The organism is Blautia sp. XA-2221 (assembly GCF_028767025.1).
Classification (GTDB): Bacteria; Bacillota; Clostridia; order Lachnospirales; family Lachnospiraceae; genus Blautia_A.
The window spans coordinates 1-57,671 of record NZ_JAJQXX010000008.1 but is presented as its reverse complement, the minus strand read 5'-3'; the positions used below and the strand labels follow the sequence as shown (position 1 = coordinate 57,671).

The following is a 57,671-nucleotide window of genomic DNA, read 5'->3' as shown; positions in this document are numbered from 1 at the left end:
TGGATTTTAAGGACCAGGCAAATACCAGGATCAGAATTGCAGGAACCATTGCCTTAAAGCCTTCCGGAATAGAATCCATACATTCTTTAAAAGAAAGAACTTTGCGGATCATATAAAAAATCACAGTAAGAACAAGGGCAAATGAACTTCCCAGCGTCAGACCGACAGACGCATCACTCTGAGAAAATGCAGTCACAAAATCTGTTCCGCTGAAAAATCCTCCCGTATAGATCATACCGATCACACAACAGATCACAAGGCAGACAATAGGGATCACAAGATCGATCACTTTTCCTCTGGGATTTACTTTTCCACCTTTTTCTGCATCCGCATAAGGCCGTCCCTCTGTGGTATAAATATCTCCTTTCAGAGCATTGACCTCGTGGACTCTCATACTTCCAAATTCTGTTTTAATCAGCACCATACCTACCATCATCACAATGGTAAGCAGCGCATAAAAATTATAGGGAATCGCTCTGACAAAAATGGAAAGTCCGTCTTCTCCCTCTACAAATCCACTTACTGCTGCCGCCCAGGATGAAATTGGCGCAATAATACACACCGGAGCCGCAGTTGCATCGATCAGATAAGCAAGTTTTGCTCTGGATACATGATGCTTATCCGTTACCGGCCGCATAACACTTCCAACAGTCAGACAGTTAAAATAATCATCAATAAAAATCAGAACTCCCAGCACGATCGTAGCAAGCTCTGCTCCCACTCTTGTTTTGATCCGTTTAGCAGCCCAGCGTCCAAAAGCAGCAGAACCGCCGGCCTTATTCATCATACATACCATTGATCCAAGAATCACAAGAAAAATCAGGATTCCCACATTATAGCTGTCAGACAGAACACTGATGATGCCTCCCTGGAAAATATGTGTTACAGTGCCCTCAAAGGAAAATCCGGAATACAGAAGCCCACCTACCAGAATTCCCAGAAACAGAGAGCTGTATACCTCCTTTGTGATCAATGCCAGCGCAATGGCTACTACAGGCGGAATCAGCGCCCAGAATGTAGCATAAAGCGCAGGCTGTGCCGCCTCTTCCGCTTCTGCCGCAAACACAGACAGCGGACTTGTCAGAATTCCCAGAAGTATCATTGTAAGAACAGCCAGGAATGCTTTTCTTTTGTTTCGCATATCTTTCCTCCCTCTGATATAAAAAGAGCCATGGATGTGTCTCCGCGCGGAGTTCTCCATGGCATCTGATCCCTGTCTGATATTTATCCGATCCTGTCAGTCCCTGATAGCGCTCCACATCCGTGACAGTCTGCAAAATCTTATTCTGCAGCCCAGGGTTCTGCCTCCTGGCGGTCAAAACCCTTCGGCGGTTTTTCCTTTCGCCGGAAACTGTCTGCCATGACATGATACAAACTCCCTGTAGGACTATGCTTGCATCTGTTTCCGGGTACTGATAAAACCCGCACCTCTATCCTGTACTCTTTTATCTGATTTACTTTTTATTTACTGTAACAGCTTTTAAGAAAAATAGCAACAGGTTTCTGCATTTTTTACAGATTTTTAAAACAATGCCTGTGTTATTTCCATAGTTACCAATATAGAATTCCTCTGTTGATGTTCTCGATTGAAAATTAATTGAATCAATAAGATACTCTTATATATAAAAGTTTTGCAGACCCCTGCCGCCCAAAATGGCGCAGGGGCAGAATCGTTTTCCGGCAATACAGAATCATTGCCGACTTCTTATTTTTTATCTTCTGAATTAAAATATATCTTTGCCTTTTCTTCAAATGCATCCAGAGAATCGGTCCTTGCGGCCAGCTTAAGCAAAACCTTCAGGATTTCAATGCTTTCAAGATTTCGAATCTTTTCCTGCAGCTCACAGGGAATTTCTCCTATTTCCTCAAGAAGTTCTAAAATCCCCTCCTGTGTGGCCTCAATTCTTCCTTCCTGTTTTTCCTCCCTCAGCATTTCCTCAAAAATCATATAGCGTTCTCCCATTTCCCGGTCTGTCTTAATCTGCCGGATTGTTTTCTGGAACTTCCGAACCAGTTCGTCCCCAAACTCCTCTTCACTCGCTTCAAGATCAGCCGTAGCAAACTTTAAGAACCTGACAAGCTCCTGTGATACTTCTGCTTCATTCTCGCCTTTGGTGCTCAGAAAAATAGTACAGCTGTCATCTTTTAATTTTACATCGGGATCTTCCTCGCATATATTTCGGAACGTATAACAGTATCGTTTTTTATCAAACGGATCGAAATCGCATACAAAGATCACAAATGTAGCCGGAAGCGTGTCATAATCCTCGCCACTTTCCAAAGCTTCCATCACAATTTGACTGTGGTAATACCTGCTTCTTTTTCCAAGTTCCTTTTTCTTTCGTACCTGCATTTCTACATTGTAGTGGCTATGATTGGTATCTTCAGCGTAAATATCCAGACGTACACTTTGTACTCCGGATGATAGATCATACTCTTTTCTTTGCTTACCACCACACGGGCAATCGGAAATCCAAGCACCATTTCCAGAAAACTCTTACAGTTTTCTTCCACACTCATTACTGCGCCAAACATAAAATTATCCTTGATCGTCAGGTCCTGTAATGTTTTTCGTTTCTTCATTCTTCCTCCAGTTCTACAGAGGAATCCTATAGAATAATTATATCATGTACTCACTCAGACTTCTATCTTTTTCATCCAAAAAATTTGCTGCCGTCATCAATTTATCTGAATGGATTCTCAAGTTGAGAGTATCTTATCCCGCAGCTTACAGAAAATTCTATAATTTTTATTCTGCATCTTTTATTTTGCTTCCGGGAAATACAACTGCTCCCATCGCCACCACCAACATCAGCAACACAGCACATCCCACAAGAATCCCGTTAAAGAACCGCATCCACAACGCGCCAATCACCAATGGAAACATAATATTTAGTATATTGGAAAATGATTCAATCACCCCAAGGACTACCGGTGCATTTTTATCTCCCTGGCATACTTCCACACAATCGTACAAATATCCAAAGGACACCGGCGCAAACATATCCTTTAAAAGGCTGATGCAATAGCCTGCCATAAACCAGACGTTTCCTGTCGGAATCAGAAACAGTGCAACTGATACGATATCAAAGCCCACATCAAAAAGATATACCCACTTTTTATCCAGTCTGTCTGTAATAAGAGCGAGAAACAGGGAGCAGATACAGTTAATCACGGTAAAAACAGCCGTATATTTCAAAAACACAGAAATCTCTATCTCCCGGACAATCGCCAGAAGCGGTATAAACCGCAGAATCGTGCCGTAAAATCCTGTTGCGATCTCTGTCAGTAAAAACATGCGTACAACACGATCCCGAATTACATTTCCAATCTGCTCTATGTACTCTTTTAAATGTATTTTTTCCTCTTCTTCCCGCTGGATCCACTTCCGTCCATTCCAGGTAAAAACCAGAGCGATCAGAAAACCCACGCTCAAAAATCCATAGGCTGCCTCCATATTCCATTTGCCGATCAGCCAGCCGCTGAACCATGTACTGATCGCTATCGCCCCATAAAGAAAAATATCCCTCAGAGCAAAATATCCTGTCCGTTCCTCTGAGGGTACTGCAAGATTAAAGGAATTTCCCGCCGAATAATTAAACATAATCCTGACACAGTAAACCAGAAACAGACCCACAAAAGCCACTGCCTTATGCTCTGTCAGAGAGATTCCTACTGCCGCCCCGGCTCCCAGGAGCAAAGACAAGCTTCCCACTGCCAGAGGTGAAAATTTTTTTGAAAAATATACAATCAAAAGCGGCAGCACAACATCCATAATACTTAAAAGAGAAAGAAAAATTCCATACAGAGAATTTCCAATTCTTTTTTCAAACAAAAATGGAATGTTGTTTTCCATACCACCACTGGCAACATAAAAGAAGAAATATACAAGTAAAATCAGAAAATAGTTCCTGAGTATAGGTTTAAATGAAGAAAATAATTTTTTCATGTTATTTTTCTCCTATATAATTCAGCAATTATCCGTGTGTCCCTTCTGTCGCCTCCTATATGATTCAGCAATTACCCGTATGCCCCCTCTGCCACCTGCAGTTCTCATGCAATTTTGTCATTTTTCATTGACTTCTCACCTTATTCCTGCCATACTAAAAGTAAATTTTATGTCATTCCCTGCAAATAAGGGATATTTTATATTTACTTTATAAGGAGCAGACTATGTATCTTTCTGATATGCATACACATTCTATTGCAAGCGGTCACGGAACCAGCTGTACGATTTCCGAAATGGCAAAAGCCGCTTCCAGAAAAGGTCTGAAGCTTCTTGGTATTACGGACCACGGTCCGGCCACACTGGCAGCCGGAACTCCGTCCTATTTCCGAAGTCTGACCTTTTCCCCAAGAAAACGCTTTGGTCTGGAATTATTCTATGGAATCGAACTTAATATTCTTGATAAAGAAGGACATATTGATCTGGAGGAAGAGCTGCTGTCCAGACTGGACTATGCCATTGCCAGTATCCATGCCCAGAATTACAAAAACGCTTCCTGTGAAGAAAACACGGAAGCCTACATAAATGCTATAAAAAATCCTCATGTAAAGATTCTGGGGCACTGCGATAATCCCCGTTTTCCGGCAGATTATGAAAAGCTGGCTTTTGAATCTAAAAAACAGAATGTGATTTTTGAAATCAACGAGGCTTCACTGGCTCCTTACAGCTACCGGGGCGATACACGGACCAATAACCGGGAAATTCTCCGCTGCTGCCGAAAATATGACCTTCCCATTCTTCTCTCCAGCGACAGTCATGGAAAAGAACATGTAGGGGATTTTACCTATGCCGCTGATTTTGTACATGAAGAAATGTTTCCTGAAAGTCTGATTCTGAACAATCAGATTCCCAGATTAAAAGTGTTTCTGCAGACCCGTTCCTAAACAGAACAGGGTCTCTGTAAACACGCTCACCGAATAATAAAATCTCAACGCCTCTATTTTTGCTCGGAATCCTTTATTTCTTTCATCATTTCTGCCAGTTCCGCATATTTTCCCGTTACATATCCATAATTTTTCCTCTTATGGGGAAGCTGACAGTTTGTACAGTCCTTGATTCCTTTATCTGTGTAACGGAAATTTCCACCACATTTATCACCCAGCGCATAAAGCGGGCAATAGCAGAACAGACAGTTAAAATTTTCCGGATCTGCCCCCTCATGACAGGGGAAATATTCACATTCCTTATTGCTGAAAAACGAATAATGCTTGTCTTCCCAGTATGGTTTTTCCATAGCCTTCTCCTTTTATTTTCTGTTAACTATTTTCTTTACGTTTCTTACTATACCGGCATTTAACAATATAACAGTAAATTGATTGCTGAAAACTCATACCTTTTCCATTTGCTAATCTTCCACTGATACCAAAACCAATATATTCTTTCATATCCACATATCACAGGTTCTATTGTCTGAAATCCGGTATTTATTTTTTATAAAATACACTTGTAAATGAACTGATGAAAGCTTATACATTTACTGTCTGCTAATCTTCCACTAATACAAAATAACCAATGATATTCTTTCATATACGCATATTACAAATTTTGATTTTAATGTGCAGAACCCTATATCTACACATCTAGGGAATATAACAAAAAATCGGCGTACCAAACGCCGATATACAGATCATTTTGAGGGTGCGATCTACTCCGGGGTAGACCATGAATTCGTTCAAAATATGCGGAGGGAACGAACGCATCCGGAGTAGTATCGCCTGCCATTTAATCATCACCCTTTAAGGGTAGTATAATTCATACGAACAGGCGAATTCCATAAAAAATGCCTGCTTCCATAAAGCAGACAACGCCTGAAAAATGCGGATTTTTTCAGGTTGGCTGTTACACTTTACACGGAAGTTCAACCTCGCCATACAAAGCAGGTTTCCTGACTTCAGGATCAATGCTCCTTTTCCCCTTCTCATACATATGTACAATGGTTTTTTGAAAATTCGCTCCTCTGTTACAGTGACCGGATCGCTCAGGACTTTCACCTGATTCCCTTTTCTGACTATTTCGCGGAAAACAGTCAGCACTTTATATGTTCAATATGGAATTATACTGGCATTATCTTACCACGCTCTTATATAAATGTCAAGAAATCGAAACAAAAAACATCCAATTTTCCAAAACAAAAAAATCCAATTTTTAGTTTTTAAAGCTATGCATCCTAAGCAAAAAGCAGCCATTTTCGACCTGTCCATAAACAATATTCCGCAAGCTGTTTTTATGCGCTTTCAAAAATCTTGGGAACGGATGTGGAAACAAAAAAAGGCGCAAGTTCAGAAAATATAAAGAATACCTGGTTCCACTTATTAATTCAATGTTGTGTATTCTGTCTGTAAGATCAGAGATTACCCATCATTTTATCTTTTATAACAGCCAGAATTTCTCTTGAAATATAGATGACAAGCCTCCAGGAACGATATCGGGCGGAAATTCCGCAAATATTTCTGCACCCGCATTTCTTTCCAATGGCAACTCCACGGAACACATGAAAATTATTTGTAACAATTCCTACTGACTTATTCAGATCACCAATCTTTTTCAGGCTGAAATCCAGGTTTTCTTTTGTATTGGTAGATCTGTCTTCCAGAATCAGTCTCTCTCCGCTGATTCCATGACCGGTCAGATAATCGTACATGGCTTTTGCCTCACTGACAGCTTCTCCTTTGCCCTGTCCACCGGAGAGAACTGCTTTGGTATCCGGATTCTTTTCCAGATACTGCAAAGCCCTTCTGGTGCGTTCCAGAAGGGCCATACTCAATCGTGTTCCGTCCACATGGGCACCAAGCACGATAATGTAATCAAGATTGTCTTTGATTTTCATTATTTGCCGCAGCAGAATTTATATTTCTTTCCGCTTCCGCACGGACAGGGATCGTTACGTCCGATCTTGTGCGGTTTTACAACAGTACCGGATTTTTTCTGCTCTTTATACAGCTCTTTACGTTTTTCCTCTGTAAAAATATTGTTCCACTGAGGAAGCTCATACAGCCAGTCAGCTTTTGCATCAACCATATTTTTGTAAAGAAGTTCTTTGTCAAAAGCAAGGTTTACTTTAGTGTCCTCATCCATTGTCTCAATAGGGTTCGGAACTTTAAGGCTGTCATTGATACCATCCAGGAAACCAACCATAGTCAGAACATCCTGTCCGTATTTCTCAGCAAGTTCTTTAACTGTACCGCTTACCACTTCATCCGGATTGGAAAGAAGCTGCTCATAAATGTTTTTTTCAATATTAAAATAAGTTGCCCAGAACTGCTGAAGTTTATTGCGGTCTGCCTGCTGGTCATAGGCCATTGCACGCCACTGCTCTAAAATTGTTTTATCACTCATGTCGTTTCATCCTCTTTTCAATGTATTATCAAATTTCACCAGTGTCCATATTATAGCACTTTTATCTCCAAAAAACAAACCCTATTTTATCCCATTTTCCATTGATTCAGGCAAAAACGTTACTGTTTACTTCGTTCACAGCGACCTGCCCAACATATATTCCGCATCATCTCAGACAATCATATTTTATCCCTGTTTCTCTTGCGTAAAAATATAATCGTCTGATTTTATGATCCATGTATAAGACACTGAAATCATGGTCATACTGTTACTGTTCACTTCATTCCCGGCCACAGACAAAAGTTCATTCCACATTGTCTGTGGCAATGGAACCATGAACAGAAACACCCGAAAACTTTTGCTGCCGTAACAGAGTGAACAGCAGCAAGTTTGGAAATACTTATATCCTCCCCTTTAAAGGTTCCGGAACTGACGCTCTGACGCGGTTCCGGGATTTTTATTTTATGCCCAGAGCTTCCAGATCTGCCGCTGCCTGTTTAAAATCATGAAAGCGCACTGCATGCATTCCCAGTTTGCGCGCTCCACGGCAGTTTTCCTCCCGGTCATCAATAAACACACATTCTTCTGGTTTCAGACCGTAATCTTCCAGAAGTATCTTATAAATCGCCGGTTCCGGCTTCACTTCTTTTACGTCACAGGAAAATACTGCTCCGTCCATATACTTCAGGAAATTCATTTTTGCCTTTGTGCGTTCCAACATATACTCACTGTAATTAGAAAGAATATAAAGACGATATCCACGTTTTTTCAGATACTGCACCCAGGTCTGAGCATAATCTTTTGTTCCAATGGTCTTCGGAGTTTCTCTCAGAACTCTTCGGATATCTTTTTTATATTCAGGAGCCTTTTCTATAAATTTACGGATATATTCTTCCTCATCATAAAGCCCCTTATCTCTCTCATTCCAGAGATCACTCTGAAAAATTTCCTTTGCCAGCTTCTTCTCCTCTTCTTCCGGGAAATGAAAGCCTTTCAGATAAGTTTTCCAATCATAATCTACCAGAACATTACCCACATCAAAAATAACATTCTTGATTCTGCGTCCATCTTTTTCCAATCTTTTTCTGTTGAGAAGCCTGTACATAAGCCACATTGCATAAGCCATCACGGCCGCAAACAGCGCTCCTGCAAGAGAAGCCATAAATTTTCCCATTGAAAAGGTTCCGGTAAGGGCATAATACATGGGAAGACAGAAGATCACCAGAAGAAAAACCACTCCTGCAAGAGCCAGTCCTTTTTTCCATTTACTCATTGATACTGTACACATCCTTTCTGATAACAGCGGATTCCTTATTAGCTGTCCGCTGTAGTTTCAGTTACCGAAAAATCCGTACAGAATATATTTTTTCCGGTAACTAAAAAACGCCGAAGATACTTCCCCGGCGTTTTGTTGATTTATTTTCTGTAAATAATATCGTTTCTTTCCGGTCCGTTGGAAACCATTGTAATTGGGAATCCGATCTGTTTTTCCACAAATTCTATATATTTGCGGCAGTTTTCCGGCAGGTCTTCGTATTTTCTGATTCCACGGATATCGCATTTCCATCCCGGAAGTACTTCCAGAACCGGTTTTGCTTTTTCCAGAAGTCCTGTTGTAGGGAATTCTGTTGTAACCTTTCCGTCAATCTCATAACCTGTACAAACAGGAATTTCATCCAGATATCCCAGAACATCAAGCACAGTAAATGCAACATCAGTTGTACCCTGCATACGGCAGCCGTATTTGGAAGCCACACAGTCAAACCAGCCCATACGTCTCGGACGTCCGGTGGTTGCACCATATTCTCCACCGTCTCCGCCTCTTCTTCTGAGCTCGTCAGCTTCTTCGCCAAAGATCTCAGAAACAAAAGCGCCAGCTCCTACTGCACTGGAATAAGCCTTGCATACAGTAATGATCTGCTTAATCTCATATGGCGGAACACCTGCGCCGATAGCGCCATAAGCCGCCAGAGTGGAAGAAGAAGTTACCATCGGATAAATTCCGTGATCCGGATCCTTCAGAGAACCAAGCTGTCCCTCAAGAAGAATCTCTTTGCCTTCTTTCAGCGCATTCCACAGGAACAGAGAAACATCTCCCACATGTGGAGCAACCATTTCTTTATATTTCATCAGCTCTTCCATGATATCATCCGGATTCAGAAGAGGTTTGTGATACAGATGCTCAAGAAGAACATTTTTTGTTTCACACACACGCTCTACTTTTTCTCTGAGCGCTTCCTCGTCAAACAGCTCTGCTACCTGGAAGCCGATTTTTGCATATTTATCAGAATAGAACGGCGCAATACCGGATTTTGTGGAACCAAAGGATTTACCGCCCAGACGCTCCTCCTCATACTGGTCAAACAGAATATGATACGGCATTACGATCTGCGCTCTGTCAGAGATCATGATCTTCGGAGCCGGAACTCCTCTGTCCACAACCTCCTGATATTCTTTGAAAAACACCGGAATGTTCAGCGCCACACCATTGCCGATAATACTTGTGGTATGGTCATAAAATACGCCTGACGGAAGTGTGTGAAGCGCAAACTTACCATAATCATTCACGATCGTATGACCTGCGTTGGCACCTCCCTGAAATCTTACGATAATATCCGCTTCCTGGGCAAGCATGTCAGTAATCTTACCTTTTCCTTCATCTCCCCAGTTTGCTCCAACTACTGCTTTGATCATAACACTATTTCCTCCTCGTGTTGTTCTTTGATCTCATTATACATTAATTTCTGCGGTTACTCCCAGAAGTTCTTTGTGGGCTTCCAGAACAGGCTGTACTGTCTTAGAAAGAAATACCTCTGTCTGCTCTTTTGCTCTTCCCACATATCTGGAAGGCTCCATAGTCTTCTCCAGTTCTTCCAGAGTCAGGTTAAATGCCGGATCTGCTGCGATCAGTTCCAGAAGATTATTGTCTTTTCCTTCTACTTTAACAGTGCGTCCCGCCTCCATGGAAAGCTCTCTGATACGCTCATGAAGCTCCTGACGGTCTCCGCCTGCCTTTACTGCATCCATCATAATATTTTCTGTTGCCATAAACGGAAGCTCGGAACGAAGACGTTTTTCGATTACCTTCGGATAAACAACCAGTCCGTCTACCACATTAAGGCACAGATCCAGAATTCCGTCAATAGCAAGGAATCCCTCCGGAACGCTCAGTCTCTTGTTTGCAGAATCATCCAGAGTTCTCTCAAACCACTGAGTTGCTGATGTGATCGCCGGATTCAGGGCATCTACCATCACATATCTGGAAAGTGACGCAATACGCTCGCTTCTCATAGGATTTCTCTTATATGCCATAGCAGAAGAACCGATCTGTGATTTCTCAAAAGGCTCCTCAACTTCCTTCAGATGCTGAAGGAGTCTGATATCATTGGACATCTTATGAGCGCTTGCTGCAATTCCTGCAAGAACATTAAGAACTCTTGTGTCCACCTTACGGGAATAGGTCTGTCCGGATACCGGATAGCAGTTTTCAAATCCCATTTTTTCTGCGATCATCGGATCGATCTTGTCAATTGTTTCCTGATCTCCGTCAAAAAGCTCAAGGAAACTTGCCTGAGTTCCGGTTGTTCCTTTGGAACCCAGAAGTCTCAGTGTGCCTAAAACATACTCAAGATCTTCCAGATCCATCAGAAATTCCTGAGTCCACAGGGTAGCGCGTTTTCCTACTGTTGTAGGCTGCGCCGGCTGAAAATGTGTAAATGCCAGTGTTGGCTGATCTTTATATTTATCTGCAAATCTGGACAGCTCTGCGATTACATTAACCAGTTTCTTGCGAACCAGCTTCAGAGCTTCTGCCATAACGATAATATCTGTATTATCACCTACATAACAGGAAGTAGCTCCCAGATGGATGATTCCCTTTGCTTTCGGGCACTGTACCCCATATGCATAAACGTGGGACATAACGTCATGGCGAACCTGACGTTCTCTCTCTTTTGCCACATCATAGTTAATATCGTCTGCGTGAGCTTTCAGCTCATCGATCTGCTCCTGCGTAATATTCAGGCCAAGTTCTTTTTCTGTCTCTGCAAGGGCGATCCATAATCTTCTCCATGTACGAAATTTCATATCCGGTGAGAAAATATACTGCATTTCTTTACTTGCATAGCGCTCTGAAAGCGGACTTACATATCTGTCTGTGCTCATTCCGTTTCTCCTATCATTTGAAAAATTCCTGCCGTGATCTGCCGGTTTCAGACAGAGCCAGGATCTCTGTTCCTGCCTTTTTCCTGACAGTCATATCATACGAGGAAAATTATATAACATCCCACATTTAAAAGCAACCTCTTTTCTCAGGCTCCCTGATGGAATTTGCCCAGAAATTCCCGCATACGGACATTATCGGAAGAAAACACCTGCTGAGGAGTGCCCTCTACCGCAATTACTCCCTGATCCATAAAGATCACCCGGTCTGAAATATCTTTTGCAAAATTCATTTCATGGGTAACGATCACCATTGTAATATGAAGGTCTGCAAGGGAGCGGATCACCCGAAGCACTTCTCCGGTAAGTTCAGGGTCCAGAGCCGAGGTAGGTTCGTCAAAAAACAGGATCTTCGGATTCAGAGCAAGCGCCCTGGCAATAGCCACACGCTGGCACTGACCTCCGGAAAGCTGACAGGGATAAGCGTTTTCTTTGTCAGAAAGCCCCATTTTTGCAAGAAGCTCCCGGGCTTCCCTGTAAACTTCCTCCCTGTTTCTTTTCTGTACATGGATTGGCGCATCTGTGATATTCTTGATTACAGAATAGTGTGGAAACAAATTAAAATTCTGAAACACCAGTCCGAAACAGGAGCGTATTTCTTTTAACTGTTTTCCGGAGGGAACAGCTGCCTTTCCGTTTTCCATCCACACGGTTCTTTTTCCCATATAGGAAATTTCTCCGCTGTCAATGTCTGTCAGCATGGTAGCACATCTTAAAAGAGTTGATTTTCCGGAACCGGAGGGCCCGATAATGGAAACAATCTCTCCTTCTTTTATCTGAAGAGAAATATCTTTCAGAACGCTTTGTCCGTTAAATTCTTTTTTTATATTTTTCATTTCCAGAAGATTCATTTCCGTACCCTCCTAATGATAGTAATTCAGTTTTTTCTCAAACCATTCCATCACCCAGGCAACCACAAAATTAAATATATAGTAGAACACACCTGCAATAATGAACGGCATAACGGTTGTCTCCGCAGCTGCAATCTGTTTTGCCAGCGCAAACATTTCAATATAAGATACCGAATAAACAAGGGAGGTATCCTTTACCAGTGTGATCACCTCATTGGTCACAGAGGGAAGTACATTTTTTATCATCTGGGGCAAAATAATCTTCAGAAAGGTCTGCTGTCTGCTGTAGCCCAGAAGCTGCGCAGCCTCATACTGCCCTGCTGGAATCGACTCGATTCCGGATCTGTATATCTCCGCAAAATAAGCGGCATAGTTCAAAGAACAGCCCAGGATGATCGCTGTGAATTTATAGTTTCCAATATTCATTCCCCAGAGATAAAACGGTCCGAAATACCACAGAAGAAGCTGCAGCATCAACGGCGTCCCTCTCATAACAGAGATGTAACATTTCACCACCAGACTAAGGGGTTTAAACCGGGAAACCCTGCCAAAATATATCACCAGGCCCAGAGGCAGCGAAAACAGAAGGGTCAGACAGAAGATCATAAGTGTTGATCCGAATCCTCTGAAAAGCTGCTGGAGCATTACCTGAAAACTCATATTTTTTCCTCCGTTATCAGTCAGGAAAACTTTCCTGTCGTAATAAAGCTGCTGTACGTTTCCTATTTACAGCACAGCAGCTTTTCTTTATCTTTTATTCCGGTATCTGATTTATGCCCGGATCTTTTTTATCCGTTGCTGTTCACAGCAGCTTTTATTCTGCTGCTTTTTCAGAGTCCGTTTTTTCTTCTTTTTCTGCAGCATCTTCATTTTCTTCTCCGGAAGCTTTCAGACTTACCATATCTGCAATTTCATATTTTTCGGCAAGTTCCTGCACTTTTCCGTCTTCAGCAAGCTTCTGAAGATCTGCATTTACGATTTCGCAGAGCTCGTCATTGCCTTTTTTGAAACCAATGGCATACTGCTCTTTATTCAGGCTTTCATCCAGGATCATAAATCCTTCCCCTCTGGAATTAATCTGATATTTTGCAACACCGATATCAATAGCCAGCGCATCAAGCGCTCCTGCCTGAAGTTCTGTAAATGCCGTATTGTAATCCGCAAATTCATTCAGAGCCGCAAAGGTATCTGCCAGTTTCTTCTGTCCGCCTTCTTCCTCGCTTTTCAGTACATCCAGAGCTGCGGATGCGGCCTGAACACCTACGGTTTTGCCTGCAAGATCAGAAAGCTTCTCAATGCCGGAATCCTCTGCCACAACAATCACCTGACTGTTATCCACATAAGGGACAGAAAATGTATATTCCTCTTCTCTTCCGTTCATGGTAAAACCATTCCAGATACAGTCAATAGATCCTGAATTCAGCTCCATATCCTTGGAGTCCCAGTTCAGAGGTTTCTTCTCAAGCTCCCACCCCTCCAGTTCGCACACTGCCTGGGCAAGCTCCAGATCAAAACCTGTGTACTCTCCGTTTTCATCCATATATCCATAAGGAGGATATTCCGCATCAAAACCTACGATCAATGTTTTATCCTCTATTCCCGCCTGAACGTTTACCGCAGACACCATGCCTGCTGCCATCAATGCCGCCATCATTACCACAACTGTTTTTTTCTTCATACTGTCTGTCTCCTCTCATTTCCACTCTTCTATGTTATCACGTAGTCACTCTACCATGCGAAAGTATTGTTATCGTAACATACCCGTAATATCATGTCAAGATGATTTTATATATATTTACAGACAGTAAAAAAGCCAGCGGGATAAGCTGGCTTTTTGGAGAAGGTATTTCTTCTTATGGGGTGTAGCAAAAACTATATAATGTATTGGGGGGTTTTTACGATATATATAATACCATGAGGCAACAAATAAGTGTGCACAAAGTTCACAAAAATGCATATTCGTTTTTGGATATATTGTACATGTGTATTTTTGCCACTGTAATTTTATGCTGTAAAAAGTGCCTCAAACTCGTCTCTCTGCACCTTTTCCTTCTCTAACAGAAGAGCAGCGCATTTATGGAGCACATCTTCATGCTCAAGAATGATCTCTCTGGCCTTCTGATGGCATCCGTCAATGATATCATGGATTTCCTGATCGATATCCTTTGCAACCTCTTCACTGTAGCTTCTTGTGTGAGCCAGATCTCTTCCAATGAACACTTCATCACCTTCATCACCGTAAGCGATCAGTCCCATTTTTTCAGACATACCGTACTGCATGACCATTGCACGGGCTGTAGCAGTTGCACGCTGGATATCATTGGACGCTCCTGTGGTAATGTCTCCGAAAATAATCTCTTCCGCCACACGGCCTCCCAGAAGGGTGGTGATATCCTGGAGCATTTTTCCCTTTGTATTGAACATTTCGTCATTTTCCGGAAGAGGCATGGTATAGCCTGCTGCGCCCACTCCTGTCGGAATAATGGAAATGGTATATACCGGATCCATATCAGGAAGTACATGGAAAAGGATCGCATGACCTGCCTCATGATAAGCAGTGATCTTCTTCTCTTTTTCAGAAATCACCTTGCTTCTCTTCTCTGCTCCGATTCCGACTTTGATAAACGCATGCTTGATATCCTGCTGCATTACATAGCTGCGGCCGTCTCTGGCAGCCATGATTGCCGCCTCGTTCAGAAGGTTTTCCAGATCTGCGCCTGTGAATCCTGCTGTAGTCTGAGCAATCTGTGCCAGGTCTACATCCTCGCCAAGGGGCTTGTCTTTGGCATGAACCCGAAGGATCTCCTCACGTCCTTTCACATCCGGACGTCCAACTGCAACCTTACGGTCAAAACGTCCCGGACGGAGAATGGCCGGATCCAGGATATCCACACGGTTTGTGGCAGCCATAACAATAATGCCCTCATTGACACCGAAGCCATCCATTTCCACAAGAAGCTGGTTCAATGTCTGCTCGCGCTCATCATGTCCGCCGCCCATGCCGGTTCCTCGCTGTCTTGCAACCGCATCGATCTCGTCAATAAAAATAATACATGGTGCGTGACGCTTTCCTTCTTCAAACAGATCCCTCACACGGGAAGCTCCCACACCTACAAACATCTCCACAAAGTCTGATCCTGAAATGGAGAAAAACGGAACGCCTGCTTCTCCGGCAACAGCTTTTGCCAGAAGAGTTTTTCCGGTTCCCGGAGGTCCTACAAGAATCACACCTTTGGGGATCCTTGCGCCTACGTTCGTATATTTCTGAGGCGATTTCAGAAAATCTACCACCTCAACCAGATCTTCTTTTTCTTCCTGAAGTCCGGCTACATTCTGAAATGTTACTTTTTTGTCGTCCGGAAGCATCATCCTTGCACGGCTCTTGCCAAAATTCATCATTTTGGCATTTCCTCCGCCTCCTGACATCTGTCTGTTCATCATCAGGAAAAGGAACAGGATCAGGCCTCCTGTAAGAAGCAGAGGAAGAAGTGTGGTAAGGAACACATTCTGCTGAGGAACATCTTTTACCAGAGGGGAAATCTTGTTTTTCTTCAGCATTTCCTGTGCATCCCTGACATCCGTTACATAGACGCGCTTCTGTCCTTCGTTCTCAATATCTGCAGCCACAGAACCGGTAGGAACTTCCCTGTTCTGATAAATCACCGCATCATTTACTCTTCCTTCTTCTGCTGCCTGCTCCAATGCTTCTATGGTATAGTCATTCTGACCGGACACCTGGTTGCTCAGATAAAAATAGCCTCCCACCAGCAATGCGGTCAAAATCAGATACAGGCCAATTCTGCTTGGCTGTTTATTCACTTAACTGAATCTCCTTTCATTCTTCTGTGTCCAATTCTACTACGCCGATAAACGGGAGATTGCGATATTTCTGGGCATAGTCCAGACCATATCCAACAACAAACTCATCCGGGATATTGAAACAGCAGTAATCTACATTTACATCCTTTACTCTTCTCTCCGGTTTATCCAGCAGTGTGCAGAGACGGACACTGTTTGGATTACGTCCTTTCAGGATTTCGATCAGATAGCTCAGAGTTCTTCCTGAGTCAATGATATCCTCAACGATCAGTACGTCTTTGCCGATCAGAGGCTGATCCAGATCCTTCACGATCCTTACCACACCGCTTGATTTTGTGTCATCTCCATAGCTGGATACAGACATAAAGTCAAGAGATACCGGAACAGTAATCCTTTTTGCAAGTTCACAGGTAAAAAATACTCCGCCCTTTAAAACACAGATCAGGTGAAGTTCCTTTCCTTCATAATCTTTGCTGATTTTTGCGGCAACCTCTCTGATTTTTGCCTCCACTTCTTCTTCGCTGAGTAATACTCTGATTTTTTCACTCATGATATTTTCCTCCTTGGTATTTGATTTCCAGCACATTCTTTGTTTCTGATGTGATCTTATACCTTTCATTCATTCTTCCGCCCACGATCCAGAGAACCTCGCTTCCTTCTGCGATCAGAGGAATGTTATCCCTCTGTTCACGCGGAAATTTTTCGTCGATCATGCACCGTGTCAGTTTTTTGCGGTGTCCCTGACTGTTTACCGTAAGGTAATCGCCGGTTTTTCTGGTGCGGACAGATATATCGTATTTTATTCTATCATAATCCAGCCATTTCGTATACTTTTTTTCACAAATCTTCTGGTCTGACCAGGAAAAGATTTTTGTTTCAAAGTTTCCCAGGTCACAGGTAAGACTTCCATTTACAGGAAGCGGATATTCCCGGAAGTTCCTGACCGGATCCTCTGAATTTTTCTTTCTTATAAGAATTCCTTCGTATGTTTTCACAGCCTCCAGATGATAGGGAAGATTCACCGATGCCCCGGTACGAAGTTCAAAAAGTTCCAGAACTGCACGTACATGTGTCAGGGAAATGTCTTTTCTTTGTCCTGCAAGCCTTTCAACCGCTTCTCTCACTGCATACTTCCTGATGATTTCAGGATGTTTCAGAAAGTTTTCTCCAAAAAAGATCTCCCCCTTTTCGGTGCGGCATCCTTCTGCCAGAGATGCGCCTTTTTCCCTGAAATAAACCTCCGCCTGCCCGATCAGCTCAGAGGTTTCTGCCATATGGGACACTGTTTTTTCATTGATCTCACGTTCCAGAACCGGGATCACATGGTGGCGGATCCTGTTTCTGGTATATTCATCCTGAAGATTTGTGCTGTCTGTTACATAAGGCAGGTTTCTTTCTCTGAGATACTCGTCAATTTCCTTCCGTTCCAGACAGAGAACCGGACGGACGATGCCATCCTCTGCCGCTTTCATGGAAGAAAGCCCTCTGAGTCCGGTACCCCTGCAGAGATGATGAAGCATGGTTTCCGCCAGATCGTTCCGGTTATGAGCAAGAGCGATCACCTTCTTTTTCCCTTCTGAAATCTGCGCTCCGGCAAGCGTTTCTTCAAAGGCCTGTCTGCGGACTCTCCTTCCTGCCTCTTCCAGACCGATTTTCCACTGTGCAGCAAGGCTCGGAACATCAAAACCGTATACTCTGCAGGGAATCCCCATTTTTCTGCACAGATCCTCTGCCGCTTCCTGATCCCGCTGCGCCTCTGCTCCCCGGATCCCGTGATTTACATGAACGGCTGTGATCTGAAATCCATATTCTTCTTTCAGTCTGTTCAGAATATCCAGCATGGTGACGGAATCCCCTCCTCCGGATATCCCGGCAGCCACCGCCCCACACTGATCAAACATCCTGTTTTTTTCTGCAAAAGCGCGGACTTTTGCATAAATCTGCTCCTGCATCTATGCTTTTCTCCTCTTTTGTTTCTACTTGCGCAGCACACTGGCTACCAGCACTGTCATGTCATCTCTGGCACGGTAATCGCTGTACCCCAGCACCCGTTCCAGAATTCCTCTGCTGACCTCTCTGGGATTTTCCTCCTGAACGTCCATAATAATCTCTTTCATGGTTTCTTCTTCCCTGTCCAGAGGAAGGGCGTCCAGAACCCCATCCGTCATCATGATCAGATAATCTCCATGATACAGTTTCCGGGAAGCCGTGTCAAAATCAATCTGCTGAACCAGTCCTGCTGCAAGACTTTCTGAAGAAATCGCCTCCACCCAGTGATCACGTTTGATAAAGGTAGATGCAGCCCCCGCCTTCAGAAAACTGCAGATCCCTGTATAAAGATCCAGAGCGCAGATATCGACTGTGGAAAACATCCCCTCCCGTCCTTTCAGCACCAGAGCAGAATTTACCATTCTGGCAGCTGTCTCCTGAGTAAAACCGGATTCCAGAAACTGCTCCAGAAGCTCCACCACGATCTCACTTTCTCTGCAGGCATCCATACCGGAACCCATTCCGTCAGAAAGACACATAACAAACTTTCCGCCTTCCTCCTGTCTGCAGATATAGTTGTCTCCGGAAATCTTTTCTTCCTCTCTTGTAAGCTTGGCCACACCGTACATTACCTGATAGCTGACGTCTTCCACAAAATGTACCGTATGATATTCTCCGTTTACAATCCCTCTGCTGTCGGCAGCAGAAGTCATGGCACACTCACACAAGCCTGACAGAAGCTGCGAAACTTCTGTCACAGATACGCATTGTCCGCTTCTGGCTTTCATGGTAAGAAACATCTGTCTGCGGCCCTCTACCTTATCCATAACCCAGACATTTTTCAGCATAATATGACGCTTTTTCAGGATCCTGCGGATACTCTCCTGAAACTTCGGATCCGCCGGGGAAATATCATAAATATCTTCTGCGACCATTCCCATGATCCGGGATATCTCTGTCAGCTGCTGCGCCACTGCCAGTCTGCTTTCGATCATGCGATTGCTCCACACCAGATTCTGTTTTTCTTTCTGAAAACGTTCTCTGACCGTTTCCAGATACTGTATGGACTTGCCGCAGATTTCCGCCCATTCCTGACGGATCATTTCCACCGTTTCCTCGTTCCCTTCTTCCATGGCACGGATCATTGCCTCGCCGCCCTGCTTCAGAGAACCGGCATTTTCTCCCCAGCATATTTCTCTGTGATAGCACCTGCTGCACATCTCCTCATTGGTGTCTTTTAGTATCACATCAACCTGACCGGAGCTTAAATATTCCTTCCTGTAGGGCATCCCGTAAAAGGTATCTGCCAGCTTCTGGAAGGAAGCCGCATACCGTTTCACCTTCTCCTTCTGAGGATGGCTTTCTCCGGGAGCAAATGGTTCTTCCTTTTTCGACATCTGCCCCGTCAAAATAGTTTTTGCCATGTCCCGGAAAATCAGCAGTAGGCTGATCACGAGCATGGCAATAATCCATTCCTGCATATTTCCCCTCCCCTTTACACACTTCATCAAGTGCTATTATAAAGGACAGGTTCTAAAATATCTGTCAAACACAGGCGAAAGCCATAAAAAACTTTTCGCCAAAATCTGTGTTATTTTTACTGTTCACTGCATTCAGAATACTGTTATTTTTCTTCTTCAAACACAGTTTCATTATCTTTTACAAGCCCAAGTCTGTCTCTGGCAACCTCTGCCGCATACTCATCCGTCTGCATATACTCTGTACGCTTGTCGATTTCCTTTGTCCGTTCTTTTTCATCGGAAATCTGCTGTTTCAGCTCTGCTGCCTGGGCATCATAATAGGCGATCCTGTTTCTGAGATTGTGACTTTTCATTGCCAGGCCGCCAAGAAGCAGAAGAACAACAACTGAAATGACAGCCATTCCCAGATAGTTATTCGCTATTCTTTTTTTGCTTTTCTTTCTTTTTGACTTTTTCAACCTGACTGATCCTCTTTGCTTTAAAACCTTTTTTTGACCTGTTTTTATACTTATACAATAAAATACTACCTCTTTTAAAAAGAAATAGCAACCTCTTTGTTGAAATTTTTACAAATTTCACAGGAATTCCACACAGAAACACAAGAATCCTCTCAAACAGATCTGCCACCGTTTCACGGCACAGAAAGGCTCCCAGAATACTTCCTGCAAAAAGAAAACACCGGAGCGTTCCCTGATTGAACCTGTATATCACGGAAAACATAAAAATCCCTGCTGCGATCCAGTAAAAAAGGTCCTCCGCATCCACCGCCCAGGGCGGATGAGAAATCACCTTCCTCAAAGCAGTCAGAATCTTATAAACGAGAAAAAGCACCGCCCCCATCAGCACGGACAAAAGAAACAGCGCTGCCTCATACTCCATATAGCCGCTCATATTTTACCGGAACATCCGCTTCAGCAGAGATTCTTCTTTGTTTTCTGTTTTTTTCGAAAGATAGGTCAAGCTGTTTATTTTTCCTTCAATATCGGCCTCTCCCTTTTCCAGATTCAGTCTCCGCACATGAAGCAGTTCTCCTTTTACAGAAAGTCTTCCGGCTTCTGTTTCCAGTAAAATCTCACTTTCATTAAAAGAATGAATGTCCCTGACGCCTGTGACCGTACCCTCCTGTCTGTTATCAAGGGTCAGCCTGTGGGCGCACATTGTCTTTTTCTCTTCCAAGGGCCAGCCTCCCATTGTTTCTTTCCATAAACAATGTATGAAACAGCGCTTATAAATAGACGTAAAAACTACAGATAGCGGAACATACTTTCCGCCTCTTCCTTGCGGACTGTCTCTTTTACATCAAGAACTTCGACTTTCACGCTTTTTCCGCCAAACTGGATTTCTACAATATCTCCTGCCTTTACTGCTGCAGAAGCTCTGGCGGGTTTGTCATTAAGCAAAACTCTTCCTGCGTCACAGGCTTCGTTTGCCACTGTTCTTCTTTTAATAAGACGGGAAACCTTCAGATATTTATCAAGGCGCATACAAAACCTCCTGTTCTTTTTTATTTCATAGTCCATAGAAAAAGGGGGAACACGCCGTTCCCCCTCTGCCAAACTTTATTATTTATCGTTTACAAGATCCTTTAAAGCCTTACCAGCTTTGAATTTCGGTGCTTTGGAAGCTTCGATTTTCATGGTTTCACCAGTATGAGGATTTCTTCCTTCTCTTGCAGCTCTCTCGCTTACTTCAAAGGTACCAAATCCTACAAGCTGAATTTTTCCGCCTTTTTTGAGCTCGGATGCTACAACATCGGTGAAAGATTTCAGAACTGCTTCTACATCTTTCCTGGAAAGATTTGTCTCTTTCGCCATTGCTGCTACTAATTCTGTTTTATTCATGGTGTTTCCTCCTATAAATGCTCTCTTTCTTTATTATCGCGTTATGCTTCCTGTCGATCACACGCTATTTACTATTTATATACCTTTTCCTGTAGATTGTCAAGGTTTTTTGTGCCAAATCCCCGTAAACTGGGGCTTTCGGGTTACTGTAAACAGAGCGGGCAAGAACGCTTTCGACTGATGTTCCTGAAATACTTTTCAGAGCTTTTCTGTCTTTCTGCTCTTTTCAATTTCTTTCAATTCATCCCAGGAAAGAGAAGTCATTGTCTCATCCTCCGGAGCAAAAATCCCCGGATGGCGAAACTGCATTTTGGAAGAAATGCCATCTATCACATCCTCAATGGTAAACAGTCCCTCCTCCTGGGCGATCACGCTGTGAAGCGCAACCTGAAACAGTACATCTCCCAACTCCTCACAGAGATTTTCGCTGTCATTCTGCGTTTCCAGACGATCGATCCCCTCAAGAAGCTCATTTGTCTCACTGATCAGGTAGGGCTTCAGACTTTCGTGTGTCTGAACCTTATCCCAGGGACAGTTCTTGCGGATTTTTTTTACCACTTCCATAAATTCATCAAAATTCTGCATCTTCTCACCATATTACATCATTGAGTTGACCATATCAAGAACAGCCTTGCCCATAACCGCAGACTTTTCATCTGCATCCTCAAGAGAAGTTCCTTTTACTCCATAGTAGAATTTTACTTTTGGCTCTGTACCGGACGGGCGGACACATACCCATGCATCATCTGTCAGATCATAGTACAGAACGTTAGAGTTCGGAAGTCCGGTAGGCTTCACTTCTCCGGTTGCCAGGTCTGTAATGGTGTCCTTTTTATAATCTCTTGCAGAAACCACCTTATGTCCAGCAAACTCTGCAGGCGGGTTCTTACGAAGAGTATCCATGATTTCCTGGATCTTCTGAAGTCCTTCAATTCCTTTCAGAGTAATGGACTGGATATCATCCTTATAATATCCGTACTGATCATACATCTCGATCATTGCATCCCAGAGAGTTTTGCCCTGAGTCTTATAGTAAGCAGCAGCCTCGCACAGCGCCATTGTGGCCACAATGGCGTCCTTATCTCTTGCATATGTACCGATCAGACAGCCATAGCTCTCTTCAAATCCAAAAAGATAAGTTCCTTTTCCACTGTTCTCAAAGCCCAGGATCTGCTGTCCGATAAACTTAAATCCTGTCAGAACCTCAATGAGATCAACGCCATAGCCTTTTGCAATGGCATCTGCCAGATTGCTGGTAACAATAGTCTTGATCAGAGCGCCGTCCTCAGGAAGGCTTCCGTTTACTGCTTTGCGCTGTCCGATCTCATAGTTTGCCAGAAGGCAGCCGGACATATTTCCTGTCAGATCATGGTATTCGCCGTTTTTGTCCTTTACGCGTACGCCCAGGCGGTCTGCATCCGGGTCTGTTGCAAGAACAAGGTCAGCGTCTACTTCTTTTGCAAGCTTCAGACCAAGCTCAAAGGCTTCTGCTGCTTCAGGGTTCGGATAGCTTACTGTCGGAAACGCACCGTCCGGAAGTTCCTGTTCCTTAACAACATAAACATTTTCAAAGCCCAGTTCTTTCAGGATTCTTCTTGCAGGAATATTTCCGGTTCCATGAAGAGGAGTGTAAACAATCTTCAGGTTTTTGCCCTCTGCCGCAATGGCATCATGATGGATCACCTGTTTTTTCAGCTCTTCCATATAAGCATCGTCAATCTGCTGTCCGATCACTTCATAAAGACCGGATTTTTCTGCCTCAGCCTTGTCCATGGTTTTTACAGTATTCCAGTCAGAGATTGCCTTTACCTCTCCCATGATTCCGGTATCATGAGGCGGAGTGATCTGAGCGCCGTCCTCCCAGTATACCTTATATCCATTGTATTCCGGCGGATTGTGGCTGGCAGTGATATTGATTCCGGCAACGCAGCCAAGGTGACGGACTGCAAAAGAAAGCTCCGGTGTCGGTCTTAAAGACTCAAAAATATAAGCCTTGATCCCGTTTGCAGCAAGGCAGAGAGCTGCTTCCTGCGCAAACTCCGGTGACATATGGCGGGAATCATAAGCAATTGCAACGCCCTGAGACTGTTTGCCCACCTTCGCAATATAATTTGCAAGGCCCTGGGTTGCTCTTCTTACCACATAAATATTCATACGGTTTGTACCTGCACCGATGATTCCGCGCAGGCCCGCCGTACCAAATTCCAGATCCATATAAAAACGTTCTTTTATTTCATTCTCTTCTTCTGCGATGTTTTTCAGTTCCTCTTTTGTTGCATCATCGAAGTATGGGTTCGCAAGCCACTGCTCATATACTTCTCTGTAGTCCATACCGCTGTACCTCCCTGTATGTTTTTTGGCTCCGCTATGCGAAGTTTATGATTTCTAATTATACACCTGTTTTCAGAAAAATGGAAGTCTGAACAATTTCTCCTGCACAAAATTTCGGAATCCCGGCATCTTCAAAGCCTAACATTCTTCCCAATAATGCTGTGTAAACACTATATCTGACTTCTTCTGTCAGCCTTTTAAAGATCATATTTCCCAAAGCACTGTTCTCCGAAAGCTGCCCACTTTTCTTTCTGTCTGATCAGTGTCTGGAGCTTTTCCGTATTTTTTTCGGAAATCCAGGCTTTGTTGTGGGTATAATAATAATTCGACAGTTTCCAGAATTTTTCCGGATAAGTAAATCGGATTTTTAGGTTTTCCCACTCTTCTCTGGAAATAGGACGGATTCTGTGATACGTTTTTAACATTCCTTCTGCCAGATTCACATTCCATCCTGATTTTTCCAGTATTTTTCTCATAAAGTGATAAAGATCTCCAATCTGAACTCCAAAATACCAGTGAGAGAACCCTGTAACTGCTGTTTTTGATTTCATGATCAGAACGTTATGCTGATTGTATTCCCCGTGACAGGCTGTACCTTCTGTTTTCACCTTTTCTCTGAGGTTTTCATAGGCAGAAACCCTGAGCATATTTACAGCCAGCTCTCCTCTTTCCAGAAACCATTCCACAGATTTTAAATACTCTTTTTCAAAAGTACATACAGGGCCTTTTTTTCTGATAAATCTGCGTATTTTTTTCAGTTCCTGATTATGACGCTGATACTCGTCATTCAGATTTTCTTCCATATAAGAAAGATCTGTTGGAAGTTTCATTTCCTTGTGGATCCCGGCAAGCATACCCACTGCCTCCAGAATCTGTTCTCTGGATCTTGTGTCACATTCCCGCCCTTCGTACCAGCGCTGAAGGGTATAGGCGATTCCGTCCCGGTCAGTTGAAATCAGCTCTCCTTCTTTATTTTCCAGAAAAGTGTCTACCAGGCATCCTTTTTCTTCCAACTTTAGCAGAAGCTCCTGCTGCTTCTGGAGTTTCTTTCCTGATCCCCGCTGTTCCCGTATCACTGCCGTTCCCCTGTCAGTCTGGCAGAGAAGTCCGCCTCTGGTACGGGCTGTACTTTTTACAGTCAGCTCGTACTGTTCCAGAACGCTGAGTCCATAATCATACAAATCTGCTTCCCCCTCATTTTTTGTACTTTCTATACTTATGTACAAAGGAGCGGAAATTATGCGTAACTGTTCACACGGTATGTTCCCGCCAGGTGTTTTGACGTATTTTTTGCATTTTCTGTTCTTGACTGTTCAAAATACCTGCACAATACAGAAATATTTTGAGCAGAATCATGTCATATGATAAAAGTGGGATGTGAAAAATTCGATTGAGTTTTTCACATCCCACTTTTCGGGACTTATTCACAGCCCCTTTTATCATATATTCCCATGCCTTCTGAAATTTAATCCTCGGATTTCCTCACCAGTTCCAGCAGTGTTTCTTTTTTGTTATCTTCCGGGTATTCCAGAACGTGCTCCAGAAGCTGATCCAGAATTTCTCCCAGATGAGAACCCGGCTTACAGCCCTCCTGAATCAGATCCCTGCCTGTAACTGCCAGACTCTTCAGAGAAACACACTGTTTTTTCTCCAGAATCTGCTCATAACAGGATTTCACACCATTCAGGCGTTCTTCTTTTTCCCGGCGCTGATAATCGCTCTGCGCCAGCATATCTGCTCTCTGAACTTCCAGATAAAAAGGAAAAATATCTTCGCCGATGCGATTTACAGCTCTTCTGACAGAAGCCATTTCCGGAACCGGTCTGGCATCATGCCATTTAACAAGCCTGCAAACCTTATGCATGGTGTCATTATCAAATTTCAGCCGCCGCAAAATGGCTTTTGCCATCCGCTCACTTTCCGGCCCGTGCATTTTAAAATGATCGCGACCATTTTCATCCGTTGTTTTTACCACCGGCTTGCCAATATCATGAAGAAGCATCGTCAGACGCAGAACCTTGTCCGCCCTGACATTCAAAAGACTTTTCAGCGTGTGCTCTCCCACTGTATAGCAGTGGTGAGGCGTATTCTGAGCCGTTTTCATGCACACATCAAACTCCGGCAAAAACTCTGCTGTAATCCCTGTTTCATACGCCACACGAAGGTAGTCCGGATGTCCGGAAACAAGAAGCTTCACAAGCTCCACCTGGATCCTCTCGGCGCTGACCAGTCTGAGATTGGGAGCCAGCGCGCGGATTCCCTCTTTTGTTTCCTCTTCAATAGTAAATCCCAGCTGGGCGGAAAAACGAACCGCTCTCAGAATCCGGAGCACATCCTCCTGAAACCGTTCCATGGGATCGCCAACACAGCGGATCACCTTTTTTTCCATGTCGTCCATTCCGCCAAAAAGATCTACAAGCCCCCGGTCAGGGTGATATGCCATGGCATTGATGGTAAAATCTCTTCGCTTCAGATCCTCTTCAAGGCTTGAAGTAAACCTTACCTCCTTTGGATGGCGGCCGTCCTCATAGTCTCCGTCCACCCGGTAAGTGGTTACCTCAAATCCTTCTTTTTCTATCAAAACGGTTACTGTTCCATGCTGAAGTCCTGTATCTACAGTTCTTCTGAAAAGCGCTTTTACCTGTTCTGGAGAAGCGGAGGTTGTAATATCCCAGTCGTCAGGGCAGCGTCCCAGAATAGAATCCCGGACACAGCCGCCCACCACATATGCCTCATATCCATGCTGTTCCAGCGTATTCAGAATACTTTCTGCGCCGGAAGGTATATTCAGCTTCATCTTAATATGCTCTTCCCCAGTAAACCATTTTTTTCGCCGGTTTTCCACAGCATACGCACACATCGCTTAAATGCTCCTGTTCAAACGGCATACATCTGGAAGTTGCCTGTACGTCTTCCTTGATCTTGTCCTCGCATGCCTGATCGCCGCACCACATTGCTTTTACAAAGCCCGGTTTTGTATTGATCGTCTCTTTGAACTCTTCATAATCAGTTGCAACATAGGTGTGAGCTTCGCGATGAGCGCGGGCTCTTTCCAGCATATCTTTCTGCATGGTATCCAGAACTTCCTGAACCTTTCCTGCCAGTTCCTCAAAAGATACCACATATTTTTCTCTTGTATCACGGCGGCAGATTACAGCCTGTCCGTTTTCGATATCCTTAGGACCGCACTCAATACGAACCGGGATACCGCGCATTTCCTGCTCGGAGAATTTATATCCCGGACTTCTGTCTGTATCGTCCACTTTCACGCGGATTCCTGCTGCTTTCAGAGTTTCAAACAGTTCATCTGCTTTTTCCAGGACACCCTCTTTGCGCTGCTGGATCGGAATGATCACTGCCTGTACCGGTGCGATTCTCGGAGGAAGCACAAGACCGCTGTTGTCACCGTGAACCATAATAATGGCTCCGATCATACGGGTTGTCATACCCCAGGATGTCTGATGAACATACTGAAGCTTGTTTTCTTTATCTGTATACTGAATGCCGAATGCCTTTGCAAAACCATCGCCGAAGTTATGGCTGGTTCCGGACTGCAGAGCTTTTCCGTCATGCATCAAAGACTCGATCGTATAAGTAGCCTCTGCACCGGCAAATTTTTCTTTGTCTGTTTTCTGTCCTTTTACAACCGGGATCGCAAGAACTTCCTCACAGAAATCTGCATATACGTTCAGCATCTGAATGGTTCTCTCTTCTGCTTCCTCTGCGGTTGCATGAGCAGTATGACCCTCCTGCCACAAAAATTCTCTGGAGCGCAGGAACGGACGGGTTGTTTTTTCCCAGCGGACTACAGAACACCACTGATTGTAAACCTTTGGAAGATCTCTGTGAGACTGGATCTCCTTCTGATAAAAATCACAGAACAGTGTCTCAGAAGTAGGACGCACACAAAGACGCTCCTGAAGAGGATCCAGACCGCCATGAGTAACCCATGCTACCTCCGGCGCAAATCCCTCTACATGATCCTTTTCTTTCTGAAGAAGAGACTCCGGAATAAACATCGGCATATAAACATTCTGAACACCTGTCTCTTTGAATCTTCTGTCCAGCTCATTCTGGATATTTTCCCAGATCGCATAGCCTGCCGGTTTGATCACCATACAGCCTTTCACACTTGTGTAATCGCAAAGCTCTGCTTTTTTTACTACGTCAGTATACCACTGCGCAAAATCTTCCTCCATGGAAGTGATGGCTTCTACTAATTTTTTCTCTTTTGCCATGATCATTCTCCTTTTTTAATGTAAATAAAAAAGCCCTTTCAATCCCTGCAAAGGGACCGAAGGACTTCGGCGGTACCACCCTGATTAGCAGTACCTCCATAAACAGCTGTCTCACTGACAGTCTGTATTTATACTGCTCTCCTCTGTTTCTTTAACGCAGAAATACGCCGTACTTCAATTGCACGGGGCTCCGAGGCCGGTTCCACGGTTCACGCACAAAATCCTCACACCACCGCCTGCTGCTGTGCAGACATCGGGATTTCTCTCTGAGATTGCTCCACGTGTACTATTCTCTTCTTTGCCGTTTTACTGTTTTCAGTTCTGTTTCCACGAACTTTTATTCATTGTATGCGAAAAAATCTCCGGTGTCAAGCCTCCTGAACGTAAATTCCAAAACAAACCTACACCTGAACGGAAATCCGGGAACAAATCTTCTACTCTTATGACTGTTCCGTAAAAATCTGACAGGATTTTTCTGTGCAGCCACCTGTTTTGCCCTTTCAGACTGTAAACTTAATTTCTCTTCCGGTACGGTTGTATTTATAGTATCTGACTCCTGCGGCATCCAGCATACGCTTGGACGCGATCACAGACGGAGTGTTTTCGTATTTATCACAGTCGTACACAATGGTCTTGATGCCTGCCTGAATAATAGCCTTGGCGCACTCATTGCATGGAAAAAGAGAAACATACAGTTTCGCTCCTTCCAGACTTCCGCCTCTGTAATTCAGGATTGCATTCAGCTCACTGTGAGTCACATAGAGATATTTTGTATCAAGGGCATCTCCCTCTCTTGCCCACGGAAACTTATCATCCGAGCATCCCATCGGCAATCCGTTGTAGCCCATGGAAAGAATCTTATTGTCCTCACTTACAATACAGGCGCCCACCTGAGAATGAGGATCCTTGGAACGCATCCCGGAAAGCATTGCCACCCCCATGAAATACTCATCCCAGGAAATATAATCCATTCTTTTTTCATTATCCATTGAAAAAGCCCTCCCCAGCTTACTTTATAAACTGCCCATGCTCTGAATCCACCGGGCTTCCCGCTTCAGGAAAACAGGACAACTCTTTTTTCAGAATGTCCTGTCCGTTACGTTTTTATCAGTCTTCTTCTATCTGGCTGATTCTGCGGATATGTCTTTCATCATTGGAAAACGGTGTGTTTAAGAACGTATCCACGATTTTAAGCGCAAGGCCTGCGCCTACAACTCTTCCGCCCATTGCCAGAACATTGGCGTCATTGTGAAGTCTTGTTGCCTCTGCGCTGAAGCAGTCCGTACACAGAGCAGCACGGATTCCTTTGAATTTATTTGCTGTAATGGAAATTCCAATGCCTGTTCCGCAGATCAGAATTCCCTTTTCACACTCACCGTTCTGGATTGCTCTTGCTACTTTTTTTGCATAAATCGGATAATCAACAGCCTCCTGACTGTCACATCCATAATCAATGTACTCTATATTCTGCTGATCCAGGTGCTTTTTAATCTCCTGTTTCAGTTCAAATCCACCGTGGTCACATCCTAATGCTATCATTTCTGTTCCTCCTGTACGTTTATGATCTTATGTCCTGCTGCTTTTAAAAGCCTGTTCATAATAGCCTGTCCCATTCTGGGCGTGTAAAATGCTTCTGAGTAAATAACGTTTACCCCGTCCCCGTCAAAGTCCCGAAGCACCTCGTAAAGATGATGAGCAATGGTTTCCTCATCTTCTCTGCTTCCGATGCTCCGCACAATTGCGTTTTTGTACAAAGCTGACGTTTCATCTGTGGCAATGATCCCTACGCGTCTGCCCTGCTCCACCTCTGCTTCTGTCATACGGTTTATACAGGCAATCACCTGCTCTGTGTTTCCTTCCACAACAGCAAGATCCGCCTTCGGCGCATAATGACGGTATTTCATTCCCGGAGCTTTTGGATGAACACTGCTGTCTGTGATCAGAAGTCCTCTGTCCATCCGTACCTCACCCAGAATCTCCTGAAGCATTTCCAGAGAAATATACCCTGGCCTCAATACTACCGGAATATCCTCTGTAAAATCTACAATCGTAGATTCCAGTCCGATACCAACCTGTCCTCCATCCAGGATCATATCAATGGCATCTCCCAGATCCTCCTCCACATGCTCTGCTCTGGTAGGACTTGGGCGCCCCGATGTGTTTGCGCTTGGAGCCGCAACAAAACCGCCAGCTGCCCGGATCAGCTCCTGGGCGATCAGATCGCTTGGAAAGCGGACCGCAACGCTGTCAAGACCGCCGGTTGTTTCCCCGGGAACAATCTCTGCTTTTGGAAGGATCATAGTCAGAGGTCCCGGCCAGAATTTCTCTGCCATCAGCTGTGCCTTTGCAGGAATTTCTGCCACAATTTCTTTCAGGCTGTCCATATCTGCAATATGAATGATCAGAGGATTGTCTGACGGACGTCCCTTTGCCGCATAAATTTTCATGGATGCCCGTGGATCCAGGGCATTTCCTCCCAGTCCATATACGGTTTCTGTGGGAAAAGCTACCAGTCCTCCGTTCTTCAGGATCTGTCCTGCTCTTTTTATTGCCTCTTTATCCGGATGCTTCGCATCCATGCTCACAACCTCTGCTCTCATCTTCTGCAACTCCCTGTTTTTATTGGTATATATCTGCAGTTTCTGTGAGGCTGCAGATAGTTTCCGGCATATATAAATTTTACTCAGCCCAGCCAGGCTGTCTGTTCAAATGTTTATTATAGTTTATTTTTCAAAAATATACAACCGGCAGTTATACATACCTGATTTTCTTCCTATTCCGGGCTTATCAACTCCAGCCGTTTCAGAACAGGATAAATATAGCTGGCTCCGAATACCCCCAGCTTTTTGGGTCCCTTTACCAGAAGGGGAAACTCCTCTCCGTCCATTCTTCTGTCCCGCAGTTTCCGAAAAACCATTTCCACACTGCTTCTGGTAATGCTTTTGCTGTTTACTTTTCTGTCTACAAAAATCTCATTTCCCCGGATTTTATAATGGAACTCCAGTCCCCGTACCGTATAAAACCTTTCCTCCTGCATCCGGCATAAAGCATTCCAGAGTTTATCCATTGTAAAATCCTTTCTCAGTTCCTCCGATATATTTTTCTCCGAATCTTCTGTCATAGTTCTGCCAATCCATACATATAAAAAACGGTTTTTTTCTTTTTATTTTATCATCCGGCAGCCGGCAAAACAAGCCAAAAGCAGGTATTTTCCAAAAACAAAAACGGTGTATCCGGCTCCAATGCAGAAGCAGAAAACACCGTTACAAATCTTATTTTTTACATCATTGCGGACAGTATAGAACAACCGCTTACTGAAAAAAGAAACACTACAACACACGCTACGATCAGACCGCAGAAATAACCTCTGGCATAGTTCTTCAGATTAACGTTTGAAGTTACGCCACAGGCAAATACCAGCGCAATGATCCAGCCAACAAACGGAATCGAAAATAATAAATTGTATCCAAAATATCCCCACATCCCAATAGGACGATATTCCGGCGGCAGATCTTCTATCGATATGTTCCTGGACATTGGCGGCACAGATGATGCAGCTCCTGAAGATGCTGTTCCTGATGGTCCTGCTCCTAACGGGGCTGCTCCTGATAAAGCTCCTTCTGATGATGTACGTGGTCTTTCCAAAGCCTCTCCGCATCTCCTGCAGTATCTTGCGCCCTCTGGATTATCCATTCCACATTTTCTGCAAAACATATTCCTTCCTCCCTGTTGTTGCTTATTTCTGTATATTCTGGTTAATCATTCGATCTATAAAACCAACTCTGAGATTATCATAGCGAAGCGCACGGGTTCCGGCTCCCAGAAGAATAAAATCTCTGATGAACAACGCTATGCTGTTCAGGGAACTGAAAATATCCTGTATTGGCATACGCCACTCTTCTCCTAGCACTAATAATGATGCTAAAAATGCATTTTCCATCATTATAATTACACCTGATATTGCTCCAAAAATACACACGATTGAAATTGCTTTGGCAGCTACTGCACGAAGCCAGCGGTCTTCCTCTTTTAAAAGTACATAACCTGCCACCAAAATAAGGACTACACTGCTGATCACTCCGCTGTAATAGATCAGCATTGCCATAAGCCCCACTGAAATTCCAAGTAAAGTCATAGGTTTTGCAGCATCTCTGTTTACATTGGAGCGATTGTCAAAATTCTGACCATATCCTCCATTTTCCTGCTGATGCACAAATTTTTCTTTTGGTTCAATGCCTGTTGCCTCTCCGCACCATGGACATACAACTGCATTATCTTCAAGCTGTTTACCACATTTTCCACAAAACATTTTTCTTCCTGTTTCCCCTTTCATTTATTTATGATGATTGTTGAAAATATCATCCTTATCCTTTTTCATGTTTTCTTTTCCGCCAAAAATATCATCATCGGAATCGTCATTTTTCGACCCGTCTTTTATACTCCGGATTCCATCTCTGACGAACTCTTTTATATTTGCAGCAGTGATCTGTATTCCTTTTTGTCTCATAAGAGCCACAATAACTCCGATCAGAACTCCAAGGATCACCAGAAGCGTAACAACCGGTTTCACCCAGATCCATATATAGACATTTTTTGTTTCTTCTGATTTTTCATCTACTTTGACCTGTTTATAAAAATTTTATTTTTTTCAGGTACATTTATCAAGCTGTGGCACCGAATAGGGGCAGCTTATTTTGGAATTGAGAAATCATGAAAGCGATCATATCGATTTAATGGTAGCTATTAAAAATATCATCCTCATCTGTCCTTTTTTCTCTTTTCTTTTTCCTGTGGGATTTCCTCTGGTCTTCCGATATCGTCTGTGTTCCTTTCTTCTTTTTCAGATTTATTATAATTACAGTCGATACACCGATAAACAGCAGGAGCAGGACTACCGGCTTCACCCATACCCATGTATAAATATTTTCTACTTCTTCTGCATTGCAGACATTACATATACGTTTTTTGACAATCGGAGCGTTCCACACACTTCCTTCTGCCGTTATCCATTCTCCAAATTCATGCTTTGTTTTAGGGATATTCTCTGTTTTCACCGCCTTACCACAGTAAATGCATTTCTTTATCCTAGTTCCTTCATTAGTACATGTAGGCGATTCCAGTTCAAACCATTCCTCCTCTTCTTCATGCTCCAATTTGTCTATTTTTTCCTCTTCGAGCACCTTTTTACATACGGTGCAACATTTTGTACGCTTCCCTTCTGCTGTACAAGTTGCTTCCTTTTCTATTTTCCAGTCGCCCGGCGTGTGTCCCAGGGGCTTTAGTTCAGATATATTACATATTGCCTTACATTCTGTGCAACGCTGTACTTTTTTTCCTGCATTTTCGCAGGTTGCTTCTATCTCTGTTTCCCACTCTCCCGGAGTATGAGCTTTCAGATTATCATCCACAACGCACAGATAACCCTCTCTGCCAACCACCCTGATTTTCATTGTCTTCACATTTGTCACATTCAGGTTTACTTCCACCGGTTCAGTGTTCCAACCTATCCCATTCTGTTCAAAGGCAAGCTGATCATCCAGATAAATCTGTACATTCATATTACAGTCGTTGTCCGATTCTATACAGTCTGTAATCAGCTTACACGAGAATGACGAATATTTCAGATCCAGATTATAAATGGCATAAGATTCCGTATCTGTGTCCGTAGAATTATCAAAATACTGTTTTCCTCTCCTTTAAACCTGTTCATCAATCATTCATTCTAAAAAAGCTCCCCTTCTTTCTGCAGAATCGTTTCGTCTCCGTCTTCGTCAAATAAATGTAATTCATTTCCCTGAAACTCAAAGTCATATACATATACAAAGCTGCTGACTGCCCACTGAAACCGGAATACCAGTTGTCCATCTACAATCGAATAGGTGCCGTCTTCCCCGAACCCTATAAATGTACCATCACTGAAAAACTGTATATCTTCCTCATAATCAACACTGCCGTCAGAATCCACTTCATACCATGTTCCCACCAGTCTTTTTTCCGGATCTAATGAGATTATTCCCGGCTTATTGCAAATTCCGATCACAATACCTACAATTGCCAATAGCAATCCAACGATAATCACATTTCGTGTAACTGTTTTCTTTGGTTTATGATGACCTGTTTCCGATTCGCTCATTCTGGTTTGCTTCTGAACCGGTTTACCACATCCGGTACAGAATGAGGCTCCTTCCCTTAATTCTTTTCCACAATATTTACAGTACATAATTTTCTCCTTCCTTTTCACAGCAAATTATTTTTAATAAGAATACGTTTCTAAAAGCGTTCCATTATAATCATAAATATCTCTTTTCCCCTCATAATCTCCTGTCGCAAGCATAGTTCCCATAGCCCCCATGCTGATATCGTTATAATCTGAGTCTATGATTCTCTCTCCTCCCAGATCAAGAACTCCCCAATAATTATATTCCTCCACTTTAATCAAGTTTGGAGCATAAGAAATATCAATATTTTCATAATCGCAATCTATCAACATATCTCCCTGAAGATTCATTGTCCCCCATTTTCCCTTTTCATTCATTACCACTACAAGACCGTCCCTGAAATCATATGCATTCATAAAAATACAGGGAATTATTTCTTCTCCGTCTGCATTGATATATCCATACTTATCCTCTTCGTTTTGCACACATATGATCCCATCTTGTTCATTCGGAGCAATCCATGTATATTTGACTTTTTGAAATTCACCGCTATTCACCGTATATAAACGGTTTTCTCCATCCTGATATGTTGCTATGTATCCCAATTCCAGAAAACTCTTCGCACATGCATCCTGAGAAACCACAGTATTACCCTCTTCACATTCTTTTCATTTTCCCTCTGCTGGACTGCCTGAACTGTGGAAGATTCTGTTCTCCATCTGCGGCATCTTTTGTACTCTCCTTTTTGAAGCCTGATATAGTTATCCAGTTTCAGTTTTAAATCCTGCTCCTCCTGAAAGGTTTCCTGTTTTTTCTTTTCCAGGTCTGCCTGTTCCTGTTTCAGATTTTCTAATTTTTTTATATATTGTTGTACTTCCGGATCATTCCCTGGCTGATTTACCTCCTGACCACAGTAAATACAGAACCGGGAATCGTTCTGTATTTCATTTCCACATTTTAAACACTTCATTCTCTTCCCCTTACCTTTCTTCTTTTGTCTTTTTTTATTTTACCTTTGCCTTGTGTCTCAGAGCAATGAGTGACATCAGTTGTAGACAGTTTTCCTTTCTCTTTTTTCATATTTTTTCAGTTGTGGCATGTTTTGTGGACAGTTTTTTTCTTATATTTGTCACACAAAAACATCACCTTCCCTTTTTTCACAGCCAAACTATGATAAAATAACAGATATACATAAGAAACAGAATATAAGGAAGGTATCTATTATGTCCGAATTTTCAAATATACTTAGCCAGTTTATTCATGAAAAAAATATAAAGGTCTATCCGCTTAGTAAATATTGCGATTTTGATCGCGCCACTATGTACAAGATCATCAACGGGAAACGAAATCCGCCTTCCCGGGATATCTTCGAAAAAATGGCTTATTTTATGCAGCTGACACCTACCGAATACGATCAGTTTAAAGAGGCGTACGAAATCTCCAGAGTTGGATCAGATAATTACTATCGAAGAAAAAGTACAGAAAATTTCCTCATGCATTTTCCCGATAAATTTTCTATCTGCCCCGGTTCTGCCTCTTCCGCCGGTTCCGGATTCAAAAATGACTTGCAGACACCTGCCTGCGCTTCTATCCACACACAGGTAGAATTAAACTATGCTCTTCGCAATATTCTTCTGGCAGAATCATCAGAATCCGCCAAAGGTAAGGTAGCGATGTTCATGCAGCCTGATTATGAAGGACTGTTCAGCCTTCTTTCCAGTCTGAATCTGGGTTATACATTGGAAATACACCACATTTTCTGCCTGAGCAACAGTGAAATTTTAAACAACGATCACGAGCTGTATAATCTGGAATATTTTAATAATATTTTTCCTTTGTACCTTCGGAACCTGAATTATCAGGCTTACTATTTTTATGACAGTATCCATTCACACTTTTTTAACCTGAATGTCCTTCCATATTTTATTGTGACATCCCGGTATGCAGTGTCCTTTTCTTCTGATTACCAGTATGGTATTTTTTACAGTGACCCGGATATCGTTGCTCAGTTCTGGAAAATGTTCTATGCTTTCCAGAATAAATGCGCACCGCTTTTCCAGGTTTTTCATATGCTTCCTGGTAATTTACATATGCTGCATAATCTCTCTTTAAATGCTGTCAACAGTTATCTCCTTCAACCGGAAGCATGCCTTACTCCATTTATTACTGACAGAATTCTGGAACAGGCGCTTTCTCCCATGCTTCCTGAACGTAACAAACTGCTGCCTGTTATTGGCGCATTTTTTAGCAAAAACACAGAGAATCTTGACAGTATGCATGTTTATTTTACAAAAAAAGGAATCCAGCGCTTTACTCAGACAGGGCTTTTAAAAGAAATTCCTTCTGAGTTTTATCGGCCGCTTCTTCCCACAGAGCGTTTGGAGATGCTTCAGCAGCTTGTTCTCTGCTGCCATCAGGGTACGTACCGTATGCTGAAGTCTCCCCTGGATCAGCTTCCGATCAATCTTCACCTTTGTGTAAATGAAACTATGGGCTATTTTTCCTTTGATAATGCAGAAAACCAGACAACCTATCTTATGTTTAACGAGACAGGGCTTCTGTATACTTTTCTTGATTATCTACAGTCACTTGAGGAAACATGCTTTTACACGCCGGAGGAAACTGCAGATTTCATTAACAGCGAAATCCGCAAACTCCAATACTCACAGCTGTACAGTAAAAAGGAAACAGTTTTACCCCCCCCCCGATCAAAAATGTCAAATTACACATTTTAATCGCTGACACCTTGCTCCTTTCCCGGAAATATGCTACTCTGAGCATAATCATTTCCGGAGAAAGGAGTTTTTTTATGAGTATTATGAACACCTATACCGGCAGAAAGTTTGATCCTATGCACATAAAGCCGGAAAACATCTGTCTGGAAGATATCGCTCACGCCCTCAGTTATCTATGCCGTGGCGGAGGCCAGACTCTGATCTTTTACCCGGTGGCCCAGCACTGCCTCAACTGTGCCAGGGAAGCTCAGTCCAGAGGCTGGTCTGACCGTATGGTTCTTGCCTGTCTGCTTCACGATGCCAGCGAAGCCTATATCTCAGATATCATCCGCCCGGTAAAAGCTCATCTGTCTAATTATCTTGAAATCGAAGAAATGATCATGAATGTGATCTGGGAAAAATTTAATCTGAATAATCTGACTTCTGAGGAACATGCCATGTGGAAGCAAATTGACAATGATATCCTTTCTGCAGAACTTCCGGTTCTTTTCCCAGGAGAAAAAAATTATCATACTGTGCCGCTTCAGTCTGTGCCGGACCTTAGCGAACACCCTTTCCGGAATACAGAAGCACAGTTCCTTGCTGCCGCACATAAGCTGGGGATACAATAAAATCCGCTCAGATACATATCATTTGCCTTTACCGGACACAAAAAACAGGACTGCCTGAACTTGATATTTTCAAATTCAGACAGTCCCTTTCTATGTTTTGAAGAACTATTCTATTACCCGACTTTTACAATATAGGTTCCTGAGCTGCCGTCCTGGAACACAATCTCGCCCAGACTGTGAAGAAGTTTATGATTCAGATTTTCTCCGTATTTGTTTCTCTCACAGGAACCAACAAAAATGTAGGAAATATCATATTTTTCCACAAGCTCTTCTACCTGTTTTTCATCCTGTGAAGTGTAGATCAGCTCAATATCTCCGCTTTTTGTATTCAAATCCGCCACATCATTCCGCCACAGCCATTCGTGGACGTACCATCCAAGGACCGTAGGAAGTCCGGTCATTGCCGATACACGCTCATACTCTGTATAGCTGTCCCCATTTGCCTCCAGAACAACCGGAGAGCCTGTAATGTTCTTTTTCAGCCAGCGGATTCCCCCCGCATCTTCAGGAAAGTCGGTTTCCAGAAAGGCGGTTGCATTCAGACCTCTGTACTGAGAAGGATCCTGTACATTCCCAAACCATGAGCTGACACTGATCCCAAAATATCCCCATGTCCACACAAGAAGAACCAATGCCACACCTGCCGCTGCCTTTAATATCTTTTTGTAGGAGATCACCATCAGACGGAAGATCACATAAGCCATTGTCATTCCAAACATAATATATGCCTGATATGTCAGCTTGAACATGGTATTGGCACGGGCATTTCCGTTTTCATAAATATCCCGTACATACACAAGCTCCGGGATCAGCACCAGACCAATAGCGCACAGTCCCATGATCATGGCAAAAAGATCCGGAAGCTTCAAAGATTCCATAAAATGAAAGACTGTTCTGCGCTTTGCTCCGCTGAGTTTTTCCACCAGAAGAACGATTACAAAAATCACAGTCAGGATCACCGGAAGTCCCCACAGGATCAAAAGCTGGTGAGGAAGTGAATGATACTGAGCCACAGCCACTCCCTGTACCATTGTTTCAAAGTCCAGAGTAAAAGGAAGAATCACTATAGTTCCTATTGCCAGAACTTCTGCGGCCTGAGCTGCCGTAACTGCCAGGATCCATTTTGTCTGACCTTTCATCAGAACAATATTGGTAAAAAGTACAACGCCTCCGGTTACTACAAAGTAGATAACAAAATCCCAGAAATTTGTCCAGTGGAACATTCCCAGAAGCACTGCCGCCACAAGGATCTGAGGCATAAAAAGCTGTTTTATCCAGAATTGTTTTGTGCCCGGTTCTGCCAGAACAAAATCTTTTTTCCTGATCATTTTTATCCAGGCATATAAAAGTCCCAGCAGTAGAAGAACAAACATGATATTAACTACATGAGCATGAAGATCTCCCAGAACAAAGGAATAACAGGGAAATTCATGGATGGTTTTGTCCGGAACGTCCGGATTGAACCCAATGTATCTGGTTGCATCAGGAAACCAGTAGCTGTCCGGTTCCTGCCCAGTCAGTTTCTGAAGAAAAGGAAGTACCTGTCCATAAACCACATAATGCATATTTCCGGCAATGGAAACAGAAATTCCTGCTACCACGCCTGTAATCTGCGGAAAATATTTTCTCCAGCCAACTGCGCCTGCAGCTCTTTTTCCCATTCGGTCCCTTGTCATCTGATATACAAGTGAAAATGGAAGGGAAAAAGCAAGTCCTGCCACAAAGGTCCGCATCAGATTATAGGTAAGCTCCACACTGGTTCCGGAAAGCTTTGTCAGAAATACTGCAAAATACTGACCGCCATAATAATAGTTGATCGTCCCCTGTGAATACCACAGATCAACTGCCGGAAGGGTAGTGCTTCGCATCATTGCTTCCATAAACCCGTAATCCATAAATTTTTCTGTTCCGTATGCCGCAGGATGAAAGCCTGCCAGATACGTCCAAAGCAGGAAAAAAGCAAAAAACAGGATTTCCTCCCAGAATACCAGATCCAGATGATCTACCGGAAGGCACTCGATCCCTTTTTTGTACTGGACTTTTCCAAGCAGAAGGCAGCCAAGTCCGCAGACCAGAGTTACCCCGATACAGGTCAGTGAAGTAAATTTCAGTAATTTGACTGCAACCAGAAACCAGGTTCCAAATCCTGTCACAACCACTGCCAGAACCTTGGAAAACATCCAGCCCTTATCATCAAATTCACCAAAAAGTCTTCCTGTCAGAGGCATAGCCACAATCCCCAGAACCATTGCAAGAAGATACCAGGTCCAGAAAGTCCAGACATCTCCTTTCAGAAGGTACGCAGAAAGAGCCACAAGAATTGCTGCGGGAACTGCTCTTATTGTTACTTTTTTTATTGTATCAGGTTTCATAAATTCTGATTCTCCTATCTTCTGACTGATATACCAGCCTGTATACTGATTTAATCGTAGTCTCTATACACGTTTCTCCCTCAAAAGTCATTCCCTCTTCAAAAAGTATATAGGTGATCCCCTCCTGCCGTACAAGACTTTTTACTCTCTCCGGCTCCCGGGAAGTATAAATTTCCTTTGCATTTTCTGCCCTGCCATAAGTATCATATCCTGCCGACCAGGCATAATACGGCCATCCCAGGTACATCATTACTCCGGCCATTGTCACTTCGCTGATGCTGTATTCCGGTGTCAGGATCAGATCCCGGCTGTCCAGATTTTCCACCAGCCAGTCTGTAAGGCTGCTGTTTGTATTTACCGTTACCCTGTGTCCCGGTCCGTTGTTTCTTACTATGATCACAAAATCATAAATTCCGGTGATCGTCAGGCACACGGAAAGTGCAACAGCCAGCACACGGCCCTGCCATTTTTTCCGTAAAAGCCAACACACCGCTCCAGCCCAGAACATTGCCAGAAATGCATAGGAAATCATAATATATTTATGATTCACAGTAATATCCGGCGTTAGAGAAAAGCAGAAGGCAAATATAAGAGGAAACAGAAAGCTTACAAGAACTGCCCGCTGAACCCTTTTTTTGTATAAAAAGAATAAAATCAACGCTCCCGTAAAAAAGATGCCGCTCATCTGAGTCAGGTACCACAGGACTCCGATCACACTTTTGTCCTCTGCAATAAATCCCCACTGAAAGGCAGCCTCCACAGAAGAACCTTTCATAAACAGTCTGGTCTGAAGAACAGAAAATACAACTGCGGTGACAGCCGTGATCAGATAATCCAGCTTCCCGTCTGAGCACACAGCAAATCCCATTAAAATCAGAAGTCCGCCGATAACAGCCGCTCCGTTCCAGAAAGAAGTCATTCCTATGAGAAGTCCTGCTGCCAGTGCATTTTCCAGATACCTGCATTTCCATGCATCTTTTGAAAAAAGTCTGTTCCGGAACCACACAAGGCCATTTTCCCTATGGCTGCATCCCTGTTCCACCCAGTCCAGATACATCCACACAATAAGCCCCACGATCAAAAGTCCAAAAGCAAGGTGCCTCTGATTCAGATATACGTTAAAATTCCACAGTCCCCAGTCTTCATTTGTTGTATAACCGATAAATGAAGTGTTTTCCAGCAGTACCTGAAGCAGATCTCCGGCACGGAGGTGTTCCCACAGAAACTGAAAAAAAGTCAGCGCACTGCGGAAAAAGAAAAATACAACGGTCAGCGCTCCTGCTTTTCCACTTCCCATAACACGCCTGGCAATGCTGTAAAGCAGCATTAAAAATCCCAAAAGCGAGAGAATACTTGCAGCGTTATAAGCAATATCAAGCCGGAGTCCCAGAAACTCCAGATTGCCTACAAGAAACTGAAACATAAAATGATATTTTACATCCTGTCCTCCAAAATGAGGATACTGGGTGGGAAAATTATTCTGAAGAGAAAAAGACCTCATCATTGCTGTATGGGGCGCATAATCGCCAAATACGGTAAATCCTGAATACAGAACCCCGTCTTTTATGTAAAATACATAAAACATGATCCAGGTAAGAAAAACAAACAGTACAGAAAAAAACAGCAGTTCCTTCCGAAACCGTTTTTTATCCCTGATCAGTCCCTTATCTGTAAAAATACTTCTGTTTTTCCTGTATCTCAGAATATAGGATACCAGAAGAAAAACTGCTCCTGCGGCCATAACCAGAAGGTTTCCATATATCAGCGGTCTTTCTGCTCCTGCAGCGCTGGCGCCCCAGGCTGTAAGATAAGTTCCCCAGCCAAAAACAAGCATTCCACCCCCGAATGCACCTGGAAGAACCAGCCAGATCCTGTTATTTTTTCCGGTTTCTTTCTGTCCCACAAAAATCTCTGCAAGCTCTTTTCCGCAAAGACTTCCCAGGATCAGATACAAAATCCCAGCCATACACACTCCTTTGTTTTTCTTACTGTTTTATTCTGCTTCATATGATCATTAACAGTATACCAAAGTATCATGATTCTGAAAATACAAAAATCGCTGTCTCCCCTGGTAATTTTAAAGGATACAGCGATTTTCTCTGTTCATTTCCGGCTGTTCAGGTAAGACTCTATGCCATCTGCAACTGCCCCGGCAACCTTTTGCTGATATTCTTCTTTCTGCAAAAGCTCTGCTTCTTCCGGGTTGGTCAGGAACCCACATTCCACGATCACCAGTGTGCCCTTGCTCCTTTTCAGAAGATAATAACTGGTATTTCCTTTTATCTGGCGTGGTCTTTGGGGAAGCAGCTTCTGATTCATTTCCTCCTGTACTGCCTGAGCAAGTTTTTTTCCTTCCTGAGAACTTTCATAGTAAAAAACCTGCGGTCCCCTGACAGACGGATCTGAATAGCTGTTCTGATGAATACTGACTGTCAGAACAGGAGAAACCTCCTCCAGAAGGGCAATCCTTCTCTGCATATCCTGAGCCTTTTTATTTAGTGCAGAAGGATCATAAAGTCCCTGATCCTCTTTTCGCGTCATAACTACACGGTAACCTTTTTCTGTAAGAACACGTTCCAGCTTACGGGCTATTTCCAGATTGATTCCCTTTTCTTTCAGGTTATCCACTCCTATCATACCCGGATCCCCTCCGCCGTGTCCCGGGTCGACCGCGATCACTTCCCTGTTATTCCCCTGACTTTTCGTGTTTCCGGAAACCTGGGCTGCCTGTCTGGACAGAAGCAAAAAGCACACCAGCAGCAGTCCGGACATCACAAGCTCCATCACATATTTTTTCAAGTAACTACATCCTTAAAGATTTCTCTCTAAATATATATTTACTTTTTTCTATAAATACGCCTTCAGCTCTTCAATATTTCTTTCTTCAAACTTTTTCAGTTCCTCCATCAGTTTCCTGGCATATAAGTACGGACTTTTTCAAAAGCTCTGTATTTGCGTTCATGCTACATTCTCCTTTTTCTTTCAGTATGCACGGATTCCCCCTGAATATACAGAGGCTTCTGAACACTTATCTGTCCTGTTCAGCCTTATTCATATTTTACAATTTCCTTTTTCAGTCTTTTCATAATTCTTTTTTCCAGTCTTGAAATATATGACTGAGAAATTCCCAGAAGATCAGCCACTTCCTTCTGAGTTTTTTCCTTTCCCTCGGCACTGTTCAGCCCAAATCTGAGACGGATGATCGTCTGTTCCCTTGGCGTCAGCTTGTTAATTGCTTTTCCCAGAAGTGTGATCTCCACTTCATCCTCCAGCCTGCGGGAAATGACATCCTCATCCGTTCCCAGAATATCAGACAGCAGCAATTCATTCCCGTCCCAGTCCACATTCAGCGGTTCATCAATAGAAACCTCCAGCTTTGTCTTACTGTTCCTGCGAAGATACATCAGGATCTCATTTTCAATGCATCGCGAAGCATAGGTTGCCAGTTTGATTTTTTTTACAGGATTAAAGGTGTTGATCGCCTTAATAAGACCAATGGTTCCAATAGAGATCAGATCCTCCACTCCAACTCCTGTATTGTCAAATTTTTTGGCAATGTACACTACCAGTCTTAAATTGTGCTCAATGAGAATTGCCTTTGCCTCTTTGTCCTGGTCTGTCCCCAGCTTGCTGATGACGTAGGCTTCCCTCTGCGGCTCCAGTGGCGCCGGAAGAATATCATTTCCACCAATGTAGTACAGCTCTCTCGGTCTTGAGAGAACCATCCTCTGAATCATCTGAAACGGGTAATAACTGACGCCTGCTGCTGATCTGTTCATAATTATATGCCCCTCCTAATGCAATAATCTGGAATTCAACAGTACCTTGTATTCCTTTCCCAAAGCGGAGGGTTCAAAAGCCAGCGCAAACACAGGTCTGGATATGCGAACCTCTTCTGCGGGAGTATGGATACAAAGATTCTCCAATGTAACCGCCAGCATCAGCTTCTCTGCCTGTCCCACCGTTCGGCAGGACAGATAATGCGGCTTCAGTCCGGCAATCTCTGTACTTTTCAGCTCCCCCGGATTCTCATAAAGGTGCTTCAGCCTGTCTATCAGATCCTCTGACAGCATGGTTTCCAAAATCTCAGGTTTCACAACAGAAACCGGCGCACCGCTTACCGGATCACTGAGCAGATTTCCTGTGTCATAAAATCCGTAAGCAGACTGTTCTTTTCCCTGATAACTCAGGGTTACAGGGTAGATATTCTTCCTCAGACTCCTGGCAGAATCTGCTGTGCAGACCAGCGCCCCGATCCCCATATATGTGGCAAAGGCAAAAATCAGAAATGCCGGAAGCGTAATTCCGTTTTCGGACACAGCATCCCAGAATCCGCCTGCAAGAAACGCAGTCAGATACAGCATAACCATTGCCTTTGCCAGCAGACTTCCCTTTTGGATGCAGAAAGTGATCCTGAGCATAAGAAAAGCGCAGGCGCCGTGCAGAAAAATCCCCACCGGCAGATTTTTCTCAAAAGGAAGATAAAGGATCAGGCAGGAAAAAAAAGCTCCCGCCGCTGCACCTGCCAGATATCTCCACCGTTTTGTCCTGAACCTCAGAAGTCTTCCTGTGATCCGCAGAACAATATAGTCCATCAGAAGATTCGTCACAAAGACAACATCTATGTATATTTCTCCATACATAAAAAAAGCCCCCTATGACCTGTCATTCCCTCGCTTTGGTAAGTGAGTTCATTATAGGTTACAGGGGGTGCGTAATTTGTCAAAACCAGGGAAGAGATTCCCATAATTTCTCGTTGAGGTTCGACAGAAGATGAGATTATTCTAATTAATCTTCCACATTCTTTTTGTGGAGCGCATTCATCATCATACGAAGCTCTTCTACCGGAAATTGTCCCGGCGCAGACGCCTTTCCTACAGTGGCAAAGGTTACAGCAGAGCCGAAATTTTCTCCTGCAATACGGCTCATAGAACCCAGATTTCCCATGGACATTGCGATCACAGGCTTTTCTGTATACTCTTCTGTAATCTCCTTCGTCACCTGCATAAGATCCGCAACATCATCGAATTTCTGCGGCATCACTGCCATTTTGAGAATGTCTGCTCCGGATGTATCCATGTCAATAAATCTGTTTTTCAGTATATTACTGTCATCTGTTTTTTCAAAATCATGAGTGGATGCGATTACCTTCACGCCTGTCCTGTGAAGTCTGCTGATCAGATCTGAAACATTTTCATGAGAAAAATACTCTACGTCGACCAGATCTGCATTTCCGCTTTCTGCTGCTGCCAGAATATATTCTTCATATTCTTTTTCAGAAATTTCCGCATTTCCGCCTTCGGATGCAGTACGAATAGTAAAAATAAGCGGTATTTCTCCCAATTCACATCGGATTTCTCTCAGCATATCCAGAAAACGCTCCTCATTGGAAAGTTCTTCATAAAAATCTGCTCTCCACTCCGCCAGATCTGCTTTGACTTCCCTGATTTTACAGGCTTCCTCCAGCAAAGCTGTCCGGTCTTTTCCTGTCATTGGCGCACATATTTTCGGCTGCCCGTTTCCAATAGATATCTCTCTTATCTTAATTTCTTTTGTCATTGCTCCTCTTCCTTTCTGAGTTTATAAGCAGTAAGGATATTCTGCTCTTTTCACATGGAAAAAGACTGCTGAGTCCTTTTTACGGGATTTCAGCAGTCCTGATCTTTTTATTCTGTTACTTCCACTTTTCTGTTCTCACGGTTTTTGATCTCTTCTTTGATTGAATCAATAAACTCGTTGAGATCTTTTGCACCTTCATCTCCCATGAAGCGGCTGCGGACAGAAACTTTTCCTTCTTCCTCTTCCTTTGCACCTACCACAAGCATATAAGGAATCTTCTGAAGACGTGCTTCACGGATCTTATATCCGATCTTCTCTGCACGGTCGTCAATCTCTGTACGGATACCTGCATCCTTCAAATCGCTCATAACCTTGTTTGCATAATCCATATATTTCTCGGAGATCGGAAGAACTTTTACCTGTACAGGAGCAAGCCATGTTGGGAATGCGCCTGCAAAATGCTCGATCAGAATACCGATAAATCTTTCAATGGATCCAAACGCAACACGGTGGATCATGATCGGACGGTGTTTCTCGCCATCAGCTCCTATATATTCGCAGTCAAAGCGCAGCGGAAGCTGGAAGTCAAGCTGAATCGTACCGCACTGCCATGTTCTTCCAATGGAATCCTCCAGATGGAAGTCGATCTTCGGTCCATAGAATGCGCCGTCGCCTTCATTTACCACATAGTCCAGTCCCAGATCGTCAAGAGCGCCTCTTAAGCCCTCTGTTGCGATCTCCCAGTCCTCATCGCTACCCATGGAGTCCTCAGGACGTGTGGACAGCTCAACATGATATTTGAAGCCGAAAAGCTGATATACACTGTCGATCAGTGTTGCAACACCTTTGATCTCGTCACGGATCTGCTCCTGCGTCATAAAGATATGAGCATCATCCTGAGTAAAGCAGCGTACCCGCATCAGACCGTGAAGCTGTCCGGATTTTTCATGGCGGTGAACCAGTCCCAGTTCTCCCATTCTCAGAGGAAGATCTCTGTAGGAACGAGGTTCGGATTTGTATACAAGAATACCGCCCGGGCAGTTCATTGGCTTAATGGCAAAATCAGTATCATCGATCACAGTTGTATACATATTTTCTTTGTAATGATCCCAGTGACCTGAAGTTTCCCAGAGATGGCGGCTCAGCATGATCGGTGTGGAAATCTCCACATAACCTGCCTTATTGTGGATCTCTCTCCAGTAATCAAGCAGAGTATTTTTCAGAACCATACCCTTTGGAAGGAAGAACGGGAATCCCGGTCCCTCTTCTTTCATCATGAACAGGCCAAGCTCTTTTCCAAGCTTTCTGTGGTCACGTTTTTTTGCTTCCTCCATACGGGTGATATACTCTTCAAGATCTGCCTTTTTGGTGTAGGAAGTACCATAGATTCTGGTAAGCATTTTGTTCTTCTCGCTGCCTCTCCAGTAAGCTCCTGCAAGACTGGTAAGCTTAAATGCTTTTACAGGTTTTGTTGTCATCAGATGAGGACCTGCACAAAGATCCACAAACTCTCCCTGCTGATAGAAGCTGATCTCAGAATCTTCCGGAAGATCTTCAATCAGTTCTACCTTATACGGCTCATTTTTTTCTTTAAAAAATTCAATGGCCTCTGCTCTCGGTTTCGTAAATCTGGTGATCGCCAGATTCTCTTTTACGATTTTTTTCATCTCAGCCTCGATCTTTGGAAGATCTTCTGCTGTGATCGGCTCATCACTGTCAATATCATAATAGAAGCCATCCTCAATAGACGGTCCGATTGCAAGCTTCACATTTGGGAAAAGGCGTTTGATAGCCTGAGCCATAATATGGGAAGTGGTATGACGGAATGCGCCTTTGCCGCCCTCACTGTCAAAGGTGAGAATATTCAGCTCACAGTCTTTGTCAATAACTGTACGAAGATCTACAACCTCTCCGTCCACTTCACCTGCACATGCTACTCGTGCAAGACCTTCACTGATATCAGAGGCAATATCAAGAACTGATTTTGCTTCTGCATACTCTTTTGTTGATCCGTCTTTTAAAGTAATGATCATGATTTTTCTCCTTTTCATTTTATTTTCACCCGCTGTACGGGACTTCCTTCGCTTTCATACTATTATAAAAGTCAATTACTCCATGCAAAAGCACTCCCGTAATCTAACAGGACTTTTATAATAAAAAACGCCCCTTACAATGCTTACGCACTGTAAGGGACGAGATTATCTGCCCGTGGTTCCACCCTGATTGCCGGATCACCGGAATCTCTGTCTGAATAAAACAGTTCCCGGGACTCAGCCTCTTTTTTGATGATAACGGTATCACCGGACCGGATTAGGGTCACTCAGAGGTGGTCTTCAACTGATTCCTGTTAAAGCACTTTCACCAAATGTGCTTCTCTCTGCAGCAGTCCACAGTCTACTCTTCTCGTCAGCGTGTTAAATTTCTTCAATTAAGTTCTTTTTCATTATAGCCACTGAAATTCTGTTTGTCAACGTACTTTACACAGATTTTTTTACAAAGCTTATAGCCACACAGGAAGGACCTACATGAGTTCCGATGATTCCTCCTACCGGGTAAAGTCTGTAATTTTTCAGTCCGTATTTTTCAACTGTATCATTCATAAATTTTTCTCCGGCCTCACGGTCTGAAGTGTAACCAAAGTACACCGGCTCTGTTTCATCTATATCATAGGATTCAAATTCTTTCCAGAGATACTTGATCCCCCCGCTTCTTCCTCTTGCTTTTCCAAGCATAGTCAGAACTTTATCCTTCAGCTCTATGACAGGTTTAATGTGGAGCATATTTCCCAGAACAGCCAGGGCTGCAGGTATTCTTCCGCCTTTTTTCAGATATGTCAGAGTGTCCAGCATTCCGCATACCGTAACACGCTTTTTCAGGTCCTCAATGGTTTCCACAATCTCTGAAATACACTTTCCTGCCTCTCGCATTTCCACAGCTCTCTGAACCAGAAAACGCTGAGTAATGATCGCCTGTTCCGAATCTATGATATGGATCTTATCATACTCGCTCATCTGCTTTGCCACATTGGCAGCATTTACAGTTCCGCTAAGGCCACTGGAAAGAGTAATGACAAGAACTTCTTCTGATTTTTCCTTTGCCTCCTCATAAAGAGCCAGATATTCCTCCGGTGACGGCTGGCTTGTAACCGGCAGTTCCTTTTCTGTGGCAAGCTTTTCAAAAAATCTGGTAAAATCCTCCTCTGTTTCCAGTAGAAAATCACCGTCAGAAAATTTTGTTTTCAGCCAGACAATACGGATATTCATTTCTTTTGCTTCCTGTCTGGTTATATCAGAAGCAGAGTCCGTTATGATCATCATAATATATTTTCCTCCTTCAGCAGATTGACAAGTTTCCGCTGTTTCTCTAAAATATGTGTTACAAATGTAACAGTGGAACATACTATATCATATTCCGTTGAAAAATCAACAAATCTGCTTATAAATGAAACAAAACGGAGGAAATTGTATCAATGGGTCGAAAAAAGAATTCCAGTGATTTTCTGAAAGAATGTATTGCGGATGCTCTTTTTATTCTGCTCCGCACAAAATCCATCGAATCCATTACTGTCCGGGAGATCACAGAGCTTGCCAATGTCAGCCGTATCACCTACTACAGAAATTTTACTTCAAAGGAAAATGTTATTGAATTTAAGCTGGACAAACTGATGACGGAATGGATTGAAAAACAGCCACAGAAAGAAAGCGCTTCCGCCCATGAGCTGTCCATTCGTTTTTTCCAGTTTTTTTATTCTATTCAGGATATTGTACAGACGCTGATCCAGGCAAACCTTTCTCTTTTGCTTTTAAACCGTCTGATCCTGAAGTTTAACGATATCAGTACCACAGACAGCAGCGAATACTATCGTCAGATTTTTATTTCCTTTGGCCTGTGCGGCATCATTCTGTCATGGATGGACAGAGGAATGAAAGAATCTCCGGAAGAAATGGGGCGGATCATATCCCGTAAATTTTTTCCGGCGCCGGAACCGGATTCTGAATAGAACAGGGGCCAGGCTCAGTCACGCATATGAATGACTGAGCCTGGCCCCGTTATTTATCCTGTCGCTTTCACAGCTGTCAGATTTTATTTAAAATATTCCACACCGGACTCAAAGATTCTGATATCCTGCTCTCCGTAGATGTTTACAGCAACACCGTTGTCACGGCGCTCGCTGTGAGCCATCTTACCAAGAACACGTCCGTCCGGACTTGTAATACCTTCAATATTGAGATAAGAACCGTTTACATTCCACTCTTCGCTGTTATCCAGCTCACCGTCTGCAGTTACATACTGAGTAGCGATCTGTCCGTTTGCCAGAAGTTTCGCAAGCCACTCATCATTTGCAACAAAACATCCCTCGCCGTGAGATGCAGGATTACAGTAAACTCCGCCAAGTTTTGCTTTCTGCAGCCATGGAGATTTATTGCTTACAACCTTTGTATAAACCATCTTGGAAATGTGACGTCCGATGGTGTTGTAGGTCAGTGTCGGTGAGTCTTCTTTCTGTCCGCAGATCTCGCCATAAGGAACAAGTCCCAGCTTGATCAGCGCCTGGAAACCGTTACAGATACCAAGTGCCAGACCGTCTCTCTCGTTGAGAAGCTTCATCACCGCTTCTTTGATCTTTGCGTTCTGGAAAGCTGTAGCAAAGAATTTAGCGGAACCATCCGGTTCATCACCTGCTGAGAATCCGCCCGGGAACATGATCATCTGTGCCTGGCTGATGGATTTCTCAAAGATTTCCACTGAATCATGGATATCTTCTGCTGTCAGGTTTTTAAATACCTTCACATCAACTTCTGCCCCTGCTCTTTCAAAGGCGCGGGTACTGTCATACTCACAGTTTGTTCCCGGGAATACCGGAATGAACACACGTGGTTTAGCAATTTTATGATTGCAGATATACACTCTGTTTGTATGGAAAAGTCCGTTCTCGTCAACAGTGCCTTCTTCGTTGTTCTTTGCTGCAACAAATGTTGCTGTAGCTCCGCTATTCTCACCGGAATCAGTTTTAAATACTTTTTCCAGAGTTCCTGTCCATGCATTGACTGCTTCTTCCAGAGCAATTTCAGCATTTCCATAAGAGAATTTCGCATCAGAGGTAACTTCACCGATCACGGTATAGGTAATGGAAAGAGCGCCCACTTTGTCAGCCGGAACCTCAAGTACCAGATCGCCAAATCCCGGAGCAAAGAAATCTCTCGGATCCAGATTATGCTCGATCTTAACGCCAAAGCCGTTTCCAAATGCCATTTTTGCAACTGCGGCTGCCAGTCCGTGACGATCAAGAGCATATGCGGAAAGAACGCGTCCCTCTTTCATATCCTCATGAAGTTTTCCGTACTGTTCCATAATACCCTGGTAATCAGGAAGCTGATATGCATCCTTTGGCGCACGAAGCCAAACCAGTTTGCTTCCGGCTTTTTTCAGTTCCGGAGTCACAACATCCTGAAGATTTCCGGTGTCTACTGCAAAGGAAACAAGTGTTGGCGGAACATCGATCTCATTAAAGGAGCCGGACATACTGTCCTTTCCTCCGATAGACGGAAGTCCAAATCCCATCTGTGCTGCATAAGCGCCCAGAAGCGCTGCAAAAGGCTGGCTCCAACGCTTTGGATCTTCTGTCATACGGCGGAAATATTCCTGGAAAGTAAAGCGGATCTTTCTGTAATCACCGCCTGTTGCCACGATTCTTGCCACGGATTCTGTTACTGCGTAAGCTGCTCCGTGATAGGGGCTCCAGGAAGAAAGATATGGATCAAAGCCATAGCTCATCATAGTTACTGTATTTGTATTGCCCTTCTGAACAGGAACCTTTGCAACCATTGCCTGAGTTTCTGTCAGCTGATATTTGCCGCCGTGAGGCATAAGTACGCTTCCGGCTCCAATGGAACCGTCAAACATTTCCACAAGTCCCTTCTGGGAGCACACATTAAGGTCAGAAAGAGTTTCCAGCCATTTTGCTTTTACGTCCTGTACATCCTCGCGGTCAGTAAGAATACATCCTTCTTTATTCGGGATCTCCACTTCAACTGTGGTTTCCTGATGCGCACCGTTTGTGTCAAGGAAAGCACGGGAAATATTTACGATCTCCTTATCTCTCCATGTAAGTACAAGTCTCGGCTTCTCTGTAACAACAGCAACCGGAACCGCCTCCAGATTTTCCTCGTTTGCAAATCCAAGGAACTTATCTACATCTTTTGGATCAACAACAACTGCCATACGCTCCTGAGATTCGGAAATAGCGATCTCTGTTCCGTCAAGTCCCGCATATTTTTTCGGAACCTTGTCAAGATTGATCCGAAGACCTGCTGCCAGCTCGCCGATCGCAACGGACACGCCGCCGGCGCCAAAGTCATTACATTTCTTGATGATGCAGCTTACTTCCTCTCTGCGGAACATACGCTGGATCTTACGCTCTGTAGGCGCATTTCCCTTCTGTACCTCAGCGCCGCACACTTCAATGGAAGCCTCTGTATGCACTTTGGAAGAGCCGGTTGCACCGCCGATTCCGTCACGGCCGGTACGTCCGCCCAGAAGGATAATGATATCTCCCGGATCTGAATTTTCACGGATCACCGCACGTCTTGGAGCTGCACCGAGAACAGCGCCGATCTCCATACGTTTTGCCACATAATCCGGATGATAGATTTCTTTTACATAGCCTGTTGCAAGACCGATCTGGTTTCCGTAGGAGCTGTATCCATGAGCAGCGCTTCTTACCAGTTTTTTCTGAGGAAGCTTGCCTTTGAGAGTTTCTTTTACGGAAACGGTCGGGTCTGCAGCGCCTGTTACGCGCATTGCCTGATATACATAGGTTCTTCCAGAAAGCGGGTCACGGATGGCTCCGCCCAGACAGGTTGCGGCGCCGCCAAACGGCTCGATCTCTGTAGGATGATTGTGTGTCTCATTTTTAAAGTTGATCAGCCACTCTTCTTCTTTGCCATCAACATCTACAGGAACTACAATACTGCAGGCATTGATCTCATCAGACTCTTCCTGATCCTGAAGCTTGCCTTCGGATTTCAGTTTTTTCATTGCCATCAGGGCAAGGTCCATCAGACAGATGAATTTATCGTCGCGATCTTTATAAAGCACTTCTCTGTCACTCAGATACTGCTTATATGTTTTTTCGATCGGCTCTTTATAGTCGCCCTCACCAAATTTAACATCTGTAAGCTCAGTAGAAAAGGTAGTATGACGGCAGTGATCTGACCAGTAGGTATCCAGAACCCGAATCTCTGTCATGGAAGGATTACGTTTCTCTTCCTCTTTGAAATAATTCTGGATATGCTGAAAATCTCTGAATGTCATTGCAAGATTAAGAGAATCATACAGATCCTTCAGATCGTTTTCTGCCATATCTTTAAAGCCGTCAAAAACCTTTACATCCTCTGGTTCCGGGAAAACATTTACCAGAGTTTCCGGCTTCTCAATTCCTGTTTCTCTGGAATCCACCGGATTGATGCAATGGCGTTTTACAGCCTCAAACTCCTCATCTGTCACGGTTCCCTCGATCACATAGGTGGTAGCGGAACGGATGATCGGCTGTGCGTTTTCATCCAGAAACTGCACGCACTGTACAGCGGAATCTGCTCTCTGGTCAAACTGACCCGGCAGATATTCTACAGAAAAGATTCTGGAATTATCTGCGGTTTCAAAGCTTTCCTGATAAAGCTCGTCTACCGGCGGCTCTGCAAATACTGTTCTGCAGGCTTTTTCAAACACCTCGTCAGAAATATTTTCCACATCATAGCGAATCAGCACTCTTACACCTGTAACAGATTTGATTCCCAGGTAACTACTGATTTCATGTTTCAGTTCTTTTGCCTGAACTGCATAGGCAGGTTTCTTTTCTACATAAACACGTCTTACGTTGCTCATGAGAGACTCCTTTCTCGATCCGGCCAGGGGCCATAGTATTTTTGAGCTTATATTAAATATTATCTTACATCGGCATATGGGTATCTGCCGCTTCAAGATAAGTATTTACTACCTGATGGAATTCTCCTTTGTCCGCATAGTCTGCAAAAGCTGCCTCGATAGGCATTTTGCCAAGCACCGGAACACCAAGCTCTGCCGCGATCTCATCAATATGACTTTCGCCAAATACCTTGATCTCTTTGCCGCAGTCCGGGCATTTTACATAACTGTAGTTCTCAACGATACCAAGTACCGGAATATGCATCATTTCTGCCATATTAAACGCTTTTTTAACGATCATTTTTACAAGATCCTGCGGAGAGCTTACGATCACGATACCATCAACCGGAAGTGACTGGAATACCGTAAGCGGTACATCGCCGGTTCCCGGAGGCATATCTACAAACAGATAATCCAGGTCGCCCCAGATTACGTCTGTCCAGAACTGTTTTACCATGTTTGCAAGAATCGGTCCTCTCCAGATAACAGGAGTGTCCTCTGTAGGAAGCAGGAGGTTTATGGAAATAACCTTGATTCCGTTTCCTGTCTCCATTGGATAAATTCCGTCATCATCTGCCTGGGCTGCGCCCTTCAGACCATACATCTTCGGAATAGACGGACCGGTAATGTCCGCATCCAGAATACCTACTTTAAAGCCTTTGGCTGCCATTCGGTTTGCAAGAGATGCTGTCACGAAAGATTTACCTACGCCGCCCTTGCCGCTGACAATACCAATCACATGTTTTACATTTGACATGGAATTGGCTTCTGCCATAAGATCCATGTTCTTGCCTTTGTTGCTGCATCCTTCGCAGCTTGATTTGTCACAGGTTTTGCTGTTACATTCCTTTGCCATCTTACTTCTCCTTCTATTTTATTATCGTCTATCTATGCAGTAAGATTCTCCATTATTTGATAAACCGGTCTATGGCCCTTTCCAGTTCCTTGATAGCGTCCCGGTCCCCATGCTCCACGGCATCTACAATGCAGTGTTCAATGTGATCCTGGAGAATGATCTTGCCTGTATTGTTAATCGCAGATTTTACTGCTGAAAGCTGAATCAGAACCTCGGAACAGTCGCGTCCGTCTTCTACCATTCTCTTAATAGATTCCATATGGCCGATTGCTCTTGAAAGACGATTGAGAACAGCTTTTGTCTGGGCATGACTGTGATGATGGCCATGGGCTCCATGTGAATGCTCCACCACACTTCCGTCCTCCATAATATGCACATGTGTCTCTTTTTTTTCGCTCATGTGTGCTCCTTTCCCGGCCTTACCGAACTGTTCTGCGGTCCTCTTTGTTCTACCGCCACCTGCCATTATAGCACAGCTTCTAAATCTCTGTAAAGGAGCATCTCTGTTTTATCCCCGAGGTGAGAATATCAAAAATCACTGTCCCGTCTTCAAGAACTGTCTTTTCATAGGAAACTTCTTTTCCCTGAAATTTATTCTTTACATATTCTTCCGGATCCTGCAGCTGCACCTCATCCACAAATACATCCCGCATCTGATTTCCGGGACATTTGTTAAAAATCTCCCAGATCACTTCATATTCTTTCATTCTATATGTTCTCTCTCCTGTCTTGTTTGCACTACTGTTCCTGAATCTGTCCGGACGGATAAAATCCTGAACTTCTCATTCATCCTTCTGTTCCGGAATTTCTTTTCTGTGCATTTTCTTTCTGTTTTATTTTTCCATTGTTTTTTTCATTGTACCAGACCTTTTCAGGCAATGCAACGAAACTGAGCATAACTTTTTGTGGCAGCTTCTACAAATTTTTTGTAAAACTTTGTAGAAAAGAATTGAACTTCCGCCGAGAATAGCGTATATTAGATATAATTTCTAAAAAAGAATGTAATTAAACTAAAGGAGAGAAGTCATGCAACTCTTAAAAGACCGTATCCTTAAAGACGGAATTGTAAAACCAGGAAATATTTTAAAAGTAGACAGTTTTCTGAATCACCAGATGGATATTACTCTGATCAATGAAATCGGAAAAGAATTTAAAAGACGTTTTTCAGACTGTCCGATCACCAAGATCCTTACCATTGAAGCATCAGGCATCGGCATTGCCTGTATCGCAGCTCAGTATTTCGATGTACCTGTTATTTTTGCAAAAAAAGCGCAGAGTCTGAATCTGGACGGAGAAATGTACTGTTCCAAGGTGGAATCTTTTACACATAAAAAAGTATATGATGTGATCCTTTCCAAAAAGTTCCTCGGACCGGAAGATCATGTTCTTCTGATCGATGATTTCCTTGCCAACGGCTGCGCCCTGATGGGACTGATTGATATTGTCAAGGAATCAGGCGCTGTTCTTGAAGGTGCAGGAATTGTAATTGAAAAAGGATTCCAGAACGGCGGTCAGTGTATCCGTAATATGGGTGTGCGCCTGGAGTCACTTGCTATTATTGATTCCATGACCGATGATTCTCTGACTTTCAGATAAAACCGAACTTTTTCCGGATTTCCCGGATATTACATAACCCGGAGCTTTGCCGTGTATATCCATGGCAGAACTCCGGGTTGTTTTATTTTCTTATTTGTCATCAGAAAGTGATGAGCTTTTCTTTAATGTTACTTTTTTTGAATCCTCTTTTTTGTCCTTATCGGAATCTTTTTCCTTTTCCGGATCAGAGCCCTCTTTTTCCTCAGAAGCTGGCGTTACGGTTTCTTCCTCTTCTTCCGGGGCAGGAGTTACGCTTTCCTCAGGTGTTTCTGTTTCCTCTTTATCAGAAACTTCCTCTGTTCTGATCGCGTCTTCCTCAAAATATCCGTTGTCGATCAGAAGCTCATAATTATTGCCGTCTATTACCTGTGGCTCGCAGAGATAGGTTCCAATGATCTTTACTCCATTGTCATACTGCTCATAATCGTTTACTTCCGGATCTTCCTCACCAGTGAGATAAACATGAACCATCTGTTCACAGTTATCTGCCAGTTCTCTGTAATCCATAAAAAGACTGAAACCGATTTTTCCGGATGCGATGGAATTTACAGCTTCCTCTCCACATCCCACTCCTGTGATCAAAGGCCACTGTTCACTTCCCGGCGCAATGTTCGCTGCCTCCAGTGCATCCTGAGCTCCCAGCGCAGCATCGTCAAATCCTGTACAGATAATGTCAGGAACAGCGTCTTCTTCATAAGAATCTTCAAGTATCTCACTCATTCGTGTATTCGCAAGCTCTCTGCTCCATCTCAGGATCCCGGTATCGTCAAAGCTGACCTTGCCGGAGGTGCAGACCAGGGTTCCGTCATCCATATAAGGCTGCAGCCCTTCCATAACCCCGTTATACAGGAATAAAGCTTCTGTATCATCCAGAGAGCCCATAAGAAATTCTATGGTCCGTGTTTCTTTCTTTTCCTGTACTTCTTTCAGATTTTCTTTTTTAATGATTTCTTCTGCGATCATCTGACCTGCCTGGCGTCCGCCAAAAGTGGTATAATATTTTACCGCATTGGTGTCCATGATCAGATCATCATAAGAAAATACCGGGATCTCTGCCTCTTTCACTTCTGCCAGAACATCCGTAAGTCCGTAAGCGTCTACCGGAGTGATGATAAAAGCAGCTACCTGCTGTTCCAGCATTTCCTGTATCTGAGAAACCTGTCTGGAGGCGTCGTCCTCAGCATAGACCACTAAAGGCTCGTATCCGTCCTCTGTCAGATCCGCCTCCAGCGCCTGAGCGTCATCTGACCATTCTTCCTGAGATGGGAGAAGAACGGCAACCTTCACACTTTCTGCCTCTTCCTGAGACTTCTCTTTTTCTTCGGAAGCTTCTGTTTCCTGCTTTTTCTCAGATTCTTTTTTTGTTTCTTTTGCAGTATTCTTCGCTTCTTTTTCGGCTTTCTTCTCTTCCTTCTCTTTCTGTTCCTCTTCTTCCTTCCGGGCTTCCTGCATTTCTTCGTCTTCCCCGGTTCCCTCGTCTTCTGTCTGAGCGCTTTCGCTGGCAGCCTCTGTGGCGTCATTTCCACCGCAGCCGGTCAAAGCACCCAATGCCATGAAAAATCCCATAAAAATAACTGCTGTCTTTTTCTTCATGCTGGTTTCCTTTCTGTTCAGAATCCTTTATACTCTTCAGCAGGAAACTCGCTCTTCCCTGCTCAAAAATCCATGTATAATCACGACCACCGGCTTAGCCGGTGGTTTGCTTTGACCCTATAAGGGTCTGTTACCGGCACTGGAGTCTAAAGACT

56 protein-coding genes, 1 pseudogene and 2 riboswitches (1 of these 59 running past the window's edge) are annotated in these 57,671 nt (G+C 43.6%); of the genes and pseudogenes, 5 read left to right on the top strand and 52 right to left on the bottom strand.

The window, feature by feature from the left end; translation table 11 throughout:
• The 4 genes from LU279_RS08305 to LU279_RS08295 all read right to left on the bottom strand — a co-directional run.
• Nucleotides 1-1,141 carry the 5' portion of a Na+/H+ antiporter NhaC family protein gene (locus tag LU279_RS08305; RefSeq protein ID WP_330684608.1) on the bottom strand. Its footprint begins 506 nt before the window's first position, so only the first 1,141 of its 1,647 coding nucleotides appear in the window; it begins with the start codon at nucleotides 1,139-1,141; the stop codon falls past the left edge of the window.
• 99 nt (nucleotides 1,142-1,240) lie between these two features.
• Nucleotides 1,241-1,441, bottom strand: a riboswitch (Lysine riboswitch).
• 264 nt (nucleotides 1,442-1,705) lie between these two features.
• Nucleotides 1,706-2,353, bottom strand: a complete 648-nt coding sequence (locus LU279_RS08300; RefSeq protein WP_330684607.1) for an Rpn family recombination-promoting nuclease/putative transposase — start codon at nucleotides 2,351-2,353, stop codon at nucleotides 1,706-1,708.
• A gap of 2 nt (nucleotides 2,354-2,355) precedes the next feature.
• Nucleotides 2,356-2,583 carry a hypothetical protein gene (locus tag LU279_RS13475; protein WP_330684606.1) on the bottom strand — a complete coding sequence of 76 codons (228 nt, stop codon included), beginning with the start codon at nucleotides 2,581-2,583 and terminating at the stop codon, nucleotides 2,356-2,358.
• A gap of 166 nt (nucleotides 2,584-2,749) precedes the next feature.
• Complete coding sequence (locus LU279_RS08295; protein WP_274422107.1) at nucleotides 2,750-3,949, bottom strand: MFS transporter; 1,200 nt, start codon at nucleotides 3,947-3,949, stop codon at nucleotides 2,750-2,752.
• Between the two features lie 224 nt (nucleotides 3,950-4,173).
• Between LU279_RS08295 and LU279_RS08290 the strand changes: the two genes are divergently transcribed.
• The gene (locus tag LU279_RS08290; RefSeq protein WP_274422106.1) at nucleotides 4,174-4,890 is read left to right on the top strand and encodes a phosphatase; all 717 of its coding nucleotides are present in this window, start codon (nucleotides 4,174-4,176) and stop codon (nucleotides 4,888-4,890) included.
• A 53-nt stretch (nucleotides 4,891-4,943) separates the two neighbouring features.
• On the opposite strand, the gene LU279_RS08285 is transcribed toward LU279_RS08290, so the two are convergent.
• The 35 genes and pseudogenes from LU279_RS08285 to LU279_RS08120 form a co-directional block, all read right to left on the bottom strand.
• Entirely contained in the window at nucleotides 4,944-5,240 is a 297-nt protein-coding gene (locus LU279_RS08285) for a cysteine-rich small domain-containing protein (RefSeq protein ID WP_274422105.1), read from the bottom strand.
• 624 nt (nucleotides 5,241-5,864) lie between these two features.
• A riboswitch (cobalamin riboswitch) is annotated at nucleotides 5,865-6,058 on the bottom strand.
• A 292-nt stretch (nucleotides 6,059-6,350) separates the two neighbouring features.
• A complete protein-coding gene (locus LU279_RS08280; RefSeq protein WP_274422104.1) occupies nucleotides 6,351-6,833 on the bottom strand; it encodes a YdcF family protein in 483 nt (160 codons plus the stop codon).
• Nucleotides 6,833-7,342 carry an SEC-C metal-binding domain-containing protein gene (locus LU279_RS08275; RefSeq protein WP_274422103.1) on the bottom strand — a complete coding sequence of 170 codons (510 nt, stop codon included), beginning with the start codon at nucleotides 7,340-7,342 and terminating at the stop codon, nucleotides 6,833-6,835. The genes LU279_RS08280 and LU279_RS08275 overlap by 1 nt, the downstream gene beginning before the upstream one ends.
• A gap of 457 nt (nucleotides 7,343-7,799) precedes the next feature.
• Nucleotides 7,800-8,615, bottom strand: coding sequence for an HAD family hydrolase (locus LU279_RS08270; protein WP_274422102.1), 816 nt, complete (start codon nucleotides 8,613-8,615; stop codon nucleotides 7,800-7,802).
• A 143-nt stretch (nucleotides 8,616-8,758) separates the two neighbouring features.
• Complete coding sequence (locus LU279_RS08265; RefSeq protein WP_274422101.1) at nucleotides 8,759-10,036, bottom strand: adenylosuccinate synthase; 1,278 nt, start codon at nucleotides 10,034-10,036, stop codon at nucleotides 8,759-8,761.
• 36 nt (nucleotides 10,037-10,072) lie between these two features.
• Nucleotides 10,073-11,506 (bottom strand): adenylosuccinate lyase, encoded by a 1,434-nt coding sequence (gene purB, locus LU279_RS08260; RefSeq protein ID WP_274422100.1) that lies wholly within the window; start codon nucleotides 11,504-11,506, stop codon nucleotides 10,073-10,075.
• A gap of 146 nt (nucleotides 11,507-11,652) precedes the next feature.
• Nucleotides 11,653-12,414, bottom strand: a complete 762-nt coding sequence (locus LU279_RS08255) for an amino acid ABC transporter ATP-binding protein (protein WP_274422099.1) — start codon at nucleotides 12,412-12,414, stop codon at nucleotides 11,653-11,655.
• Nucleotides 12,415-12,426: 12 nt separating this feature from the next.
• On the bottom strand, nucleotides 12,427-13,074 hold the full coding sequence (locus LU279_RS08250; RefSeq protein WP_274422098.1) for an amino acid ABC transporter permease: 648 nt from the start codon (nucleotides 13,072-13,074) through the stop codon (nucleotides 12,427-12,429).
• Between the two features lie 154 nt (nucleotides 13,075-13,228).
• A complete protein-coding gene (locus LU279_RS08245) occupies nucleotides 13,229-14,092 on the bottom strand; it encodes an amino acid ABC transporter substrate-binding protein (protein WP_274422097.1) in 864 nt (287 codons plus the stop codon).
• A gap of 326 nt (nucleotides 14,093-14,418) precedes the next feature.
• Nucleotides 14,419-16,233: an ATP-dependent zinc metalloprotease FtsH gene (gene ftsH, locus LU279_RS08240; protein ID WP_274422096.1), complete on the bottom strand. Its 1,815-nt coding sequence runs from the start codon at nucleotides 16,231-16,233 to the stop codon at nucleotides 14,419-14,421.
• A gap of 16 nt (nucleotides 16,234-16,249) precedes the next feature.
• Nucleotides 16,250-16,783: a hypoxanthine phosphoribosyltransferase gene (gene hpt, locus LU279_RS08235; protein WP_274422095.1), complete on the bottom strand. Its 534-nt coding sequence runs from the start codon at nucleotides 16,781-16,783 to the stop codon at nucleotides 16,250-16,252.
• Nucleotides 16,776-18,185, bottom strand: a complete 1,410-nt coding sequence (tilS, locus tag LU279_RS08230) for a tRNA lysidine(34) synthetase TilS (protein ID WP_274422094.1) — start codon at nucleotides 18,183-18,185, stop codon at nucleotides 16,776-16,778. The genes hpt and tilS overlap by 8 nt, the downstream gene beginning before the upstream one ends.
• A 24-nt stretch (nucleotides 18,186-18,209) precedes the next feature.
• Nucleotides 18,210-19,703 carry a SpoIIE family protein phosphatase gene (locus LU279_RS08225; RefSeq protein ID WP_274422093.1) on the bottom strand — a complete coding sequence of 498 codons (1,494 nt, stop codon included), beginning with the start codon at nucleotides 19,701-19,703 and terminating at the stop codon, nucleotides 18,210-18,212.
• 143 nt (nucleotides 19,704-19,846) lie between these two features.
• The gene (locus LU279_RS08220; protein WP_274422092.1) at nucleotides 19,847-20,161 is read right to left on the bottom strand and encodes an FtsB family cell division protein; all 315 of its coding nucleotides are present in this window, start codon (nucleotides 20,159-20,161) and stop codon (nucleotides 19,847-19,849) included.
• Nucleotides 20,115-20,582: a spore cortex biosynthesis protein YabQ gene (yabQ, locus tag LU279_RS13615; protein WP_442870150.1), complete on the bottom strand. Its 468-nt coding sequence runs from the start codon at nucleotides 20,580-20,582 to the stop codon at nucleotides 20,115-20,117. Before yabQ ends, LU279_RS08220 begins: the two co-directional genes overlap by 47 nt.
• A 15-nt stretch (nucleotides 20,583-20,597) precedes the next feature.
• On the bottom strand, nucleotides 20,598-20,879 hold the full coding sequence (yabP, locus tag LU279_RS08215; protein WP_274422091.1) for a sporulation protein YabP: 282 nt from the start codon (nucleotides 20,877-20,879) through the stop codon (nucleotides 20,598-20,600).
• A gap of 68 nt (nucleotides 20,880-20,947) precedes the next feature.
• Entirely contained in the window at nucleotides 20,948-21,187 is a 240-nt protein-coding gene (locus LU279_RS08210; RefSeq protein ID WP_138271327.1) for an RNA-binding S4 domain-containing protein, read from the bottom strand.
• A 78-nt stretch (nucleotides 21,188-21,265) separates the two neighbouring features.
• On the bottom strand, nucleotides 21,266-21,544 hold the full coding sequence (locus LU279_RS08205; RefSeq protein WP_022066502.1) for an HU family DNA-binding protein: 279 nt from the start codon (nucleotides 21,542-21,544) through the stop codon (nucleotides 21,266-21,268).
• Between the two features lie 198 nt (nucleotides 21,545-21,742).
• Nucleotides 21,743-22,129 (bottom strand): MazG nucleotide pyrophosphohydrolase domain-containing protein, encoded by a 387-nt coding sequence (locus tag LU279_RS08200; protein WP_274422090.1) that lies wholly within the window; start codon nucleotides 22,127-22,129, stop codon nucleotides 21,743-21,745.
• Nucleotides 22,130-22,141: 12 nt separating this feature from the next.
• Entirely contained in the window at nucleotides 22,142-23,875 is a 1,734-nt protein-coding gene (locus LU279_RS08195; RefSeq protein ID WP_274422089.1) for a phospho-sugar mutase, read from the bottom strand.
• A 58-nt stretch (nucleotides 23,876-23,933) separates the two neighbouring features.
• Nucleotides 23,934-24,092 (bottom strand): hypothetical protein, encoded by a 159-nt coding sequence (locus LU279_RS08190; RefSeq protein ID WP_274422088.1) that lies wholly within the window; start codon nucleotides 24,090-24,092, stop codon nucleotides 23,934-23,936.
• Nucleotides 24,073-25,056 carry a hypothetical protein gene (locus LU279_RS08185; protein WP_274422087.1) on the bottom strand — a complete coding sequence of 328 codons (984 nt, stop codon included), beginning with the start codon at nucleotides 25,054-25,056 and terminating at the stop codon, nucleotides 24,073-24,075. The genes LU279_RS08190 and LU279_RS08185 overlap by 20 nt, the downstream gene beginning before the upstream one ends.
• A 284-nt stretch (nucleotides 25,057-25,340) precedes the next feature.
• Nucleotides 25,341-26,672: a CCA tRNA nucleotidyltransferase gene (locus LU279_RS08180; protein ID WP_274422086.1), complete on the bottom strand. Its 1,332-nt coding sequence runs from the start codon at nucleotides 26,670-26,672 to the stop codon at nucleotides 25,341-25,343.
• A 1-nt stretch (nucleotide 26,673) separates the two neighbouring features.
• Nucleotides 26,674-28,113 (bottom strand): proline--tRNA ligase, encoded by a 1,440-nt coding sequence (proS, locus tag LU279_RS08175; protein ID WP_274422085.1) that lies wholly within the window; start codon nucleotides 28,111-28,113, stop codon nucleotides 26,674-26,676.
• Between the two features lie 500 nt (nucleotides 28,114-28,613).
• Nucleotides 28,614-29,102 (bottom strand): deoxycytidylate deaminase, encoded by a 489-nt coding sequence (locus LU279_RS08170; protein WP_274422084.1) that lies wholly within the window; start codon nucleotides 29,100-29,102, stop codon nucleotides 28,614-28,616.
• 118 nt (nucleotides 29,103-29,220) lie between these two features.
• On the bottom strand, nucleotides 29,221-29,652 hold the full coding sequence (gene rpiB, locus LU279_RS08165) for a ribose 5-phosphate isomerase B (RefSeq protein ID WP_274422083.1): 432 nt from the start codon (nucleotides 29,650-29,652) through the stop codon (nucleotides 29,221-29,223).
• Entirely contained in the window at nucleotides 29,649-30,713 is a 1,065-nt protein-coding gene (locus LU279_RS08160; RefSeq protein WP_274422082.1) for an L-threonylcarbamoyladenylate synthase, read from the bottom strand. The genes rpiB and LU279_RS08160 overlap by 4 nt, the downstream gene beginning before the upstream one ends.
• Before the next feature lie 173 nt (nucleotides 30,714-30,886).
• Complete coding sequence (locus tag LU279_RS08155; protein ID WP_274422081.1) at nucleotides 30,887-31,234, bottom strand: hypothetical protein; 348 nt, start codon at nucleotides 31,232-31,234, stop codon at nucleotides 30,887-30,889.
• A 158-nt stretch (nucleotides 31,235-31,392) separates the two neighbouring features.
• Nucleotides 31,393-31,827: a zinc-ribbon domain-containing protein gene (locus LU279_RS08150; protein WP_274422080.1), complete on the bottom strand. Its 435-nt coding sequence runs from the start codon at nucleotides 31,825-31,827 to the stop codon at nucleotides 31,393-31,395.
• Between the two features lie 22 nt (nucleotides 31,828-31,849).
• Nucleotides 31,850-32,422 carry a zinc-ribbon domain-containing protein gene (locus tag LU279_RS08145; protein WP_274422079.1) on the bottom strand — a complete coding sequence of 191 codons (573 nt, stop codon included), beginning with the start codon at nucleotides 32,420-32,422 and terminating at the stop codon, nucleotides 31,850-31,852.
• Between the two features lie 24 nt (nucleotides 32,423-32,446).
• On the bottom strand, nucleotides 32,447-32,683 hold the full coding sequence (locus LU279_RS08140) for a hypothetical protein (RefSeq protein ID WP_274422078.1): 237 nt from the start codon (nucleotides 32,681-32,683) through the stop codon (nucleotides 32,447-32,449).
• A gap of 160 nt (nucleotides 32,684-32,843) precedes the next feature.
• Nucleotides 32,844-33,761: pseudogene (locus LU279_RS08135) on the bottom strand (NPCBM/NEW2 domain-containing protein); the annotation flags it as partial.
• A gap of 74 nt (nucleotides 33,762-33,835) precedes the next feature.
• The gene (locus tag LU279_RS08130; RefSeq protein WP_274422077.1) at nucleotides 33,836-34,333 is read right to left on the bottom strand and encodes a zinc-ribbon domain-containing protein; all 498 of its coding nucleotides are present in this window, start codon (nucleotides 34,331-34,333) and stop codon (nucleotides 33,836-33,838) included.
• 33 nt (nucleotides 34,334-34,366) lie between these two features.
• Complete coding sequence (locus tag LU279_RS08125; RefSeq protein WP_274422076.1) at nucleotides 34,367-34,915, bottom strand: WG repeat-containing protein; 549 nt, start codon at nucleotides 34,913-34,915, stop codon at nucleotides 34,367-34,369.
• Entirely contained in the window at nucleotides 34,864-35,241 is a 378-nt protein-coding gene (locus LU279_RS08120; protein ID WP_274422075.1) for a zinc ribbon domain-containing protein, read from the bottom strand. Before LU279_RS08120 ends, LU279_RS08125 begins: the two co-directional genes overlap by 52 nt.
• Nucleotides 35,242-35,494: 253 nt before the next feature.
• On the opposite strand from LU279_RS08120, the gene LU279_RS08115 reads away from it, so the two are divergent.
• Together LU279_RS08115 and LU279_RS08110 are read left to right on the top strand one after the other, a co-directional pair.
• Nucleotides 35,495-37,006 (top strand): helix-turn-helix domain-containing protein, encoded by a 1,512-nt coding sequence (locus tag LU279_RS08115; RefSeq protein ID WP_274422074.1) that lies wholly within the window; start codon nucleotides 35,495-35,497, stop codon nucleotides 37,004-37,006.
• Between the two features lie 74 nt (nucleotides 37,007-37,080).
• Entirely contained in the window at nucleotides 37,081-37,617 is a 537-nt protein-coding gene (locus LU279_RS08110) for a phosphohydrolase (RefSeq protein WP_274422073.1), read from the top strand.
• A 113-nt stretch (nucleotides 37,618-37,730) separates the two neighbouring features.
• Here the strand turns inward: LU279_RS08110 and LU279_RS08105 are convergent, their stop codons facing one another.
• The 8 genes from LU279_RS08105 to LU279_RS08070 all read right to left on the bottom strand — a co-directional run bounded on the left by LU279_RS08105 (nucleotide 37,731) and on the right by LU279_RS08070 (nucleotide 48,865).
• Nucleotides 37,731-39,989: a DUF2298 domain-containing protein gene (locus tag LU279_RS08105; protein ID WP_274422072.1), complete on the bottom strand. Its 2,259-nt coding sequence runs from the start codon at nucleotides 39,987-39,989 to the stop codon at nucleotides 37,731-37,733.
• Nucleotides 39,979-41,955: a hypothetical protein gene (locus tag LU279_RS08100; RefSeq protein WP_274422071.1), complete on the bottom strand. Its 1,977-nt coding sequence runs from the start codon at nucleotides 41,953-41,955 to the stop codon at nucleotides 39,979-39,981. The genes LU279_RS08105 and LU279_RS08100 overlap by 11 nt, the downstream gene beginning before the upstream one ends.
• 137 nt (nucleotides 41,956-42,092) lie before the next feature.
• Nucleotides 42,093-42,788, bottom strand: coding sequence for an N-acetylmuramoyl-L-alanine amidase (locus tag LU279_RS08095; protein WP_274422070.1), 696 nt, complete (start codon nucleotides 42,786-42,788; stop codon nucleotides 42,093-42,095).
• Nucleotides 42,789-43,036: 248 nt separating this feature from the next.
• Complete coding sequence (gene sigE, locus LU279_RS08090; protein WP_442870149.1) at nucleotides 43,037-43,726, bottom strand: RNA polymerase sporulation sigma factor SigE; 690 nt, start codon at nucleotides 43,724-43,726, stop codon at nucleotides 43,037-43,039.
• A gap of 57 nt (nucleotides 43,727-43,783) precedes the next feature.
• A complete protein-coding gene (locus tag LU279_RS08085) occupies nucleotides 43,784-44,632 on the bottom strand; it encodes a sigma-E processing peptidase SpoIIGA (RefSeq protein ID WP_274422068.1) in 849 nt (282 codons plus the stop codon).
• Nucleotides 44,633-44,777: 145 nt separating this feature from the next.
• Complete coding sequence (gene aroD / locus LU279_RS08080) at nucleotides 44,778-45,548, bottom strand: type I 3-dehydroquinate dehydratase (RefSeq protein WP_274422067.1); 771 nt, start codon at nucleotides 45,546-45,548, stop codon at nucleotides 44,778-44,780.
• A 107-nt stretch (nucleotides 45,549-45,655) separates the two neighbouring features.
• Complete coding sequence (gene thrS, locus LU279_RS08075; protein ID WP_274422164.1) at nucleotides 45,656-47,581, bottom strand: threonine--tRNA ligase; 1,926 nt, start codon at nucleotides 47,579-47,581, stop codon at nucleotides 45,656-45,658.
• Nucleotides 47,582-48,025: 444 nt separating this feature from the next.
• The gene (locus LU279_RS08070; protein ID WP_274422066.1) at nucleotides 48,026-48,865 is read right to left on the bottom strand and encodes a DegV family protein; all 840 of its coding nucleotides are present in this window, start codon (nucleotides 48,863-48,865) and stop codon (nucleotides 48,026-48,028) included.
• A 152-nt stretch (nucleotides 48,866-49,017) separates the two neighbouring features.
• Between LU279_RS08070 and LU279_RS08065 the strand changes: the two genes are divergently transcribed.
• Nucleotides 49,018-49,548: a TetR/AcrR family transcriptional regulator gene (locus LU279_RS08065; protein ID WP_274422065.1), complete on the top strand. Its 531-nt coding sequence runs from the start codon at nucleotides 49,018-49,020 to the stop codon at nucleotides 49,546-49,548.
• 83 nt (nucleotides 49,549-49,631) lie between these two features.
• On the opposite strand, the gene LU279_RS08060 is transcribed toward LU279_RS08065, so the two are convergent.
• From LU279_RS08060 to LU279_RS08045, 4 genes are all read right to left on the bottom strand, one after another.
• Nucleotides 49,632-53,432 (bottom strand): phosphoribosylformylglycinamidine synthase, encoded by a 3,801-nt coding sequence (locus LU279_RS08060; RefSeq protein ID WP_274422064.1) that lies wholly within the window; start codon nucleotides 53,430-53,432, stop codon nucleotides 49,632-49,634.
• A 64-nt stretch (nucleotides 53,433-53,496) separates the two neighbouring features.
• Nucleotides 53,497-54,327, bottom strand: coding sequence for an Mrp/NBP35 family ATP-binding protein (locus tag LU279_RS08055; protein WP_274422063.1), 831 nt, complete (start codon nucleotides 54,325-54,327; stop codon nucleotides 53,497-53,499).
• Between the two features lie 52 nt (nucleotides 54,328-54,379).
• Nucleotides 54,380-54,727: a metal-sensing transcriptional repressor gene (locus tag LU279_RS08050; protein ID WP_274422062.1), complete on the bottom strand. Its 348-nt coding sequence runs from the start codon at nucleotides 54,725-54,727 to the stop codon at nucleotides 54,380-54,382.
• A gap of 79 nt (nucleotides 54,728-54,806) precedes the next feature.
• A complete protein-coding gene (locus LU279_RS08045) occupies nucleotides 54,807-55,034 on the bottom strand; it encodes a hypothetical protein (RefSeq protein ID WP_274422061.1) in 228 nt (75 codons plus the stop codon).
• 319 nt (nucleotides 55,035-55,353) lie between these two features.
• On the opposite strand from LU279_RS08045, the gene LU279_RS08040 reads away from it, so the two are divergent.
• Nucleotides 55,354-55,923, top strand: coding sequence for a xanthine phosphoribosyltransferase (locus LU279_RS08040; RefSeq protein WP_274422060.1), 570 nt, complete (start codon nucleotides 55,354-55,356; stop codon nucleotides 55,921-55,923).
• A gap of 90 nt (nucleotides 55,924-56,013) precedes the next feature.
• On the opposite strand, the gene LU279_RS08035 is transcribed toward LU279_RS08040, so the two are convergent.
• The gene (locus LU279_RS08035; RefSeq protein WP_274422059.1) at nucleotides 56,014-57,516 is read right to left on the bottom strand and encodes a substrate-binding domain-containing protein; all 1,503 of its coding nucleotides are present in this window, start codon (nucleotides 57,514-57,516) and stop codon (nucleotides 56,014-56,016) included.
• Between the last annotated feature and the right edge of the window lie 155 nt (nucleotides 57,517-57,671).

Coding starts and splice junctions, on each gene's coding strand:
- LU279_RS08300 (WP_330684607.1), bottom strand. CDS start 2,353: ATGCAGGTACGAAAGAAAAAGGAACTTGGAAAAAGAAGCAGGTATTAC.
- LU279_RS13475 (WP_330684606.1), bottom strand. CDS start 2,583: ATGAAGAAACGAAAAACATTACAGGACCTGACGATCAAGGATAATTTT.
- LU279_RS08295 (WP_274422107.1), bottom strand. CDS start 3,949: ATGAAAAAATTATTTTCTTCATTTAAACCTATACTCAGGAACTATTTT.
- LU279_RS08290 (WP_274422106.1), top strand. CDS start 4,174: ATGTATCTTTCTGATATGCATACACATTCTATTGCAAGCGGTCACGGA.
- LU279_RS08285 (WP_274422105.1), bottom strand. CDS start 5,240: ATGGAAAAACCATACTGGGAAGACAAGCATTATTCGTTTTTCAGCAAT.
- LU279_RS08280 (WP_274422104.1), bottom strand. CDS start 6,833: ATGAAAATCAAAGACAATCTTGATTACATTATCGTGCTTGGTGCCCAT.
- LU279_RS08275 (WP_274422103.1), bottom strand. CDS start 7,342: ATGAGTGATAAAACAATTTTAGAGCAGTGGCGTGCAATGGCCTATGAC.
- LU279_RS08270 (WP_274422102.1), bottom strand. CDS start 8,615: ATGAGTAAATGGAAAAAAGGACTGGCTCTTGCAGGAGTGGTTTTTCTT.
- LU279_RS08265 (WP_274422101.1), bottom strand. CDS start 10,036: ATGATCAAAGCAGTAGTTGGAGCAAACTGGGGAGATGAAGGAAAAGGT.
- purB (WP_274422100.1), bottom strand. CDS start 11,506: ATGAGCACAGACAGATATGTAAGTCCGCTTTCAGAGCGCTATGCAAGT.
- LU279_RS08255 (WP_274422099.1), bottom strand. CDS start 12,414: ATGAATCTTCTGGAAATGAAAAATATAAAAAAAGAATTTAACGGACAA.
- LU279_RS08250 (WP_274422098.1), bottom strand. CDS start 13,074: ATGAGTTTTCAGGTAATGCTCCAGCAGCTTTTCAGAGGATTCGGATCA.
- LU279_RS08245 (WP_274422097.1), bottom strand. CDS start 14,092: ATGAAGAAAAAAACAGTTGTGGTAATGATGGCGGCATTGATGGCAGCA.
- hpt (WP_274422095.1), bottom strand. CDS start 16,783: ATGAGTGAAAAAATCAGAGTATTACTCAGCGAAGAAGAAGTGGAGGCA.
- tilS (WP_274422094.1), bottom strand. CDS start 18,185: ATGCAGGAGCAGATTTATGCAAAAGTCCGCGCTTTTGCAGAAAAAAAC.
- LU279_RS08225 (WP_274422093.1), bottom strand. CDS start 19,703: ATGCAGGAATGGATTATTGCCATGCTCGTGATCAGCCTACTGCTGATT.
- yabQ (WP_442870150.1), bottom strand. CDS start 20,582: ATGGAGTATGAGGCAGCGCTGTTTCTTTTGTCCGTGCTGATGGGGGCG.
- LU279_RS08210 (WP_138271327.1), bottom strand. CDS start 21,187: ATGCGCCTTGATAAATATCTGAAGGTTTCCCGTCTTATTAAAAGAAGA.
- LU279_RS08205 (WP_022066502.1), bottom strand. CDS start 21,544: ATGAATAAAACAGAATTAGTAGCAGCAATGGCGAAAGAGACAAATCTT.
- LU279_RS08200 (WP_274422090.1), bottom strand. CDS start 22,129: ATGCAGAATTTTGATGAATTTATGGAAGTGGTAAAAAAAATCCGCAAG.
- LU279_RS08195 (WP_274422089.1), bottom strand. CDS start 23,875: ATGGACTACAGAGAAGTATATGAGCAGTGGCTTGCGAACCCATACTTC.
- LU279_RS08180 (WP_274422086.1), bottom strand. CDS start 26,672: ATGAAGCTGAATATACCTTCCGGCGCAGAAAGTATTCTGAATACGCTG.
- proS (WP_274422085.1), bottom strand. CDS start 28,113: ATGGCAAAAGAGAAAAAATTAGTAGAAGCCATCACTTCCATGGAGGAA.
- LU279_RS08170 (WP_274422084.1), bottom strand. CDS start 29,102: ATGGATAATGAAAAAAGAATGGATTATATTTCCTGGGATGAGTATTTC.
- rpiB (WP_274422083.1), bottom strand. CDS start 29,652: ATGATAGCATTAGGATGTGACCACGGTGGATTTGAACTGAAACAGGAG.
- LU279_RS08160 (WP_274422082.1), bottom strand. CDS start 30,713: ATGAGAGCAGAGGTTGTGAGCATGGATGCGAAGCATCCGGATAAAGAG.
- LU279_RS08155 (WP_274422081.1), bottom strand. CDS start 31,234: ATGACAGAAGATTCGGAGAAAAATATATCGGAGGAACTGAGAAAGGAT.
- LU279_RS08150 (WP_274422080.1), bottom strand. CDS start 31,827: ATGTTTTGCAGAAAATGTGGAATGGATAATCCAGAGGGCGCAAGATAC.
- LU279_RS08145 (WP_274422079.1), bottom strand. CDS start 32,422: ATGTTTTGTGGAAAATGTGGTAAACAGCTTGAAGATAATGCAGTTGTA.
- LU279_RS08130 (WP_274422077.1), bottom strand. CDS start 34,333: ATGTACTGTAAATATTGTGGAAAAGAATTAAGGGAAGGAGCCTCATTC.
- LU279_RS08120 (WP_274422075.1), bottom strand. CDS start 35,241: ATGAAGTGTTTAAAATGTGGAAATGAAATACAGAACGATTCCCGGTTC.
- LU279_RS08115 (WP_274422074.1), top strand. CDS start 35,495: ATGTCCGAATTTTCAAATATACTTAGCCAGTTTATTCATGAAAAAAAT.
- LU279_RS08110 (WP_274422073.1), top strand. CDS start 37,081: ATGAGTATTATGAACACCTATACCGGCAGAAAGTTTGATCCTATGCAC.
- LU279_RS08105 (WP_274422072.1), bottom strand. CDS start 39,989: ATGAAACCTGATACAATAAAAAAAGTAACAATAAGAGCAGTTCCCGCA.
- LU279_RS08100 (WP_274422071.1), bottom strand. CDS start 41,955: ATGGCTGGGATTTTGTATCTGATCCTGGGAAGTCTTTGCGGAAAAGAG.
- sigE (WP_442870149.1), bottom strand. CDS start 43,726: ATGATTCAGAGGATGGTTCTCTCAAGACCGAGAGAGCTGTACTACATT.
- LU279_RS08085 (WP_274422068.1), bottom strand. CDS start 44,632: ATGTATGGAGAAATATACATAGATGTTGTCTTTGTGACGAATCTTCTG.
- aroD (WP_274422067.1), bottom strand. CDS start 45,548: ATGACAAAAGAAATTAAGATAAGAGAGATATCTATTGGAAACGGGCAG.
- thrS (WP_274422164.1), bottom strand. CDS start 47,581: ATGATCATTACTTTAAAAGACGGATCAACAAAAGAGTATGCAGAAGCA.
- LU279_RS08070 (WP_274422066.1), bottom strand. CDS start 48,865: ATGATGATCATAACGGACTCTGCTTCTGATATAACCAGACAGGAAGCA.
- LU279_RS08065 (WP_274422065.1), top strand. CDS start 49,018: ATGGGTCGAAAAAAGAATTCCAGTGATTTTCTGAAAGAATGTATTGCG.
- LU279_RS08060 (WP_274422064.1), bottom strand. CDS start 53,432: ATGAGCAACGTAAGACGTGTTTATGTAGAAAAGAAACCTGCCTATGCA.
- LU279_RS08055 (WP_274422063.1), bottom strand. CDS start 54,327: ATGGCAAAGGAATGTAACAGCAAAACCTGTGACAAATCAAGCTGCGAA.
- LU279_RS08050 (WP_274422062.1), bottom strand. CDS start 54,727: ATGAGCGAAAAAAAAGAGACACATGTGCATATTATGGAGGACGGAAGT.
- LU279_RS08045 (WP_274422061.1), bottom strand. CDS start 55,034: ATGAAAGAATATGAAGTGATCTGGGAGATTTTTAACAAATGTCCCGGA.
- LU279_RS08040 (WP_274422060.1), top strand. CDS start 55,354: ATGCAACTCTTAAAAGACCGTATCCTTAAAGACGGAATTGTAAAACCA.
- LU279_RS08035 (WP_274422059.1), bottom strand. CDS start 57,516: ATGAAGAAAAAGACAGCAGTTATTTTTATGGGATTTTTCATGGCATTG.